This window comes from Shewanella sp. SG41-4 (assembly GCF_014164505.1).
Classification (GTDB): Bacteria; Pseudomonadota; Gammaproteobacteria; order Enterobacterales; family Shewanellaceae; genus Shewanella.
Genome location: NZ_JACJFI010000002.1, coordinates 1 through 57671 on the forward strand (window position 1 = coordinate 1; position 57671 = coordinate 57671).

Below are 57671 nucleotides of genomic sequence, written 5' to 3' on the forward strand. Positions count from 1 at the left end.
CCTTCTTTTGGAATAGAATAGCCAATCTTATTACCATTACCTGCTTCATCAGCACGTGCAGCTGCCTGGAATACATCACCAGAGAAACCAAATGCGACACATATGTCACCGTTAGCTAAATCTGAAATGTAGCGCGATGAATGGAAGTAAGTAATGTAAGGACGAACTTTTTCCAATACTTCAGCTGCTTTTTCATAATCAGCGGCATTTTTACTATTAGGATCTAACCCTAAGTAAATCAATGCTTGAGGTAACATATCATCGGCAGAATCTAACATCGAGAAACCACAAGATGCGATTTTTGATGCGTACTTAGGATTAAAGATAAGCTCTAAAGAATCAAATGGCGCATCTTCACCCAATACAGCTTTAACTTTATCGATGTTATATCCGATGCCGTTAGTGCCCCATAAGTAAGGAATTGCGTGTTCATTGGCCGGATCAGCTTTTTGCAGTTGTTTCATTAAATCAGGCTTTAAGTTGGCATAATTAGTCAACTTAGCGCGATCTAACTTTTGAAAAGCACCCGCTTTAATTTGCTTAGCTAAAAAGTGATTAGACGGAACAACAATGTCATAACCGCTATGGCCAGAAAGTAATTTCGCTTCAAGTACTTCATTACTGTCAAACACATCATAAATGACATGAATACCGGTTTCTTTTTCAAAATTGGCTAAGGTGTCTTCGGCAATATAATCCGACCAGTTGTACATTTTAACCACTTCCTGGGCCTGAATAGCAGTGCTTGAAAACACACCTGCTGTAATTAAGGCCAATGTGGATAGTTTGTTTAATAGCTTCATACTTTCTCCCTGTTGGATAATGGTCAGAATGGTACTGACATTCGTTTTTTTCGCTAGGTCTTACCAGCGTGTAAAATCTTCTTTCTACTGAAAGAAATTATCCAATGCTACAACTTAACTATGCATCGGTATGGTTAACGCGACATTACTTGTTTCCTTTAGCGCGAATTTTATCAAAAACATTTTCGATGACTAGATCGTGTAAATGCAATTGGTTAAAAAATCACTCTATTGCAATAATCATTCAGTAACGGGACGTCATATCATGGTTTTTACGTGTTGATAAGTATCATTTAACGCTTGCGTCGCTTTCGCAACTAGCTCGTCAATCTCACTATGACTAATGGTTAATGGCGGTGAAATAATCATGGTGTCGCCAACGGATCGCATCACCAAACCATGGGTGATACACGCATCGCGGCAATATGTTCCAACGCCAACGTTGGCATCAAACCGTTGTCGTAACGATTTATCTTTCACTAACTCTATGGCCGCAACCAAACCAACACCTCGCACCTCACCCACTAATGGATGATCGGCCAATTGTTGTAAGCGCGACTGTAAATACGGAGAAGAATCGTTAGCCACACGTTCAACTAACTTTTCTTGCTCAATAATACGAATATTTTCTAATGCGGCGGCGGCTGCAACCGGATGACCGGAATAAGTAAAACCGTGGGTAAATTCACCGCAGTCTTGCTTAATAACATCAGCTACTTTGTCTGACACAATCACCCCGCCCATTGGCACATAACCCGAGGTCATGCCTTTGGCGATAGTGATGAGATCTGGCTGCAAATCAAAATACTCAGCTGCAAACCACCTTCCGGTGCGACCAAAGCCACTGATCACTTCATCTAGAATAAATAAAATATCGTATTTGGCTAAAATGCGTTTTATTTCAGGCCAATAAGTTGATGGCGGAATAATCACACCACCGGCACCTTGAAAAGGTTCTGCAATAAAAGCAGCGACATTGTCTTCGCCTAACTCAAGAATTTTAGCTTCAAGTGCTTGTGCAGTTTGCAAACCAAATTCTTCTGGGGATAAATCCTTACCTTCGGCATACCAATAAGGTTGTGCAATATGCACCACGCCAGGAATAGGTAAATCACCTTGTTCATGCATGCCCGACATACCACCTAAACTGGCACCCGCGACAGTAGAACCATGGTAAGCATTATCTCGACTGATAATGGTTTTCTTGCTTGGTTTGCCTTTTAAATCCCAGTAACGTCTCACCATGCGTAAGTTGGTGTCGTTTGACTCTGAGCCAGATCCTGTGAAAAACACATTGTTCATGTGCGCAGGGGCAAGAGAGGCAATTTTTTGCGCTAACTCAATAGCAGGGGGATGAGAACATTGGAAAAAACTATTATAAAAAGGCAGTTTTTGCATTTGCTTGCTGACAGCATCCACAATGGACTGCCGTCCATAGCCCACATTGACACACCATAAACCCGCCATACCATCTAGCAGTTTATGACCCATTACATCCCACAGATACACCCCATCAGCCCTTTCTATGACCCGAGTACCCTTTTCAGCTAATCCTTTTGAATCGGTAAATGGGTGAATAAAATGCTGTTTGTCTGCAGTTTGCAGACGCTCAAGCTTTTGCTGTTGGTTCATAGCATCTGTCGATGATGGGTTTGTCATACTGGTATCCTTTCAAGCAGGTAGCAAATCCATTGGTATTTGCTACCTGCTGTTTTACACACACATTAATAATGTGGGCCAACGCGCCCAAGCATCATTACACTGTTAATAATAAGAACTCACGTTCCCACGAACTAACAACGCGTCTAAAGTTTTCAAGTTCAGCTTGTTTTACTGCCACAAAACCAGTGGTAAATGATTGGCCTAAATACTCAATACAAGCATCACTGCTTTGCATCGCAACTAAGGCTTCTTCTAAGGTCAAAGGTAAGCAGTTTTCATTGTTAGTACGGCTATCGTTCGACTTGCCCGTTACAGGAGTAGAAGGTTTTAAGTCGTCAACCATACCGATATAACCACATAACAAACTGGCCGCAATAGCAAGGTAACAGTTAGCATCGGCACCTGGAATGCGGTTTTCAATACGACGATTTTGTGGTGATGATTCAGGAATACGCAGACCACAAGTACGATTTTCAACACCCCACTCAAGGTTTACTGGTGCAGATGTACCCGGTAAGAAGCGACGGAACGAGTTAGCACTCGGCGCCATTAGCGGTAACAATTCAGGAATGTACTGCTGTAAGCCTGCAATATAGCTAAGGAATAATTTACTTTGAGTGCCATCTTCTGTAGTGAAAATGTTTTTACCGGTTTTAATATCAAGCACGCTCTGGTGAATGTGCATCGCACTGCCAGGCTCATCAGTAACAGGCTTAGCCATAAATGTCGCACATACATCATGCTTTAACGCGGCTTCTTTCAATGTGCGCTTAAAAATGAACACCTGATCGGCTAATGACAATGCATTGCCATGGCTGAAGTTAATCTCCATTTGTGCCGGACCGTCTTCATGGATCAAGGTATCAATATCAAGGCCTTGAACTTCACACCAGTCATACATGTCTTCGAACAAAGGATCATATTCGTTAGCGGCGTCGATAGAGAAAGACTGACGTCCAGCTTCTGGGCGACCAGAGCGACCGATAGGTGGCTTAAGCGGTAAATCATGGTCGTCAGAGCGTTTGGTGAGATAAAATTCCATTTCTGGGGCAATAACCGGTTCCCAGCCTTTATCTTCATAAAGCTTTAGTACTTTCTTCAATACATTACGCGGTGACAGTTCAATCGGGTTGCCCATACGATCATAACAATCGTGAATAACCTGAGCGGTAGCTTCAACAGTCCATGGCAGCATGAAAACAGCGTTTTCGTCTGGCACACAAACAAAATCGATATCGGCATCATCAAGAAGTTGATAGTAAATCTCATCATCGATGAAATCACCAGTCACTGTTTGTAACAACACACTCTCAGGTAAACGCATGCCTTTTTCTGATACAAACTTATCTACTGGGGCTATCTTGCCACGAGCAATCCCAGTCATGTCACTGATAACACATTCAACTTCGGTAATTTTTTTGTCTTTCAAAAAAGCGATTAACTTATCCATTTTTATCTCACTTGTGTTGCCGCATAATGTCTACAGGCTTGTCCGAATGCTTCGAAAATTGCAGTATAGAATGCATTTTCGGTTACTTTCCATTCTGGATGCCATTGGACTCCTAATGCAAAATTTTTAGCATTTTTAACTGAAAATGCTTCGACTAATCCGTCTGGAGCGAATGCTTCTGGCTGTAACCCTTCACCAAGACGTTCAACGCCTTGAGTATGAACAGAGTTAACCTCTGCAGTGTCACAGCCCCATGCATCGTGAAGAAGCCCACCAGCAACCAGATTAACTGGATGCGAAATACCATATTGCACATCTAATGGGGCTTTCTTATCTTCACGGTGCTCAATAAAAGTGCCGACCTCATGTAGTTTCTGATACAAACTACCGCCATACACTACGTTCATTTCTTGAAAACCACGGCAAATACCTAATACAGGGATCCCTGCATTAATCGCGGCTTTTATCAGCGGTAAGGTTATTGCGTCACGCTTAGGGTCATGGTGGGTTCCATCATCACTAGCAGGACCTTGGTAATGATGAGGTTCAACATTTGATGGTGAACCGGTAAAAAGAATACCGTCGAGACGTGCAAGAATGGCTTCAATTGGCACATCAACACCAAGAGATGGGATAACTAAGGGAAATCCTTTAGCACCATTAACCACACTCAATAAATATTTTTCGCCCACAATGTTAAATGGATGAAGCCCAATTTGCTGATTGCACGCTACTACCCCGATGAGGGGAAGACCTGACAGAGACATATCTCACCTTTAGCAAAGAATGTGATGAACTTATTGTTTTACGTGTTCATTTTTTCACACACTACACGGATTTTTTTAGCTAGGCAAGTGGATAACTGATGATAAAAACAACTTTTAATACAAATAAATTAAAACACTTTAAAAACAAACATATAACTTTAAATCAACCATGTTACCTAAAAACACTTTCCGAGTAACCTTGAGGATATTTCATCAAATAATGCGCCAAAATGGGGAGGGCAATGCACAAAAAAAGGGAATTTGTTGCTTAATATTCTTTACACAAGACCATAATCTCGTGCTAGGAAGACTTACGACAACAGCTAAAGCAGAACAAATGGTAAGCTTTTTTCGAGGTGGGAACAGCAAGGTTGATTGATTACCTTGCCTTATTCCCTGAACAAATTCATTGGATATTAACAAAACGAAATGGGATGAGAAACGATTAAAAATCAGCTGGCGTTGTCGCGCTAGTGAGCTTGCAAGGTTCATCAAATGGATTACGAAATCGATGAGGTTGTTCACTATTAAAATAGTAGCTATCGCCTTTTTCGAGAATAAACACTTCTTCACCGACAGTAAGCTCAAGCTTACCTTCTATAATAACTCCGCCTTCTTCACCTTTATGTTGCAGCATTTCAGCGCCAGTATCGGCATTGACAGGATATGTTTCACTCATTAAGGACATCGCACGGTTTGGATAGTCACGGCCAATCAGTTTATAGACTAGCTCACCGGTACCTATATCGAGTAGCTCATTTTCTCGATAAACCACTTTTTGGTCACCAATAGAGCCGTCATCAATAGAGAAAAAATCCACTAGTGACATAGGGATCCCGGCTAATACTTTTTTAAGTGAACTCACAGATGGACTAACACTGTTTTTCTCAATCATTGAAATTGTACTGTTGGTAACCCCAGCACGCTTGGCTAACTCGCGTTGAGATAATCCTTTCAATTTGCGAACAGCTTTTAGGTTTACACCAATATCCAAATTCGTTCTCCTACTAAATGTTGACCAATAGCTTATTAGTTAAAGTGTTGCAGATTTCTGACACTTTACCAAAAAATATGCACCAATTAAGCACGATAACTCACTTAAATCAAAGCAATTGTATTTTAGACTAAATAAGTGTTAAATAAAATGCACACTCTAGATGATTTGCATTGCATCTATTTATTCATTTAAAAGTTATTATTATAATTACAATCAATAACTTGGAGCGATTATGCCACATAAATCACCGATCCATAGTCAACATTATCCAGATTCTTTTTATGTGGCTACCGCTAAAGAGCTTTATCAATATCCCAAGCTAACCGGAAACATCACTGTCGATGTGTGTATTGTCGGCGGTGGATTTAGCGGAATTAATACCGCCATTGAACTCAGGCAACGCGGTTACAGTGTCGCATTACTCGAAGCCAAGCGTATCGGCTGGGGTGCATCTGGGCGAAATGGTGGTGAACTTATCCGCGGGATCGGCCATGACGCGAACCAGTTTCGCAATGAGATTGGTGATGAAGGTGTAAAGTCCATTCAACAGATGGGTTTTGAAGCGGTTGATATTGTCATCGAACGCATTGCAGAGCACAAAATCGATTGCGACTTACACATGGGTTATTGTGATTTAGCCGTAAAACCAAGGCACATGGATGATTTAGCTGCAGAATACCAAGATCTCAAAGACCAAGGTTATCAAAAATCAATCAAGCTGCTTGATCGTTCGCAAATCGGAGAAGTTATCGGTTCAGACTTTTACCAAGGCGCCTTGGTCGATATGGGCAGCGGACATTTGCACCCACTTAATTTAGCCCTAGGCGAAGCGCGTGTAGCCCGCGAACTTGGTGCACAATTATTTGAATACAGCGCCGCAGAAAAAATTATTAAAGGCCCTAAACCCAAAGTCATTACTGCAGAAGGCGAAGTGACTTGTGACTATCTAGTCATGGCCGGTAATGGTTATATCGGCAATAAATTAAGCCCTTTCCTTGGCGGGAAAGTGCTACCTACTGGTACTTATTTATTAGCTACAGAGCCATTAACTGAGCAACAATGTGCCAGTATCATCCCGCAAAACATGGCATTTGCCGATATGCGCGTGGCGTTAGACTACTTCCACTTATCAGCAGACCGCCGTTTATTGTTTGGTGGTTTATGCACTTATTCAGGTAAAGACCCAAAAGATATTGAAGCCGAATTAAGACCTAATCTTGAAAAAGTGTTCCCACAATTAAAAGGCATCAAAATTGATTATGAATGGGGCGGCATGATGGGTATCGGTGCCAACCGTATGCCACAAATAGGCCGTTTACCAGATGCAGCCAACATCTACTTTGCTCAAGCCTATGCCGGACACGGGGTAAATGCTACGCATATGGCAGCAAGATTAATTGCTGAAGCCATTAGCCAGCAATCACAACGTATTGATGTGTTTAATGACATAAAGCACATGACCTTCCCAGGCGGACCAATGTTGCGTTCGCCATTGCTTGCAGCTGGAATGTTTTATCATAGGATGAAGGATTTACTATAGGTTGCTGGATTTGCTGTGGGTTGCTGGATTAGCTGTGGGTTGGCAAAAGAGTCAACCTTTGTTCTTTTTATGGCCTACGGCCACTAACGCTTAAGATCGCAAGGTTCCACCCTGCACAGGCCAAATATGGCGTCATTCCGGCAATGCTTTTAAGCCGGAATCCAGGTGTTATTTTTGCTTTGTACTTTTGTACTTTTGTACTTTTGTACTTTATGGCCTGCGGCCACCAACGTCGTGGCGCTTCACCCACACCAGACCAAGAGGAAACCAACGGCTGTTCCCTCTTGGAACTCCCAGCCGCCCCGCAACATTTTCGCTATTTACAAAACAATAGCTGCGAAAAGGTCGCCATGGGGATTGATCCAGCTTTGGACTTCATTTGTAGCATGCCTCGGCCTTATTCGAAAATGCTAACGCTTCAGATGGGGCGTCCCTTCCCCTCCAAAGCTAGCCAGACATCCATGTCTGGGCTCACGTCATTTTCTTCAATGGCCTCAAGTTCAGAGTTGAATTTGGGCATTTGAAAGCTAAGAACAACTCGTTTTTGGACATTTCCGAGTTAGAACATTAATTCTAATTCGTGAGCTTCAGGTTAAAATTTCTATGGGTAACGCCTCATTAGCAGTACTTACTTGATACTGGTAGTTATTTTATTAATTTCAGCGGACATCTCTTGCTGTATTAAGGGCCTCAGTCTTAAGAACTTGGCGTAAGCGGGATGATCTAATATTTCTGAAATTTGCACGAGTTCGTCTGCGGTAAAATGCTTAATGTAAATTCCTTGGATCTTATCGATAAATTCATCTGAATTAAAAAGTTTTAATAATTTGGTAGCATATTCACTTGATTCTTCCTCTGTGTAACCACCGGAAGTAAACACTTTGGTTAGAGACTCCTTAGTATAAGCGGAAGATGATTTTTCAAATATACTTTTGGCAGCCTGCTTTGCTTGCTCAGTATCAACAGCATAAGAACTTTGAGAAATGATTAATAAAAGGAATATGAGCTTACGCATTTGATTGACCTCCTTGTTTATTAGCTTGTTATGTAACGCTACCACGAAACGTGACCTATTACTTCTTTGTACGAAGCCAATGCTTTATACATAGCTAATTGAACACGTAACTTTTTAATAAATACTTGATAGCAAAACACAGGTAATAGCCAAAAGATTAAAAGAGCTGATTGAATGAACAATAAGACAAATACGAATTCGTTGAATATACCGTCAAGAAGGAAGAAAACTAACACGAAAAAATTAACAATAACGAAAAGCCAAATAGCCCACCGAGCATCCTTAATCAATTGGCGTAATTCTGAAGATTGACTCTCAGGTTGCATCACTTTCCTTAGTTACATAACGTATTAGCGAGAATTCCGATAAACATCCTGAGAAGCTCACCAAAACTCAACATCCATACTGCTTTAATTATTAATAATTTTAGTAACTTATCAGCTTAAATAACCCAAATCAATCACCTGTTAGTCTAGGCAAAAGCGAGAATTTAGATAATCGAGAATAATACAAACTCGTTATGTAGAGCAGATATATTAACAAAAATAAGCTAATTCAATTGGATAGCATTGTCTTTTAGGTGAAACCGAGAATTTTCGCAATTACATAACGAGAAACAACACTGTTGTTTTAACACAAATGAATTATAACTGTGTAAAAGCACAGTATGCTGTCGCAAAGATTTTATGATGTTAATCGTAGATAAATTTATATCAAAATGGTGCTTTCATAAATTAGCGATAACTATGTTCGAGCAAAGTTTGAATTGGATGTTCTCTAACAAGGAACGGGGCAAAAACGAGTTAGTGATCTTGACTACGAAATGGTCAGCATCAACTTTGAATTTGAGGCAAGTTTACCTCATATCGGTGTACAGTTTCATTAAGCCACAATAATGGCGGGTTAGCTTTCGAGGGGAAGGGACGCCCCATCTGAAGCGTTAGCATTTTCGAATAAGGCCGAAGACGGTTAAATATGCGGCCAGAAACTGGATCAATTTCCGTCGCAATTTTTTCGCTGCTGTTGTTTGGTTAAATAACGAAAATGTTGCCGGAACGGCAGGGGCCAATTCTTTAATAAAGAATAAAGAGGGGGTTGCTGTTGACCCCCTTTTGGCCTGTGCAGGCTGGAATCTTGCGATCTTAAGCGTTAGTGGCGGCAGGCCATCGCTTAAAAGACAAGCTAACTTAATTACAATTGCTGTAACCTTTGTGTATGCTGCAGCAGTAAAGTGTCCAATACTTCAGGGCTTAAGATAAATATTTGTACAATTTCTTCGCCGGTTTTAGAAACTGTTGCTTGCTTGTCTTCAAAAGTAATATGTAAACCTAACGCCTTTAACGTCTGTTGATCATAACTAAATAATGGCGTGTTTCGTTTACCTTTTAAGCCTGGCATCATCCCCAATACCGTGACAGCTTGATTAACCTTAACCATGTCAAAAAAGACGCGCTCGGCCTCTGCCCACGCCATAATATATTCAACCATACTTTTGTTGTACTTATGGAAGTCTTCCGAACCGTATAAGAGTGGTTGTAACACCCCACCATGCCAACCTAACAGGGCATCTTGTTTTATAGTCACTTCATCACTGGCGGTTACAACATAATTAGCACACGATGATGCACAGACTTTATCAACTGTAACCTTTAATTTGTGCTGATATACCAACTCACCTAATCGTATGCCAGCAAGTACATCTCCCCCACCACTGTTAATAACCAATGAGGTTATTTGAGTTGGACTATTTGCTATGCCTTGTTCAAAAGCGGCAACATTATCTGGATCAATTTCACCGCTATAATTAATGACAGAGGGCAATAAGGGGTCGATAACAAGACTAAAAGAGGGTTGTTTACTTGCGCAACCAATTAAGGTTAGCAGCATGGCTAGCAGTAGATAACGCATTCATATTCCATCATGATGTTGAGTTCGCAAAAATTAGCATAACAAGCTCATTATTCACAAGTAAATAATTTCAATTCCTCGATGATATTGATTAATCAGACTCTAACTGAACATAATCGCCAGAGACTTCTCATTGCAGGTCATTGGACTATATAGCTTTAAGATTATTTTGTTACTTTAACCATCCGGTTTCAGCTTGATTGAGGACGTTGAGGACTCTTTATAAAAGAATGCGTGTTATAAAAGAATGCGTGAGCCTGACATGGCCTTTCTCGCACATCTGACCTATATGGATATTGGAAAAGTCATAATGATGCCGGGAACATCATTGACCATGCCATCACGACATTTGTGAATCCATTCACATCAGACTCCCTATGTGAAGCGTTAGCATTTTCATTCTTTATCATAAAGAGTTGGCCGAAGAACACTCAGACGAAGTTAAAAGCTGGGAATTTAATTGGGTCCGCATAAACTTTTATAAAAAGATAAGTTTTAAGCCACTTTTGTGTCCGAAACGAATTAGTCATGCCCAAATTCAACTCTGAACTTGAGGCCGTTGAAGAAAATGACGTGAGCTAGCCATGGATGGCGAGCTAGCTTTAGAGGGGAAGGGACGCCCCATCTGAAGCGTTAGCATTTTCGAATAAGGCCGAGGCTGACTAAAAATAAAGTTAAAAGCTGGATCAGACCACGTCGCGAAATTATCGCTTTTCAGATAATTTTGATGTGGCGGTTGGGAGATCCAAGAGGGAACAGCCGTTGGTTTCCTCTTGGTCTGGTGTGGGTGAAGCGCCACGACGTTAGTGGCCGTAGGCCATAATCTAATAGCCCGTGCAGGGTGGAACCTTGCGATCTTAAGCGTAAGTGGCCACAGGCCATAAAAAATTAACCCTATTATTCAATAGGAAGCGCAGCATCGCCGCCCCATACCGCCCAAGAACCATCATATAAAGCCGCTTGATGGTGCCCTGCTGCATACGAAGCCAGAATCAAAATACATGCGGTAATTCCCGAGCCACAACTAAATACCCGTTGAGCGTTATGGCTGGCGTCTAAGTTAGCGAAAATGGTATGTAACTCACGAATAGGTTTCATTTTGAACCCGTTTAATACCTGCGCGAAAGGCAAGTTGAGTGAACCTGGAATATGACCACTGCGCATACCAACACGAGGTTCTGGTGACGTGCCGTTAAACCGCCCTGCTGCTCTTGCATCAATAATATCAACATTAGCATGACCAAGATGGGTCAATATAAACTCGGTATCGCAAACCTTGTGTTGCTGCTGACGCCCTTTGATATCACCTAAATTGATAGCGCTGGCAAACTGACGCACAGTGTCTCGCCCTTCTCCTCGCCATTGAGGTAAACCGCCATCGAGTACAAATACCTTATCAAACCCCATAGCTTTAAAGGTCCACCATGCACGCGGTGCAGAATAAATACCTTGGTCATCGTAAATAACGACAGTGCTGTTATGGTTTATGCCTAATGCTTGCGCAGCATGAATAAATTGCTTTTCGTTAGGCATAGCATGCGTTTGTGAAGAGTGATGGTCAAAAAAGTCTCTGTCGATGTGGCATGATAATGCCCCAGGAATAACATAAAGCTCATCGTATACCAGCGGCTCTTTACCCAATACCACTTCCATACTGGCATCGAGTAACACAAGTTCTGGGTCTTCTAAGTGTTGCGCTAGCCAATCTGTGGTCACTAAAGGAAAATTCACATTAAACCTCTCTTTCAATTGATGGCAAATATTGATGCTAACTCACGCTAGGACTACCACGATGATTGTCTATATAACGCTGAGTTAAGCCACTTAAATAACTAAATAAGATAATACCAACAGCATCGGCAACTAAGTCGATGATGTCTAATGTTCTTGACGGGATAAAACCCTGACTGATTTCTTCACTCAAGACGAATATCGACACTAACACAGCGCCGTAATAAACCGGAAGACGTCCGATGCAAAAATGACGACTGAGTAAGGCTAAATTAACTACATAGGTTAATAAACCGAATAACAGCATGTGGCCGACTTTATCGCCGTAAGGGATGAGTTTTATTACGTCGAAAAACACACTGTGGCCGCCCGTATTGGCGAGGTAAATAACCCATAAAATAAAACTAAAAAAACCGCCAGCAACAATAATAGCCAAACGAGAGAAGGTCTTATGGGTCATCGGCATTCATCCGTATGAAATATTGATGTAAATAATGCCTTTGAGTCTACAACGAATAGTTAGCATTTTAGCGTTAATTTTGCTTAACCTCTGGTCGATTTAAGGTGTCAGCAATAAGCATGTACTTGTTAAACAAAAACCGAGTTGTTGGTATGAATTATCCAACGCAGAGATGGCCAATAAAAAAGCCCTTTATTGCTAAAGGGCTTAATATTAATCTACATTACGAATGCCTATTATAGGGCTATCCAAGTTGCTTTGATTTCGGTGTATTTATCAAACGCATGTAATGATTTATCACGGCCATTACCAGACTGTTTATAACCACCAAACGGAGCAGTCATATCGCCGCCATCATAATGGTTAATCCACACCATACCGCTGCGCAGCGCTTTGGCCGTTTTGTGAGCTTTGCTTAGGTTTGATGTCCAAACACCCGCCGCTAGACCATACATAGTATCGTTGGCAATTTGAACGGCTTGTTCCATGCCATCAAACTCGATAACCGATAACACTGGGCCAAAAATCTCTTCGCTGGCAATGGTCATGTCATTTCTAACATTACTAAAAATGGTCGGTTGTACGTACATGCCGCCAGTTTCTGCCATAACTTGTTTTCCGCCATCAACCAAGGTGGCACCTTGCTCGCTACCGGCTTTGATGTAATTAAGCACGTTTGTCAGTTGTTGCTGATCGACCATTGCACCGCAAGTTGTTTTAGGATCAAGCGGATGACCAGGTTGCCAACCTTGCATTTCTTCAACAATCAGCTTAATTAACTCATCTTTTACACCTGACTCAACCAATAAACGAGAACCCGCGGTGCAGACTTCGCCTTGGTTAAACGCAATGGCTACTGCGGCAGCTTCTGCAGCAGCTTTTAAGTCTGGTGCGTCATTAAACACAATATTAGGGCTTTTTCCGCCAGCTTCTAACCACACGCGCTTCATATTCGACTCGCCTGCGTAAATCATTAACTGTTTAGCAATTTTAGTTGAACCGGTGAATACCAAAGTATCGACATCCATGTGCAATGCCAACGCTTTACCAACGGTATGACCATAGCCTGGTAATACGTTTAATACCCCTGCAGGTATTCCCGCTTCAATCGCGAGTTGCGCCATGCGAATAGCGGTAAGAGGTGATTTTTCTGATGGCTTTAAAATCACGCTATTGCCTGTGGCGAGTGAAGGCCCAAGCTTCCAACATGCCATAATCATTGGGAAATTCCATGGCACGATGGCTGCGACGACGCCAACTGGCTCACGGGTGATCATACCTATTTCGTTATGAGCAGTAGGAGCAATTTCATCATAAATTTTATCTATCGCTTCACCATACCAACGTATAGCACGAGCAGCGCCAACCACATCAACACCTTTAGAGTGCTGAATCGGCTTGCCCATATCAAGCGTTTCAAGTAACGCCAATTCATCGGCGTTTTCTTCAAGTAAATCAGCAAACTTAATCATGACTTGCTTGCGTTTAACCGGCGGTAACATTGACCAGGTTCCCGCTTCAAATACTTCACGCGCATTCGCCACTGCAAGGTTAGCATCGGCTAAATCACAGCTAGCCACTTTGGCTAATACTTGGCCATCGATAGGACTGATACAGTCAAATGTGTCACCAGAAGATGCACCTTGATATTGACCATTAATGAAAGCTTGCCCGGTAATTTTCAGACTTGCAGCTAGTGCTTCCCAATCGCTACGACTTGTTGGAGTACTCATTGTGACCTCTACATAATAAATGGATTGATAAGCACCAAGCTAAACAAAAAAATCAGGTGCTAAACCTAAAATGTGTGCCGTATAAAATGGATTACAGACACAATAACATTAATGAATATTGTCACCTGATTATGCTGAACAGCAAGATATTTTCAATATATTTTACAAAATAGGCACATTTAGTTTAAATAAATGCACAAAACACTTTAACGTTCATTATTTTTGACATAGCATAGCGAATATTCATCACTCATTATTTAACCAATTTGAGATGAATCCCTAGTAATTGTAGCTATCAATGTAGAGTCAATTTATGAGCGAATTTCAGAAAAACAGAACTAGCGATTCATCGCAAACATGGCCGAACATGGCACACTTTTGGATGCCGTTTACTGCCAATAAACAATTTAAGACTAATCCTAGGCTGTTGGTTTCGGCACAAGGAATGTACTACACCGATATTGAAGGCAATAAAGTACTCGATGCTACTGCCGGTTTATGGTGTTGCAATGCTGGCCACGGCCGTCAAGAAATTTCCCAAGCAGTAAGCCAACAAATTAGCCAAATGGATTATGCACCGTCTTTTCAAATGGGCCATCCGCTCGCATTTGAATTAGCGCATAAACTCAGTCAGCTGAGCCCTGACGGATTGGATAAGGTGTTTTTTACTAATTCTGGCTCAGAATCTGTTGATACCGCACTAAAGATGGCGCTTTGCTATCATCGCGCCAATGGTCAAGCCACTCGTACTCGGTTTATCGGTCGTGAGCTTGGTTATCATGGTGTCGGTTTTGGAGGCATCTCAGTCGGTGGGATCAGTAATAATCGCAAAACCTTCAGCCAACAATTACTTCAGGGTGTAGATCACTTACCTCATACGCTCGATATTGCCAATAATGCCTTTAGCCACGGTTTACCACCGCACGGAGTGGATAAAGCTGAGGTGCTTGAACAACTTATTACTTTACATGGCGCCGAGAACATTGCCGCGGTCATTGTTGAGCCGATGTCTGGTTCTGCTGGGGTTATCTTACCGCCAGATGGGTACTTAACGCGGTTACGCGAAATAACCCAAAAACACGGAATTTTATTAATATTTGATGAAGTGATTACAGGCTTTGGCCGAGTAGGCGCAGCCTTTGCCAGCGAGCGCTGGCAAGTCACTCCAGATATGATCACCACAGCCAAAGCCATTAATAATGGTGCTATTCCCATGGGTGCAGTATTTGTTAGCAATACCATTCACGACACTTGTATGCATGGCCCTGATGAATTAATTGAATTTTTCCACGGTTATACCTATTCAGGTCATCCGGTAGCGGCAGCATCTGCACTTGCTACCTTATCTATATACGAAGATGAAAAATTATTTGAACGCGCAAAAGGTCTTGAGTCTTATTTCGAGCAAGCGGTTCACAGCCTTAAAGGCTTACCAAACGTCATTGATATTCGTAATACTGGTTTAGTTGCAGGTATTCAACTGGCGCCAAGTGAAAAAGGCGTGGGTAAACGAGGTTATGCCATTTTTGATCATTGTTTTAGACATGGTGCGTTAGTGCGGGCAACGGCTGACATTATTGCATTATCACCGCCACTGATTGTGGAAAAGTCGCAAATTGATGACATGATTAATCACATTACCGATGCAATTAATGCTGTTGGTTAACGCTGTTAGTTAATATTTTCTGAATACATATTTTGCTTAAAAGGATCCAGTTCATGCTAAACATCACTCATTTTGTCGATGGGCAACACACGTCAGCCAGTCAACGTAATCAAACGATCTATGACCCTGCTACGGGAGAAACGCGTGGCCAAGTATCATTGGCGAGTCACGATGAAGTGAGCTTAGCGATAGCTACTGCTAAAAATGCCTATCAGACTTGGTCGCAAGTGACGCCACTTAACCGTGCACGAGTGTTATTCAAGTTTAAAGCCTTAGTAGAGCAAAATATTGATAAATTGGCACAGCTCATCACTATTGAACATGGCAAAGTGTTGGATGACGCTAAAGGTGAAATTACCCGAGGGCTCGAAGTTGTTGAGTTTGCTTGCGGCATTCCGCATTTGCTCAAAGGTGAGCATACCCAACAAGTGGGTGGCGGCGTTGATTCATGGTCTGTTAACCAATCGTTGGGTGTCGTTGCCGGTATCTCACCGTTTAACTTTCCGGTTATGGTGCCAATGTGGATGTTCCCTATCGCAATAGCCTGCGGTAATACCTTTATCATGAAACCGTCTGAAAAAGATCCGAGCGCAGTGATGTTCATTGCCGAATTATTGACACAAGCAGGCCTGCCAAATGGCGTGTTTAATGTGATTAATGGCGATAAAGAGGCGGTTGATGCTTTATTAACTCATCCAGATGTTCACGCGGTTAGTTTTGTTGGCTCAACCCCAATTGCCGAATACATTTACAGCACAGCCTCTGCTCACGGTAAACGCGTGCAAGCATTGGGCGGAGCTAAAAATCACATGCTATTAATGCCAGATGCTGACTTAGATCAAGCCGTCAACGCATTAATGGGTGCAGCATATGGTAGTGCAGGTGAACGCTGTATGGCTATTTCGGTGGTATTAGCGGTCGGCGATGTAGGCGACAAATTAGTCGAAGCATTATTACCGCAAATTAGCACCTTAAAAATTGGCAGCGGTATTACCCCTGAAATGGACATGGGACCGTTAGTTTCAGCCCAGCACTTAGCTAAAGTTCGCGATTATGTCGAAGCCGGTGTCAAAGAAGGTGCAACATTAGTGGTTGATGGCCGAGACATCAGTATTAAAGACCACCAGCAAGGTTACTTTTTAGGTGCGTGCTTATTTGATCATGTCACGCCGCAGATGAGCATTTACCAGCAAGAAATTTTTGGCCCTGTATTAGCCATCGTCCGCGTCGACAACTATGCCGATGCATTGGCGCTAATTAACCAACACGAATTTGGTAATGGCACGGCTATTTTTACTCAAAGCGGTCAAGTTGCACGCCATTTTTGTCATCACGTTGAAGTAGGCATGGTCGGCGTAAACGTGCCAATCCCGGTGCCAATGGCATTTCATAGCTTTGGCGGCTGGAAACGTTCGTTATTTGGGCCGCTGCATATGCACGGACCGGATGGAGTTCGCTTTTATACTAAGCGCAAAGCCATTACCGCTCGCTGGCCACAAGCTAAAACCGATACGAATGAACCTTCGGCATTTATTATGCCGACCATGAAATAAGTGAAGCAAACAATGAAGCATATTAACGATATTACGCTTTTTAGCAGCCAATCAACTGCGATTGAGTCGTATCACTTAACGGATGAAAAACGGCTCACAGGTGATCCGCTGCAATCAGTGCAAAATCATTTCGAAAGCCCGTGCAAGCAGTTTAATGTTGGCATTTGGCAAAGTGAAATTGGCAGTTGGAATATCAATTATAGCGAATATGAATATTGCGATATTCTCGAAGGCTGTAGCATTATCACCGACAGCCAAGGCAAAAGCTTAACAGTTAACACTGGTGATAAATTTGTTATTCCTGCCGGGTTTATAGGCACATGGGAAGTCACCGAACACTGTAAAAAGATCTACGTTATTTTTGAACAACAATAACGTGTAACCGCCATGTGGTACAGACAAAACCTTAACGGTTTTAGTTCTGATAAGTGGCATTCGCAGTCGTTGAGTACCTTAATACCAACAACTGTATTTTATGTAAATGGAGATAATATCGTGTCGAACACATTAAAAAGAACGCGAATTGCACTGTTAACTGGATTAACATTATCAGCTACCCTACTGGCTCCACTCGCTACGGCAGAAGTATCTGGTGCAGTCACTGTAACCAACGACTATCGCTTCCGAGGTGTGTCACAAAGTGCAGCGGATCCCGCACTACAAGGTAACATTGACTGGAGCCATGACAGCGGATTTTTCGTTGGCGCTTGGGCAAGTACAATTGACTTTGATGAGCCTGGATACAATGGCCCAGATGTAGAGATTGATTTGTATGCTGGTTACTACGGTGAAATTAATGATGACGCTAGCTATGACTTAACCTTATACCGTTATAACTACCCAGGTGACAGTGAGTTAGATTACCTTGAAGTGAGTGCAGGTATCGATTTTAGTGGTTTTAGAGCCGCCTATTGGTTTACCAATGATTACGCTGGCAGCGACCTTGACCTACATTACACCGAAATTAATTACGGTTGGGAATTTGCCGAGAATTGGAGCCTAGACTTACATTATGGCTATAACTTTGGCGACGCCATTGACGACGGTGAAGGTTTTGATAGTTATTCAGATTATTCAGTTGGAGTATCAACTGAAGTATCAGGCTTTGGCATCTCGGTTGCGTATTTAGACACCGACATTGATGGAGATTACGAAGTTAGCTCTGGTCTATATAGAAACTCTGGCACCTTATTAGCGAGTGTAAGCTACGCGTTCTAACGCTAGTTGAGTTAATCAGCACCGATCATGACAAGTCAGTCTTAAAAACAAGAAAACCGCCAATGGCGGTTTTTTTATGACCAATAGTTAACTAAACATATTAGCGATGCAATAAATGCAAAAGCGAAAATTACTTAGTCGTTAAACCTGCTAACGGCTGCCCTTGAGCTTGTTTTTTTACGCCTTGCCAACCATCTGCAAGACGTTGTAATTGTTCACTTCTCTGTGGGAACTGATTTGCTAAATCACGCATTAGTGATGTTTGAATCTCACAAATTTCGGCCCAACGAGTTGCATTAGATAATGGCATTTTCAATCCTTAAATAAGTTATACATCCGTTTACATTCACTCATGCAGTACATAAATGTAGCACATCAAGCTAATTTAGAAAGCAGTATTTACACAGTAAACCAGCTCAAAAAAACATCAACGCATATCGGTTGTGCTTTTAGTTGATTTAAAAGAAATTTTGTTTTATTTAAACATAAAAATAATACACTCAATTAATATGAGCCAATCAATGAGCCGTTAATGTAAACAACTTACATAGCAAGAATATAATGGATTTATAAATGATGCTTTATTGATGCAATATAATTTAGATCTTGCGCATAGATTTCAATAAAATAGCATTGCATCCATGACATACCAGAGTATCTTATTGTTATAGCAACCGTATAAATGTACGGCACAAAGGAGCGAACTATGGCTGATACCATCATAAAAATACTGATAATTGCAGGGTTATTTTTTCTGGCCTATAAACTGATTTTTAGTGGTAGCCGCGGGTTAACACTTTTTGAGATGCATTTTAAAGATGGCAAACTCAATAAGCATAAAGGCAAAATACCGGAGAAGTTCGAACGTGATTGTCGTTCCATAGCCAAATCTAATAAACTAACTTGCACTGTCAGAGCAGAGAAGTCTGGTGATGTGCGGTTGCATGTATCAGCTAATATTGGTGATAACTTAGTCCAGCAAATACGTAACCAGTTTCCGTTTGAGTATTATGACAAGAAGCAGTCAGACGCGTCTAAACTTAAAGGTTAATATTGGCTGTTGAGCAAACGAAAAATGGACTCTAACGAGTCCATTTTTGTGTCATTTTTTTATGCTTAGTCGACTTTACTATTCAATGACTTAGTCAGGCTGTTTAGCAATAACCAAGGTGACTTGAGCAACCGTGATACCAAATTTAATAATATCGCTTTTATTGATAATGGTTTTCTCATCGACCAGAAACATCCAGTCGTCAAAATGGACTTCATATTCACTACCATCAACTGGCAATATCATGTCATAACGCCATCGCAATGCACTACCGCGAGACTCACCTTGAGCAATGCCTAATATATCATTGGCAGTGCCCTCATAGAGCCCATTTCCTTTATCAGTAATGTTCCACACCCGAGTTTGCTTTTCACCATCATCGTAAATAAACCATTCGTTTATCACACCCTGCTTACCTTCAGGCGAATCTACCCAGTGCGCTTCCATGGTGACGGTAAATTTACGAGTCACCTTGCCAGAAAAATCTTGTACCACTCCAGCGGCCGTTAATTTACCATCAAAAAAAGTCGCTAAATCTAACGTTGGAGTTGTGTTTTGATAATCTTCAATCGAGGCTGATGAACATGACATAACGCCTAACGCTAGTCCGGTATATAAGCAGGCTTGAGCCAGCTTTCGCGCTAATTTTTTAGTGAAGAGTTGAGTTAACCGTTGAGTTAGCATTCGGGCGCTAAAATGTCGCTGCTGCCGCATGAGTAATAAAAACGAGTGCATTAGTTAACTCCAATAAGTTGATTACGTAACTTTGGATGGCTGGTTTTTTCAGACAACCAAATGTCGAGAAAGGCCTCAGGAAATTGGGCATTACTGACTTGATAATAAGGGGTATCGTTGAGTAAGAATGCGGCATCCTCAGGGGTGTTAACCTTAAAGGTCAGCCTGTCGCCCTGTTTAACATTCGGCCATGCATTAATTAACTGCTGCCGGTACAGTTCAATATTGGCTTTGGTAACACCTAAATGCTGCCATTGCTCAATAGTGGCATCAACTAAATCAATTGCATCAATATCGCGGTGGTATTGGATGTCCAGAGTCATTGGAAAACGATTAGCTTGATATTTACCATCAATGGAAAATAATTTAGCGCTATAGATATCAAGCCATAACAAGCTCATGTCTGCAGTGCCAACTTCAATCAATGCCACATTATTCTTATCGCTGGTAACGCTATTTTCGTTGGTAACGTTTGTATCGCTGGTAACGTTTGTATTGCTGGTATCATTTGCAGACGCATCGTTAATACTCACTGCTACAATCAATGTTAATACTAATGCGCCAACCACACCGAACAGTAATTCGACCAACCAATGCGATGATTGATACAACTTAATCTCTGATTGCGACTTTACGTCATTATGTAAGGTTTTCATCTACGATTCTCCAATGCAAGGTCCGCCGTTGTGATGCGAGAGCTAATAAAGAGTAATACGGGAAATAAGCAACTCCAGATCAATACCAATATAACTGCGCTCCAAACCTCCCCTAAAGGCAACATCACTGCGTCAAATTTAGCTCCTGCGAGATAACTTAAACAACCAAATACACCGCCAAGTAACGCCTGTAACCAAAGAGGAAACTTTCTAAATAACGCCAAACTGTAATCTAAACAAAGTGCGAAGTAGAGCCACAACAATCCCAACCAATAAGGAATATTATTAAACTCAAATACGCCAAACCACACCAATAGACTGTCAACCGCGATGCCAATCGCACCACAGACACACATTACCAGCGCATCATGACGAACTGATTTTGATAACAAAAAATGGCAAATGAGCAATAAAATAGACAACAAGATAAGTTGGTTGTGCGCTAGGACTCCGGCCCACCAAACTAATTGGAAGCACACGGCGTTGATTAACATAACTAGTTTTGACGGGAGACAATGAGTAGACATAACACCTCGCACAAACAGGAGGAGACGTCCCGGTAACTCATTACCGGGAATATAATGGCGATTTGACTGTAAAACGATATTATTTAGGGCGGTATTGAGGTCGAACAGCAACAAGGTGAACCGTGCTGGTAGTGCGCTCTAAAAAGCCACCTTCGCAGTAACTCAAGTAGAACTTCCACATCCGGATAAAATCATCACCGTAATTTAAGGCTTTAATTTTATCGTAGGCAGCATCAAAATTTTCATGCCAGTGCTTTAAGGTACGCGCATAGTCCTTACCCATGTCATCAATAGACCAGGTTACCATGTCGGTTTTCTTGGCAATATGTTTGGTCATTTCACTCACCGACGGTAAGCAACCACCGGGAAAAATATAGCGTTGAATAAAGTCGACACTCTTTCGATAACTGTCGTAACGTTGGTCGGCTATGGTAATCGCTTGGATCAGCATGCGACCGCTTGGCTTAAGCAGATTTTGCAATTTTTCAAAAAAGCCCGCTAAATATTCGTGTCCCACGGCTTCAATCATTTCAATTGAAACCACGCGATCATATTCACCAGTCAATAATCTATAATCTTGTTTGAGTAAGGTAATGCTGTCTTGTAGGCCTTCTTGCTTTACTCTCGCCTCTGCGTAATCGAACTGGGCATCTGAAATTGTGGTGGTTGTGACATGTACGCCGTAGTGTTTTGCAGCATAAATGGCTAATGCGCCCCAACCAGTTCCTACTTCAAGCAAGGTTTGACCTGGAGTTAACTCTAAACGCTCGCAAATGGTATGCAATTTATGTAATTGTGCTTCATTTAAACTACTGTCATTTGCAGGATAAAGAGCACTTGAATACATCATTTCTGGGTCAAGGAATTCTTTATACATGTCATTACCTAAGTCGTAATGAGCCAGAATATTTCGTTTTGAACCCGTTTCCGAATTACGATTAAAAACATGTTTAACGCGATTAACGCCGTTACTCAACCATGAAAAGTAACGTTCAATATTGTCCAACAATGCTAAATTCTGGGCGAAAACCTGCACCACTTTGGTTAAGTCTGGACTACTCCAATGGCCTTGAATGTAAGCCTCACCTGCCCCAATTGAACCGCCAAACACCACTTGACGATAAAAATTGGCGTGCTGAACTTGCATGGTAGCGTGAACTTGGCTTTTGGCGTCGCCAAATTCTGATGTTTGATTACCATCTACAATCGTTAAATGACCTTCTGAAAGGTGCGCTAATGCACGAAGAAGAATTTTCCTTGCTAGGCTGTCAGATAAACTCGCTTGAGTCATGCTGCTTTCTGTCGCCGTATTTTCCATGTCATCTCTCCAGTTCATACACTGTCTAATTGGTTCGCTTCATTGGCGTAATTACAGACTAATACGTGATAAGCATTTATTTGGTTTACATTTTGTAAGAATTATTAGCTCTCTTCAATGGTTTGCTTGCTTACAAAGGGGATTCGCTTAATAAATAACTTCATTGCCTGCCAATAAATACCCAGCATAATTTTGCAGGTCATCAAGGGATAATTCAGCATAAATCGACGTATAGAACGCGAATTTATTGGTTGGCGTTTTAACACTAAACCGGCATCGAATAATTTATCGTTATTGTCATTTCGGTTTTCAATGGTCACTTTCAAGTGTTTGCCCGGCGGCGTAATTCGCCACAAGTAATGCATGTCTAAATTCATAAACGGAGACACATGAAAGACTTTGTCTGTTTGAGCGGTATTAGCAATATCAATCAAATAACAATGGCGCTCATTCCAAGGAGTATTACTGACCTCGGCAAGCATATAAACCATGTCATTTTGATGATAACAAAAGTAAAAATTGACCGGACTAAAATAGAAACCAAAATGGCGTATTTGCCCAGAAAATATCACTTTATCGCATGTTTGCGTGGCACCTAAATGCTTAATGGTTGCCAACACACGTTGCTTTAACGCGGCGACATCATCTCCCTTGCTCGCCTGAGTCAGCACAAGTTGATCACCAAATTGCTTCTTTAGGGAATTAAGGTAATCGCTAGGATTAAATTTAAGCGGAGTAAACCTGTCTGTTGAAAATAACTTACTGACTGCCGTTAACGCCGGCAGTTCATCTAAATCTATTGCCATCATCGCAATGTTATAACCAAAACTGTGCAACTTGGGCGTATGACGGCGATGGTTTATCTTGCCGCAATAAATGCCACTGTTTAATTGATCATGTTCCATTACTGATGTGGTTTGATTCATAGACTAATCCCAAACAGATCGCATACTTCAACCGCGCTACGAACGCCGTCCTCATGAAATCCATTGTGCCAGTAAGCCCCCGCGAAATAAGTGTTATGTTTACCATTAATGAGTGATCTTTTCGCTTGTGACTTCATGCTGGCATCATTAAACACAGGGTGAGCATAATTAAATTTACGCAATATTTTGCTTTCATCAATCGATGCGGTTTGATTTAAGGTGACACAAAATGTAGGTGCACTGCTCGGTAAACACTGCAAAATATTCATATTGTAAGTCACGCTAGCAGGACGCTGAGCAATATCTTGCTGATTGACGCCATCTAAACGATAGTTCCAACTTGCCCATGCCGCTTTTCGCTTAGGCAATAGATTAATATCTGTGTGCAGGACCACTTCATTATTTTGATATTCCATTGCACCTAACACGTCTATCTCATCTTGAGTCGCGTCGGTTAACATGGCCAGAGCTTGATCGCTATGGCAACTCAACACAACATCGTCAAAGTGCTGCCATTCGCCGTTGGCAACCTGAACATACACCCCATCATCGCCGCGTTTAATACCACTAACGGGTGAATTTAGGTGGATGCGATCTTTAAACGGCGCGGTTAAGGCTGGGATATAACTGCGTGAACCACCTTCAAGTACATACCATTGCGGGCGATCATTAATATTTAATAAACCATGGTGCTGGAAAAAACGGATAAAAAATCGCAATGAAAAGCCGCGCATATCATCAATACTGGCAGACCAAATAGCCGCGCCCATAGGCAAAATGTAATGCTCACAGAAAAAGGCCGAAAAACCTTGTTCATCAAGATACTCACCTAATGTAGATGTTGGGTATTTGTCGGCCTCATAAATGACTTTACAACCATTATTGAAACGAACAATTTCACCTAAGAAGCGGTAAAAACTTGGACGAAATAGATTACGACGTTGAGCAAATAAACTCCACAAATTATGACCATTATATTCAAGCCCAGTAAGTGCATTGTTAACACTAAAACTCATTTCAGTCGGTAGAGACTTAATATTAAGTTGCGCCATTAATGTTTCAAATAGCGGATAAGTACGGTCATTAAAAACAATAAAACCAGAATCAATTGCGTATTGCTGCCCTGCCACTTCCACATCAATGGTCGCAGTGTGCCCACCAATATAATCATTAGCTTCAAACACAGTTACCGTGTGTTCACGACTTAACAGGTGGGCACATGTTAATCCCGAAATTCCAGTACCAATTACAGCAATATTTTTCATTTAGTTAATCCTTGACGCTAATACTTATTCTTATGGTGAATTGATTTGGGCCCACTATTTGGGTGCCAACAAATACACTAATAATCTTTCTGGTAATAAAGAGGCTAATTTAAGTAACCAAGTAAATTTAGTCGGGAAATGGATTTCGCGGCGTTGACGCAGCATACCATTATAAATAGCCTGAGCCGCTTGCTGGGAGGTGATTTGCATTGGCATAGCAAAGTCATTTTTGGCGGTTAAAGGGGTTTTAACAAACCCAGGACAAATCACACTCACCCCAATACCATGCTGAGTAAGGTCAACACGTAAACTACGGCCTAAATAACCAATAGCTGCTTTAGATGAACCATAGGCTTCGGCACGCGGAAACGGTAAATAAGTGGCACTTGAACTCATTAACCCGAGTTGTGCACCACGGCTCAGCAAAGGTAAAAAGTGTTCCAAGCAATACCCCATCGCAACCACATTAGTATTGATCACTCTGGCAAATAGCGCTGAGTCGAAATGCAATGCATCGTCAATATATTCACAGCTACCAGCATTGAGTATCACCTGCTGTAACTGCCAATGATTATCGTGCAATAACTGCTTAAGCTCGGCTGCAGCACCTTGCACCTGGTCACTATCGGTAATATCGAACTCAAGCGGTATTGCGCCTGTAATGGCTTGCAAGGCTTGGGCATTTCGACCGCAGGCTATAACAGCCACACCTTTAGCGAGGTAATACTCCGCTAAAGCTAAACCAATGCCAGAACTTGCACCAGTAATTAATACCGCTTTTGTATCGGAAGTAGGTGTATTAGATTGAGGTATATCGGAGCTAGCTGTTGCCATTACTTAGTCACCCTATTTTTAAGTAAGCCAATCAAGCCACCTAAAAACGGCACTTGCTCGTATAGCATTTGGCCTAGATCAAAATAGTCTCTGTGAGAAAAAATCTTATCGGAAAATTTAAGTTGCGACATGCCTTCAACATTAATCAGCTGCCCTTTATTTAATTTAGGGTGTGAATAGCTCATGGTCCAATACAATGCTGCCTGTTGTTTATCAGCACTGATCACCACTTCTTTAATATCAAATTCAATGTGGGTGACATTTTGATACATGTTGGCAAAGTAATCGGTTAATGCTTCTATTCCCTCAACGTGATGCATGGGATCTCGAAAACAAATATCATCTCGATAAACTTGACGCAGTAAAAAAAGATTATCTTTATTAAGCTGTTGATACATATTAATAAAGGCATCTACAATAACCGGATGACCATTAACCGACGCAGAGCTGTCAGCATTTAACGGTTCAGATTGAGTATCAACTGTTGACTGTGCACCTTGCATTAACAGACTCCTATTACGCTACCAAGAAAAATATACGCAACCTAGATATAACAATGCCTTATATGACAATAAGATAAAAGTATTTCATGGCCGTGAAGTAAATAAAAACTCATTAGGCATTGATACGAGATAACGCAGGAAGTAGATCACCCTTTTAAACGAACCAAAAAGCAAAAACGCCTAAGCATGGCTTGGGCGTTTTTAATGTTTATAAATTGAAATTTTTGTTTAAAAGTTTAGTAACCCGTTTTGGCCACCGGCTGCCAGTACTTATCAACTTCTTGCTTAATAAAAGCTTGTTTGGCTTTTATTGCGTCGGCTTCAATAAAGCCAATAGCGGCATGGGCTTTTTGTTTGGTGCTGTAATCTGGATACTCAACTTCAGTAACGGACAATTGACTCAATATACGGGCTAATGCTTCACGGGCATAAGTAATCTGCTCAGTCGATTTATCCAGTAATTCAATGCCCTCTTTAGGATTATGCGCGTACATGCCATGCGATGCGGTAGCAAAATCCCAGCGCCATTGTGAATGACGAATAGCCATAATCGCATCATTCATTTGCGGCCATGTGGCTCCTGCATCCCAAGCCGCTTTGGCTTCGTAATGCGCTTTAATCAGCAATGACTCTACATTACGTGATTTAGCATCAATATTAGCTTTGGTTTTATCAAGCTTTTTGGTGATGGCCGCTTTACTGCTATGGCAACTTGTACAAGCGCGATCAAAATTGTCTAATGCGCCACCCACTTTATGGTCAGTAAAAGTAGCGCCTTTTTCATCTGTCGCAGGCGGCATATGACAGGTTATACACGTCACGCCTTGCTTAGCATGAGCCGAACGACTCCAATGCTCAAACTCTGGATGACGTGCTTTTAATATTGGGGTTTTAGAAATTGGGTGGATCCATTCGTAAAAGCGACGAGTGTCGTAATACTTTTCAATTTCATCAGCAGTGCTGCCAAAAATCCATGGAATATTTACTTTGTTATTATTTTCAGGCTGGAAATAATAACTCACATGACATTGGCCACAAACCTGAGCGCCTTGCATGCTGCGGTCTTGCTTATCAAAAGGCAGTTTAATTTTTTCCATCGCATTTTGAGCATGTGGCCGAGGTAATGCCAGTTTAGCACTGCCATCAACATGACAATCGCTACAGTAGACAACGGATTTGATTTCTCGACCTAAATCGACAAAATTGGCACCTGAAAAACCTTGAATACCCATTTCTTTGATCAATCTAGGGGCATCGGGTGTTTTACAGGTCCAGCAACTGGCAGATAAACCTTTGTCACCTTCGGCAATTGCAACACCAGTACGCAAAGTGTGCGTCACGTCAGCCACTGCAAACTGATGTCCGCGAGGGCTATGATACTCTTTAGCAAATGACGAACCCGCCCATAAAATGATATTGGCAGGGTATTGCGCCAGTATATCGTCTCGTTCAGCTTGCTCTTCTGTTGCTTGCCAAGTGTCATATTGTTGTGGAAATTTAAGTTGATTAGGATCCACTTCAGCACTTTTAAGCGACCAAGATGTCAGACTCAGCAGTGCCATTGCGCTAATAATAATGCTTAACCCTACCTTACTTCGCATTGGCTGAGTCGCTTTCATTATTACATCAATCAGTAGATCCATCATATTGCTAACCTTTCTCTAATCTCTTTATTTACAGCGCTACATTGTTCGATAAGTCTGTAGCACTACTTGTTAACTGTTTCGTTTAGTTAACTGTTTAGTTAGTTAACTTTAGTTACTAATTTAGTTGGTATTATCCTGGACGGCCATCAAGACGTGGACGTAGTAAAATCGGCGCGTAAAACCACACAAATAAACCAAAACCGATAAACCAACATGCTCCAGCTGCCCATAACCAAATTTGGGTGTATTCAGGCATCAACAAAGGCATTCCTGCACGTAAAATTGCGGCGAGAGGCAAACATAAAAATGCCCACGTCATATTAGGACCTTGATAGATATTGCGACTAGTATGCCCAAGTGAAACACGTGAAATCATTGATAAGCATAATGATGCAATTCCGCCAATAGCAAACAAATGCAACAAGGTACGATAGGCATATTCGTTATCAATGTTGATTGCCATCAATAACAGCGTGATAGGCAACGACAGATACGAAATATGCAATGACCACAGCATCGGCTCTTTTAGGGTCTTATGTGCTTGCCAACGAGCAAAACGGACTAAATGTAGTATGCCTGCTACTGCTAAAAGTGCTTGTTCAACTCCTTTTGGAAACCAGTGACTTATTGCTTGAATAAACAGTAATCCCATCGCTAATAATAATGTATTTTCTAGCGCCTTAATGGGATCCGGCTTGGGTTGTTGAATTTTCATTGCGGTAAAAAATGGGATCACTCGACCGCCAACAATAGTAATAACCATGGCTAGCCACCAAATCATTCCTTGCCATAATTGGGTCGATAACGAAAAGTTACGTTCAGACAAGGCGTAGTAACTGGCTAGATTAACCAACAATGCGACCACCAACATGATAGGAAAGCCAATATTGCGCCATTGTTTAACCGGATAAATACAGCGCCACAATGCCAACGCACTTAACCCTAAAAATAAGCTGTCAAATATTGCAGGTAGTATCAAAGGGATGTTCATTGGTAATAGCAACATTAAGCGAGCAATGAGCCAACAACCAAAGGTGACCATTAACGCGCGGCCCGTAATGGTGGGTTGATTGGTCCACGCTTGTACTGCTGTGAGTAAAAAACCGCACACGATAGCCATGGCAAAACCAAATAACATTTCGTGAGGATGCCACCATAGCGGTACTACGTTAGCCCAAAACTCACTGTTAAATAAGCTATATTGCGGAGTAAACCAGCCCATTAACCACAACGGAATGTATAACGCTGCGACACTCGCCCCACCCAAAAAAAACGGTCTAAAACCCAAACGCCATATTGCAGGAGTGTTATCAATTTCAGCAGGATCATCAATATTCAGCATAAGCAGTGCACTCACTTAGTGGATTAACTTCAACAAGATTTAAACATGTATAATATATAAATCTTTAATACCGTCATTCTATGCTGTTAATTGACGCGCTTCAATCATTACTCATCAATCAACTCACCAGCCAAGCTCATAGTGTGATCTAACGCAATAAAAAAGCCGCTATTATCATAAGAGATAATAGCGGCCTGACAGTGTTATTGCTGATTTATCGAATCAAGATGGACTCAGTAACCTGAGTTCAGGATAACAAATGGCTCTCAAACAGCCTTTTGTCTTGCTAACTGCATTGAATGTTAATCGAAACAATTAACCACGCTTTAATGCACTTAGTACCTCTATCGCCCGCAAGCGTGCCATCTTGTGTTCGACAATAGGCTGTGGATATCGGTCATCTTGTCGTTGTGCAAATAAGTCATTCACATTGATGGTTTTGGGTTGATGAATATCGGCCAAAGACCATGTTGATAACTCGGGAACATAACGCTTTATGAAACTTGCATCTGGATCAAACTTGCTACTTTGGGTCATTGGATTAAACACGCGGAAATAAGGTTGCGCATCGCAGCCTGTTCCGGCTGACCATTGCCAACCACCATTATTGGCGGCTAAGTCACCATCAATTAGTTTTTGCCTAAAATATCGCTCGCCCCAACGCCAATCAACCAATAAGTGTTTAGTTAAAAAGCTGGCTACCACCATGCGTAATCGATTATGCATCCAACCGGTTTGATTTAATTGGCGCATAGCAGCATCAATAATTGGATAGCCTGTTTGGCCATCACACCAGGCGGTAAACTCAGCAAGATTATTACGCCACACAATGCCGTCGCCTAACTCATTAAAGTTATGGTTCATGGATAAGCGTGGAAATGCTACCAGTAAATGGCGATAAAACTCACGCCAAATTAATTCATTTAACCACGTTTTGGCGGGGCAAGTGTCATCCACTAATGCTTGGGGATAACGCGCTAATATTGCTGCGACACATTGACGTGAACTGATCACCCCAATAGCTAAAAATGGCGATAATCGACTGGTTCCTTCAAGGGCAGGAAAATCCCTTTCGGCTTGATAATCTGCAACTTGGTTTGCTAAAAACTGATCCAATATTCGCTTTGCAGCGCCCTCTCCTGCAGACCATTGCTCACTAGATATTTTATCGCAGTTAAATACGATTTCGCTAGGGGCTGGAAGTACAGCAGCTATTGGCGATGGCACCGCGACGGGAACTATCGCGCGCTGGCCAGCAATACTTTTCCACTTTTTAGCAAAAGGGCTAAAGACTTTGTACATATCACCAGACAAATTTTTCACTTGCCCTGGCGCCAATACACAATCTTGGTCTATTAATGTTAATGGCATGCCGTTATCAATTAATGCGCAGTCTCGACGACGTTCATTTATTTCAGGCTCATTAGCAGCAAACACAGCAGCAATATTATGCTTGTCGACATAAGCGGCTAACAGGGTTTGTACTTCATCAAAGTCTTGCGCATGCAACACATCTAGATGAATACCTAACACCGCCAATGCCTGTGCTAACAAATTGACATGTCGCTGGATAAAATCAATTTGTATCGGCGCAACATCATGCTGCGCCCATTGTGCTGGGGTGACAAAATATACAGCTCGAACATGACTACGATTATTGATGGCAAACTCGCACGCCGCCACTAAAGCAGGGTTATCCGCCAAGCGTAAGTCTTGTCGAAACCACATCAAGCTGTTCAGGTTAGTCATTTTTCAGCAACCTAGTATGCATAACGAAGCTTAAGCGCTTCTGGATGTGGATTTAAATACACTTGGTCTTGAATATACGGGGTATGAAACTCACGCACATAATGGTTAATCAAGGTGATTGGCACCAACAAAGGCAACAACCCTTGGCGATATTTTAAAATTGACTCACTCAACTCTTCTTTTTGTTCAGCGGTTAACTGCTTCTTAAAATAGCCTTGAATATGCTGCAAAGTACTGGTGTGATTTTTACGAGTAGCAATAATTTTAAGTGCCGTCATAAAGCCTTCAAAATATTGTTGTGCGGTTTGCTCAACATCTTGAATATCGGCCAAGATAGGCCCTAAATCACGATACCACTTTGGGCTGTGAGCCATTAATAAATACTTATAACGCGAATGAAACTGCATTAACTTATGCTTAGTGATGCCCGATTTAGTCATTTGCTTCCAATCGTTATAAGCAAATACACGGGTAAAAAAGTTTTCTCTTAATGGCAAATCATGCAAACGGCCTTCTTCTTCTACAGGCAGAAATGGGTAGCGTTCCATTAATTTTTTTGCAAAAACACCGATGCCGGTTTTAGTGCCATGATTGGTACCAATTTTGTACTCGGTAACCCTTTCCATGCCACAGGTTGGTGATTTGGCACATAAAATATAACCGCCCAGGTAATCTAATTCTTCCACTTTTGCTTGGGAGTATTCATTAAGCTTGTCTGTCACATCGAGCGTTCCATCAGCACTGCGAATATGCACTACATCGCCATCTCGTATTTGACGGATACTTTTACGTGGTGCGCCCATGCCGATCGCCATTTCAGGACAAACAGTGGTGTATTCAAAAAATGGTTCAATTTCTTGTTTACAGTAATAAGAGTTTTTGTGTCCGCCATCAAAGCGAACTTGGTTACCTAACAAGCAACTGCTGATCCCAATCTGGATTTTTTCTGGCACAAATGTATCGATATTTGGCATATTATGCACTCCTGTGGCAACTGTAATATTCCCAAAGTGGGATAAAAAGGGTGTCATGCTAACTACACATGCTATTAAACAGACATACGAGTAAAACATCCATTAAGTTCATTATTTATAAGGTTATTTATCGTTTTTGCAATATATAGCTACATATTAGTCAAATAAGGCAGACAATAAAAAGCAGAACCTAAGTTCTGCTTCATTATTCATCTTTTACTTGTCTTGCACCTGAACGGCCCAGATTAAGCTTCAACAGGATTAACTATTCGCTTTGTTGCCGAAGTGCTCTAATCCCCACACCAAACCAATTCCCACCAGCAGACATACTATGGCAATGATCATTTGTGATGACTCACCAGTGATTTGCTCAAACTGAAACGGAGATAAATTTTGTTCTACCAAAGGTACTAATTCACCTTTTGAATTCTCGCGCCAACTGATCACTTGTTTCCAAGGCCAAATTTTACCTAGCGTACCTAGCATTAACCCCGTTAAAAATAATAACGTCATATCATGAAATTTACGTAACAAAGCCGATAACACATGACTAAAACTTAATAATCCGACTACTGCACCTATCGCAAAACAGGCTAAATAAGCAATATCAAAACCTTTGGCTGCCGCTAATACTGCTGGATACATCCCTAAAAGCAGTAAAATAAAGCTGCCTGAAATCCCGGGTAATATCATGGCGCAAATGGCAATCGCACCACAAAAGAAGAAGTTAAGGTAACTCACCTGCATTTCGATAGGATGTAATACTGTAATAGCCCACGCAAAGGCAACACCAACAACGAACATCGCAATCCGAATAGCATTGAATTTGTTCACTTGCTTAAGCATATGAACCACGGAAAATAAAATTAATCCAAAAAAGAACGACCACACTGGAATGGGATGTGTCACCAATAGCCAAGAAATCAATTTAGCTAAGGTAAAAATACTGGTAAGAATCCCACCAAATACACACACGAGAAAAGGACCATTAATGTGTAAAAAAGCCGCTTTAATGCCTTTTTGTTTGATAATGCCCACTAACGACCAGTTAATTTTGCGAATGCCATTCAATAATGGGTCTAAAATACCGGTAATAAACGCAATAGTGCCACCCGACACGCCCGGCACAACATCTGCGGCGCCCATGGCCATACCTTTGAAATAATTCAATAACAGTGAGTCAGTTTTCAAAATTCATCCTTAATGTGTCTAATCGCGTAAATTATACCTGTGCCCTTTGCAATGAGCGATGGAAAATATTCAACGGGGCTTTTCCGCAGGTTACAACAATGTTAATCTCGTCCGACCAGATAACGATTAGAGTTCATTTATGATCCCAACTAAACCCAATAAAGTCATGTCGCTATATAAGAAAGTCACTGCTTATCCATTTGGTAAACAGATTTTTTCTAAAATGGTGTCTCGAATGGCGCCCTATTTTGGCACAGTACACCCTTACATAAGTGATTTACGCGTTAACCGCTGTGAATGTTTAATCAAAAAACGCAAAAAAGTCCAAAATCATATTGGTACCGTACATGTAATAGCTATTTGTAATGGCCTCGAAATGGCCATGGGCACGATGGCAGAAGCATCAATCCCGGCTCATTTACGCTGGATCCCTAAAGGCATGAGCGTTGATTACACAGCAAAAGCGGGCAGCGACATTTTATGTGTTGCAGAGGTAAAACCAGAACAATGGCAAGTGGGTGATATGTTAGTCGACGTAAAAGCCTATGACACTAATGGTGTTGTGGTGGTCCAAGGGCATATTAAGCTATGGATTTCAGAGAAACCTCAAAAATAACCAGGTAAATTAATCACCTTTATTCACTTTGCTAGGGAAGCATAATGTTAAAAAATGGTCTGGCGCAAGCTAACACAAATCATCTCTGTAAAATCATTCCAGTCGCAGTTTTACTGCTAATGCTGATCAGTTTATATGGTAGCTGGTATACCATTGATCAGGGCGAACGTGGGGTATTGCTGCGTAACGGTAAAATTATTGATACTGCAGAACCAGGTCTTGGATTTAAAATTCCACTAATGGATACCGTAGTTAAAATATCAACCCAAACTCACACAGCAAACTACCAAGGTTTACAGGCGTATAGCCGCGATCAACAACCTGCAACATTACGCGCATCTGTCACATTTAGCATACCGCCAGATCAGGTTGAAGAAGTGTATGCTAATTTCAAAAGTATCGACTTAATGGTGTCGCGCTTACTCGACCGCCAAGTACCAACCCAAATTGAGAATATTTTTGGTAAGTATACGGCTATTTCTGCCGTTCAAGAGCGTATCAAGTTTGGTATTGATGTCACTGACGCCATTACTAAATCGATTAAAGGCCCGGTGACCATTAATTCGGTACAGATTGAAAATATCGACTTTAGCAACGCATACGAGAAATCAGTAGAGGACAGAATGCGTGCAGAAGTAGAAGTACAGACACAATTACAGAATCTTGAAAAAGAGCGTGTTAGTGCCCAAATTGCCGTGACTCAAGCACAAGCTGAAGCAGACTCACAATTGGCTCGCGCAATTGCAGAAGCTGAAAGTATCCGTATTAAAGGTAACGCAGAAGCATCAGCGATTAAAATTCGTGCTGAAGCGCTAGCGCAGAATCAAAATTTAGTTGAATTAACTAAAGCGGAACGTTGGGATGGGCGCTTACCAACAACTATGCTACCTACTGGCACTATCCCGTTCCTTGAAGTACAGACAACTAAATAAACCTGTAAACATACTTCACAAACCACTTCACAAACCAAGCGTGCGGCATTAACGCTTAACGCTTGGTTTTTTTATAATAGTTCCCCCGCCCCCCAAACGCATTATCTAGTTGCATTACCGCATTTGACTGGTAATCTCTAACAGCGCCTCTTTAATGAATAAAGAGGGTTTATAAACGGCTAAATGCAAAAGGAATTCAGTAATTAATACTGCAACGAACATGGATGAAAATAGCACTGCGCCCCAACAGACTCGTTTGGCAAATCTTGACGCTATCAGAGGGCTTGGCGTATTAGGTATTTTCTTCCTTAATATCTATTTTATGGGCAATAGCTTTTTCGGTTACGCTCCTCATGAAGTTCAGCTCACCAGCGACATTATCCTGCTCACTTGTAGCAATTTTTTCTTAGAAGGTCGCTTCTTTAGCCTATTTGCGATGCTTTTTGGGGTGGGATTATTAATCCAATACCAACGCCAGCAAATGGCAATGGAGACAGCCACCACTCAGCAGCAAAATAAACGCATAAAACGCCGTCTGTATTGGTTAATTGTCTTTGGTGTAATACACGCTATTTTCATCTTTCCTGGCGATATATTATTGTCTTATGGTGTCAGTGGATTATTGGCTTTTCGCTACATTAGCCTCAGTGCTGATGAGTTAATCCTTAAAGCTCAATGGTTTATCTTTTTATCATTAATCCCCATAGCACTTATTTCGCTCATGCCTGACGATCAAGTTTATTCACGAGACTCAGCATTCTTTGTCGAGCAACTTGCTGATTGGACAGGCAGCTACCAACAACAACTGACGCTGCACTTAACCATGTTTGCTTATATGCTTGCGGTTATCCCATTAGCGTTAATGTGGTATATCGCAGGCTTAATGCTTTTAGGGATGGCGTTATATAAACGCAATATCTTTGTTGATGGATTGGATAATAAAACCCTGTGGCAATGTGTATTTTGGGCAATCACATTAGCATCATTAGATTCGATATTAAGTCTAAGTGGCAATCAGATGTTGGAGTCGATGTCTGATCTTTTATTATGGTTCAGCGCTATTGCGACCGCTTTGATTTACATCCACATTATTGTTAAATTCTGCCAAAATACGCCACATAGACTGAAGCTACTGCAAAACGTCGGCCGGATGGCGTTTAGTTTGTACATTCTCCAGTCAATAGTCGGTATTTTACTGTTACGTTATATCGCACCAGACTGGCTGTACTCACTAGACAGGATAGGTTACGTCTCAATTGCGATTATCTACAGTGTATTTCAACTGTTGTTAGCGGATGTCTATTTACGCAAATTCAACCAAGGCCCATTAGAAAAGCTGTGGCGTGTGTTAGTCTCCCGCACAAGCTAATGAAACATATACACTTAAAAGAAGAATCTATGCAACTACCATTGTGTGCAATGCTGATTAATCTCATCAGTATGACGAAATCAATATGATAAAATTAATCTCACGGAGCAGACACTAAAATGAATAAGTTTGCTTGGTTGATGTTGCTGCTCATTGGCGCTATTTTTGCCACTATTCAGCCCTGGTTAGCTGGGATATATGGCCTAATTAATCTGGTCACTTTTAGTTTATATTATCGTGATAAATCTGCCGCTAAGCAGGGGCAATGGCGCATAAAAGAAAGTACCTTACAATTTTTTTCTTTAATCGGCGGTTGGCCAGCAGCGCTACTCGGCCAGTATCACTTACGTCATAAAACCCAAAAATCGTCTTTTAAACGGATATTATGGTGTTGCATCGTACTCAACTCAGTTGGAGTCAGCTTAATGTGTTATCAGCAGTGGCATCCGTTATTCGATGCATACCGTTAAGCTGTTGGTTCAATTATCGCTTCAATCGTGTTGATGAGTATTAGCTCAGCAATTTTTACGCTAAACTAGTCGCACTATCTACCCAACAATTCGAGATTAATTAAATGCGTATGATTTTAGCCGTTCTGGTCATTGCGGGCGTTATTTTTTATTTTTTCACTCAATCTAACAATTCTAAAGCCGCCAAAGAAAACATTGAGAAAGGTAAGATTTTTTTAGCTGAAAATGCCAAACGCGAAGGCGTCAGCCAAACCTTATCTGGCTTACAATATGAAGTGCTAGTTAAAAGTGAGAATACCGAACACCCTAGCGCAAAAAGCAAAGTTACCGTGCATTACCACGGCACACTCATTGACGGTAGCGTATTCGACAGCTCTGTTGATCGCGGCGAAACAATCAGCTTTGGTTTAAATCAAGTGATAGCCGGTTGGACCGAAGGTGTACAACTCATGAGTATTGGCGACAAATTCCGTTTTTATATTCCAAGCCAATTGGCTTACGGCAATCGCTCAACCGGTAAAATTGCCGGCGGCTCAGTACTAATTTTTGATGTTGAGTTATTTGAAATTAACTAAAAATTAAATAATAGATGACATAGTTTTCACACTAAGAACTACACCAAAAATCCAAAGCCTCCATAGCGGAGGCTTTTTGCTATTGCTTGACTCATACCACTTAGCTAATTTTTCTTAATCCTCCAGTTCCCCGAAAACAACTTAATAAAAACTCATAAATCTGCAGCTTCAAGGATTCTCCGTCCGAAGTGTCCGAAATAGCGTGATAAAAATGCCGTAGTGACATCATGGATGATGACACAGACTCAGGGGTACATGGATGTACCATCTGAGCCGTTAGGCGATTTTTGTTATGCTATGAGGATCAACACTTTGTCGGAGCTGCTGGGGTGATCCAAGAGGGGAAAGCAGTGTTTCCCTTCTTGGTCGGGTGTGGGCGAAGCGCCACGACGTTAAGCTGACTATATTTGTCAGTGATAATTAAAAAAATATCATGCTAGATAAAACGGATCATCAATCGACTTCGCTGGCGCTGTAAACCATTTAGGCCCTTGCGCGGTCATGTAAAAATGGTCTTCATGACGGATCCCAAATTCCCCAGGTACACATAACATTGGCTCGTTACTAAAACACATGCCCACTGCCAGTGGTGTTACATCATTACGCACCAAATATGGCCATTCATGAATATCTAAACCGATACCATGACCAGTACGATGAGGTAAACCTGGCACGTTATAGTCTGGGCCAAAGCCTGCGGCTTCTAACACGATACGAGCAGCTGCATCGACGTCACCACACAGGGTTCCTAAGGTAGCAGCATCAAACGCAGCAATTTGTGCATCTTGCTCAAGTTGCCATAATTGACGCTGACGAGCATTAGGCTCACCAAATACATAAGTGCGAGTAATATCAGAGTTATAACCTTGTAACTGGCAACCGGTGTCAATCAATACTGTGTCATTTTTCTCAAGCGCTTTAGGTGATTTAACCCCATGTGGATACGCAGTATCTTCACCAAATAGCACGATGCAAAAGTACGAACCTTTGGCCGCGCCCACGGCATAGTGAGCTTGGTTAATAAAGTCTTCCACTTCCGAAGTGGTAATGCCCTCACGTAAAATACTAGCGGTGGCTTTATGCACTTCTAGGGTCATGCCTTTAGCGCGTTGCATTAAGGCAATTTCGGCAACCGACTTAATCATCCGACATCCTGCCGTTACTGTTGTCGCACTTACAAATCGATGCTGAGGAGCTGCTTGGGCAATGCCATCGCTAATAAAAAAGGCGGTTGACTCATCAATACCGATTTTTGCTTGGCTCAAGCCGATGTTATCCAGCACATCGGCAAATAATTGATATGGGCTTTCATCTTCATGCCACGTATTTACTTGACCTTTAATGGTCATATAACCCTGTAACGTGTCGAGTTCAAATGCTGGAGCAATATACTGAACCTCACCCACAACGGGGATAATAGCACCCACCATACGCTCGCTAGAAAACCAACGAGTACCAGTAAAGTAGTACAAATTAGTACCAGCATTCACATAGATTGCTTCTAAACCATGTTGCGCCATCAATCGTTGTGCATGTTGAATTCGTTGATTAAATTCATCATCACTTATCGCAGCTACACCGTGAGTCATATTAGTGAGTGTGGCTAATGCTTGTTGCGGGCTAACGCCGCCGACACCGATTGTCATAGGTTTTCCTTTGGTTATTTTTATTGTTATTTATCTAGAGTCTGTGGAAATCAAATCGTCTTACCTTGTTTAAATATACAAGGTAATCAATACCGACAAGGATACCGCCTGTATCGCTTTGTTACCATTGTATACAATATAAGTTTACAATTTTAATCAGCCTTGCTCCACATTATGTCAGCGACTTCACTTGCCAGTTTGCCGTCACGCTTGCGATAATCGCAGTTCATTCTACAGAGCTGAGTTCATCAGTCGCCTCCAACGGAGAAACCATGTCCAATATTATTGCTACGCGTCTTAACGCCATTCGCCAACAGCTTGAAGTAAACCAAATAGATGCATTCATCATTCCTCGCGCTGACGAATATTTAGGTGAGTATGTCCCTGCTCGTAACGAGCGTTTACATTGGGCCACTGGCTTTACGGGTTCTGCAGGCATGGCAATAGTGTTAAAAGACCGCGCAGCAATATTTACCGACGGCCGTTACACAGTGCAAGTACGCCAACAAGTAGACGGTAACTTATTTGAATATTTAAGCCTGTATGACGACCCGCAAATTGACTGGTTAATCGATACATTACCTGCAGGCGCTAGCGTCGGCATCGACAGTCGCTTACATACCCTTGCTTGGTATCAACAAACTAAAGCGCAATTTGATAAAGCCCAAATCAATTTAGTTGAAGTAGATAGCAACCCGATTGATGTGAGTTGGTTAGACCGCCCTGCACCATCAGCATCTACCATGACTTTATTTAGCCACCAAGGTGCAGGACGTAATAGCGTCGAGAAACGTCAACAAATTGGTCAGCTGGTTAACAAGCAAGGCGCCGATGTTGCCCTTATTGCCGCATTAGATTCATGTTGTTGGTTACTGAATATCCGTGGTAATGACGTTCCACGCTTCCCCGTCATACTTGGCTGTGGATTATTATCAACCAACGGCGACATGACCTTTTTTACCGATTTAGCTAAAGTGCCGCAAAATATTGAACAGCACGTAGGTGCCGGAGTGAGCTTTAAAGATGAAGCGGAACTGGCTACCGTACTTGCGCAAATGAATGGCGTTAAGCTATTGGCCGATCCACATTCTGCCAACGCCTATTCGCAGTTACTGGCACAAAAAGGTGGCGCTAAACTGATTGTGGGTACCGACCCGGTTGCATTACCTAAAGCACAAAAAAATAACGCCGAATTAGCTGGTATGCGAGCGTGTCATATTCGTGATGGCGCTGCCGTTAGCCGTTTTTTAGCCTGGTTAGACAGCCAAGTTGAACAAAACATTATGCACGATGAAGCACAACTTGCTGACAAGTTAGAAAGCTTTAGATTGCAAGACCCGCTATATCGCGAGCCAAGCTTTGACACTATTTCAGCCACTGGTGCCAATGCCGCCATGTGCCATTACAACCATAATAATGGCACACCAAGCACAATGACCATGGACAGTATTTACTTGGTCGATTCTGGTGCTCAGTACATAGACGGCACCACCGACGTTACCCGCACCATCGCCATTGGCAAGGTAACCGACGAGCAAAAGAAAATGGTTACACTGGTATTAAAAGGCCACATAGCCCTTGATACCGCTCGCTTTCCTAAAGGCACTTCTGGTGTACAACTCGATGCATTTGCTCGTCAGTATTTATGGCAGCATGGTTTTGATTATGACCACGGAACGGGCCATGGTGTTGGTCACTTTTTAAGTGTTCACGAAGGCCCGCAGCGCATTGGCAAAAACGTTAATGGCGTGGCATTACTGCCGGGCATGGTATTGTCGAATGAGCCCGGTTATTACCGCGCCGACGGTTTTGGTATTCGCATCGAAAACCTAGTCACAGTGCAACATTGCCAAGCATTGGCAGGTGCAGAACGTGAAATGTATGAGTTTGATGTATTAACACATATACCAATGGATGCACGCTTAATCGATAAATCATTATTAACTGATTTTGAAGTGAATTGGTTTAATCAATATCAGCAAAAAGTACGTCAAACCTTAGCGCCATTAATGCAAGGTGATGAGTTAACATGGTTAAACAAAGTAACAGCTGCAATTTAAACGAGAAGGTTTAAGCGAGAAGGTTTAAGCGAGAAGGTTTAAGCGGTTGTTGGCGGTTGTTAAGTAAGAGCTTAGGGTGATTTCATCATCCTAAGCTCTTTTTAATAGAGTAACGAATTCAAAAGTTATGACGAAAATAGAAGGTATGACATCAGCTTTTAGGATGGCTATGCTACACCTAAACATCAATCCAAAATCCGGTACCACTAGCGTTTCCAAAGGCGACATAAGATGCCGTTACCTTATGTATATTGATGTTATGCCTTTGAAATTTTTAATATCACACTATATATCTCAATGACTTAAATTATAACCAAGCGAACTCCTTACTGGATAAGGCAAGCTTTACCACAAGCGCCAACAAGGTGCATCTTCCAGACAACACTGGTTGTGCTCATTATCGTTAGTTAATAAAATCTGTTACTTGATTTCGACATGATTAATATCAAGTTGTTCTGCTGTGTTGGGTTTATGATATAGATAGTACTTATGCTTCTTGAAAGCAATTTACTAATGAGCCCTTTCCCTTTCTTCATAAAAATAGTCAAAAAAGACTATCACCCACTAAGTGGAAAGGTTTAAATTAAATAGCCGTATTAATAGGCTACATAATTGGTATTTTAATTTTTACTACATGATCTAATCAACTCAAAATAGAGGCGATATGACAGAAAATAAAAAAGATACTAATAACACTACTAATAATAACAAAAGCACGACGGATAATTCAGAATCCACACCACAGCAAACGCCGCATCCTTTTGATGCTCACACGCTAATGTGGATAATGATGTTCTTTGCTGCGTATACCATTTTTTCGAGTTTTTTTGATTCAACAAAACCAGAAATTTCATATACAGATTTTAAAAAAGCAGTCATTGCCAATCAAGTGTCATCCATCTCTTTCAAAGGCGATCAAATCTACGGTACCTATAACGTAGGAGGCTCAGACAAACCAAAAATATTCCATACCGTTATGCCTCCTACCACAGACACAAATTTGCTACCTATCCTTGAAAAAAACAACGTCACTATTTTCGCAAAGTCTTCTGCTGATCCACAATGGCTTTCCATTTTGCTAGGTATTGTTCCTTGGTTATTAATTATTGCTTTTTTTGTTTACTCAAGCCGAATGTTACAACAAAAAATAGTAGGAAAAGATGGTTTTATGGGCTTTTCAAAGTCTAAAGCTAGGCTGTTTGAAACCAAAGACAATGAAATCGGTTACGACGATGTCGCCGGAGTGGAAGGAGCTAAGCAAGACCTTCAAGAAATCATTGATTACTTAAAAAAACCTGGGGAATTTAATAAGCTCGGTGCAAAAATGCCACGGGGTATTTTATTAATGGGCCCACCAGGAACGGGGAAAACCATGCTTGCAAAAGCCACAGCTCATGAAGCTGGAGTGCCTTTTTTTAGTATTAGCGGATCAGAATTTATCGAAATGTTTGTTGGCGTTGGTGCTTCTCGTGTTCGAGATATGTTTAAAGAAGCAAGAGATAAAGCTCCAGCCCTGATTTTTATCGATGAAATTGACTCCGTTGGCCGCGTTCGAGGCACTGGCCTAGGTGGCGGCAATGACGAACGAGAACAAACACTTAATCAAATTCTTGCCGAGATGGACGGATTTTCAGGCGATGAAGCCGTTGTGGTGTTAGCAGCAACAAATCGCCCTGACGTACTAGATCCAGCACTATTAAGACCGGGGAGATTCGATAGAAAAGTGACGTTTGAGTTACCTCAACAAAGCGCAAGAATAAAGATTTTAAAAGTACATACTCGTAAAGTACCGATTGAGTTAAATTTCGATTACAAAGAATTAGCCAGCATGACCGTTGGATTTTCTGGTGCAGACCTCGCTAACTTAGTCAATGAAGCCGCACTCTGTGCAGCAAGAAAAAAAGCCGACACAGTAACAAGAGATGACTTTAATCAAGCCCATGACAAAATTATAATGGGAAGCGAGCGAAAAGATTTATTAAATCCGTCAGAACGAAAAAGAACCGCCGTTCATGAAAGCGGACACGCCATCGCAGCATTATTTTTACCCAATAGCGATCCGCTCCGAAAAGTCTCAATCATTCCTCGCGGCCGAGCATTAGGCGCAACAGAACAACTCCCCGTTGAAGACCGACACAATTACACCCAATCATATTTACAAACACGATTATCCGTCATGCTAGGTGGGCGCGTAGCAGAAAAAATTGTGTTGGATGATATCAGTTCAGGCGCATCCAATGACTTAGAACAAGCAACCCACCTTGCCAAAATGATGGTGACTCAATGGGGTATGAGCGACGCCATTGGTCCGATTCATTTTAAAGTCGGCTCCGAACATCCTTTTCTGGGCTACGAAATACAACAAGAAAAAGATTTTAGTGAAAAAACAGCTACTATAATTGATCAAGAAATTTACAGAATAATAAAAGAAGCAGAACAAACAACGTTTGCCATCTTATTACAACATCGCGACGATCTAAATCAATTAGTTGAAGAGCTACTCAACAAAGAAACCTTAGACATTCACATGATTGAAGCAATGCTAAAATCCACAAATTAACAACAAAATATTTAGCTAACAAACACCCTTCCCTTATACCTGCCATTGATCGAGTAGCAATAATGGTAAGGGCGTCAGCATATGCTGTGCAACAAACAAGCTTGCTGTTTTCCTCGATAATAAATGCTAAAGGGTGTCGCCACTGCAGTGAGTCACTTTGATTGTACGGTTTACTGAACAACCTATTTTTTTGTGGGTGTTTTTTTACCGATATAGTAAAAAATGTTAGCTGCTTCGTATTTCCCCATTGTTGATTGTTGTAAACTCCGCGCCGACAAAGGCTGTGTTGGTAAGAGTAAATTTTACCAGACATGTGTATAACAAATTTGTTTACCACAATACTCGCAGGTCACTAACGCAATATGCGCCAAGTGGATCTCTCACCCAATTTTTCTCGTTTGGGGCTCTACCTGCCATAGCCGTGCCGCCAATGAATGACCATTGGTTAACTGATAATTTAAGAGATCAAAAGGTATAATATCTATGAAGTCTGAACAGACTCTCTCTAGCTCGACTGCAACTTCTGATTCATTTTTAGACCGCTATTTCACTATATCTGCTCGTGGAAGTACCTTAAAACGTGAAGTCATTGCTGGCTTAACGACGTTTTTGGCTATGGTTTATTCGGTGATTGTGGTGCCAAACATGCTAGGTATTGCGGGATTTGACCCTGCTGCAGTATTTATCGCTACTTGTTTAATTGCCGCATTCGGTTCGTTACTCATGGGACTATGGGCTAATTTACCGATGGCCATAGGCTGTGCAATATCACTCACCGCATTTACTGCATTTAGCATGGTGCTGGGACAGGGAATATCGATTCCTGTCACTCTTGGCGCTATTTTCCTTATGGGTATCGTATTTACGCTTGTGAGTGTCACCGGTATTCGTCAATGGGTGCTCACTAACTTGCCAACCGGTATTGCTCACGGAACGGGTATTGGTATTGGTTTGTTTTTACTGCTTATCGCAACTAACAGCGTTAAATTGATTGTTTCAAACGATGCCGGTTTACCGGTAAAGCTTGGTGATATTAATAGCTTACCGGTTATAGCAACAATAATTGGCCTTGCTATGACGATAGGGCTTGAGCGCCGAGGCACCCCAGGTGGCATATTATTGGTGATCGTCGGGCTATCGATTTTCGGGCTAGTATTTGATCCTAGCGTAACTTATCAAGGTCTATTTGCATTGCCTGACTTGATGTCTGAAACATCGCTAATTGGTCAGCTCGACATTATGGGCGCACTCAATCCAGTGGTTCTGCCTATTGTGTTGGCGTTAGTGATGACCGCTATTTTCGATGCCACTGGCACAATTAGAGCGGTTGCAGGGCAAGCGGAACTTCTCGATGATAAAGACAATATTGTTGGTGGTGGTAAAGCACTGACATCAGACTCAGTCAGCAGTATTTTTGCAGGCGTGGTCGGCGGCGCCCCGGCGGCTGTGTATATTGAATCGGCTGCAGGAACCGCTGCGGGTGGCAAAACTGGCCTGACCGCGACCATCGTTGGCATACTATTTTTGATGATGATGTTCTTAGCGCCGTTAAGCTTTTTGGTACCGGCTTATGCTACTGCGCCAGCACTTATGTATGTTGGATTACTGATGCTAAGCAACGTTACCAAACTTGATTTTGACGATAAAGTGGATGCTATGTCGGGCCTAACCTGCGCGGTATTCATCATTTTAAGCTGTAATATCGTTACCGGGATTATGCTTGGATTTGTTACCTTGGTTATTGGCCGCATATGCAGTGGCGAGTGGCGTAAACTACGACTTGGGGTTATGTTAATTACCCTCGGTTTAGTCGCTTTCTATATGGGTGGCTGGGCGATTTAATTCGATTATAAACTCAATGTTAAGACCAGCCATCGAGGCTGGCCTTTTTGTATTGACGTAAATATTGGCAACAACAATGCGATAATCTCCCGCCCCAAGATCTGAAAGATGACAATCAAAGTCACAACAGCTGACATCGCTAACTTGTCGATTATTCAATAAATCATTTCAACCTCATTACTAACCACCAGCAAGCCGTTATTACTCATTTTTTAGACAAGGTTAAACAGAGGTTGAAACGCTCTATTACTCTGAATTGATCTGCGTCAACGCAAAGCGCGCCAAAAGGTTTTTAATAAAGTAAAGGGCTAAATATTTGCACGCATTTTGTCAGGATTGATTACTCGGTTTTACCTTGGATATGAGTATGGTTGAGCCAATGCGTTGGTCTATTCTAGGCTTATCGATACCTTTAAAAATAGTGTCCGTATTTGATTTTTTACTGGCACAAAGCATCATTAAGCAGATGGAAAAACAGCTGCGCCAGTACTATAACTAATAAACAAATAACACTCGAATAGCACAATGTATTGGCTAGCGGTCATAAATGGAGACGGCACTTAATCAAAGTTTAGCGACGATGGTAAATCAGTAAGCCTCCTACAATTAACCTCGATGCACTTCAATCAGGTTATCGGAGATAATCGACAGAATATGATGGATAGAAAAAATGCCCCACCCCATTCAGGTACAGTAATAGCGATACGCGGAAGTGTCGTGGATGTCCTGTTTGCTATGCAACTCCCTCCTATTCGATCCTTGTTAACAACCGGCCATCAGCATCAAATTTTAATCGAAGTCTTTTCGCAACTAGATGAACATCGAGTGCGCTGCATTGCACTAACACCAACACAAGGACTGGCAAGAGGTATGTTGGTAGAACACAGCGGCGGGCCGTTATTAACCCCCGTAGGTAAAACTATTTTGTCACGCATGTTTGATGTTTTTGGTAACGCCATTGATCATAAAGCACCGCCCATAGGCACTCAGTGGCGTTCAGTACATAACGAACCGCCAACCATCGCTCAACTGGCAACTCAAACCCAAGTATTCGAAACAGGTATCAAAGTGATCGATGTATTAATGCCGCTTGAGCGTGGTGGCAAAGCGGGGCTATTTGGCGGTGCCGGTGTAGGCAAAACGGTATTACTGACCGAGATGATCCACAACATGGTTGGCCAACATGCTGGGGTGAGTATTTTTTGCGGTATTGGTGAGCGTTGTCGAGAAGGTGAAGAACTCTACCGTGAAATGAAAACAGCAGGCGTATTGGACAATATGGTAATGGTATTCGGGCAAATGAATGAACCTCCCGGAGCGCGCTTTCGTGTTGGCCATGCCGCGTTGACCATGGCCGAATATTTTCGCGACGATGAACATCGCGATGTGCTGTTACTGATTGATAATATTTTTCGTTTTATTCAGGCGGGCATGGAAGTGTCCGGTTTAATGGGACAAATGCCAGCCCGTTTAGGATATCAACCAACCCTAGGCACCGAGTTATCACAACTCGAAGACCGTATCGCCAATACTGATAATGGTGCGATTACGTCCATTCAAGCGGTATACGTGCCAGCAGATGATTTTACCGACCCTGCTGCGGTACATACCTTTTCGCATCTCTCGGCATCCATTGTGCTATCGCGAAAACGGGCCAGCGAAGGCCTTTATCCCGCAATTGATCCGTTGCAATCCAGTTCCAAAATGGCCACACCAAGTATTATCGGTCGCAGGCACTATGACTTGGCACAGAAAATACGCAACACATTGGCACAATACGCAGAACTTAAAGACATTATTGCCATGTTAGGCATGGAACAGTTATCGCCAGCAGACCATAAAGTAGTGGCGCGCGCTCGTCGGCTCGAACGGTTTTTTACCCAGCCTTTTTTTACTACCGAACAGTTTACTAGTATGCCCGGAAAGCTGGTGAGTCTTGATGATGCCCTGGATGGGTGCGAACGAATTCTGCACGATGAATTTAAAGGCTATCCAGAGAGTGCTCTGTATATGATTGGTTCAATTGATGAAGCCATTCCCCCTAAGTCTGGGAGAATAAACAGCCAATAGCCATGGGTAAATAAACAGACCAACAAGGATTGTAAAATGCTATCAGCACACATGAACCTTAAAATTTTGCTGCCCTATAAGGTTTTTGCCCAGCTGCAACATGTGGTGCGCATTGTTGCTGTTACGCCTCAAGGTTCGTTTGGTATCTTGCCACATCGACTTGACTGTGTGGCGTCATTAACTGCTGGGTTACTGGTTTATGAGTGTGAGGGCGCAGATGAAGTCTACGTTGCTATTGATGAAGGTGTACTAGTTAAAACAGGCTTTGATGTAGTGATTTCGGTGCGTAATGCGATTGGTGGTTTGGTGTTGAGCGACTTGCACCAAGCTGTTAAACAAGAATTTATGCACCTCGATGAACAAGAACAACAACTGCGTTCGGTGCTGGTCAAAATGGAAAGTAATTTCATGCGCCGCCTGACTGACTTTCACCATGACAGGCCCTAACTATGAATAATAAATCAGAGGAAGATATCACCCCAGAAAAATCAAATTCTGAATCATTAAATTCTGAATCATTAACGCCTGAAAAAAATACGTCCAACAACCAAAAGTTTAGCCAGCAAGTTGATGACATGGCGACACGAAAACTAAAGGCGCAACGACATATTAACAAAACAGTATGGACCGGTTTTGGGATGATGGGGCTTATTGGTTGGTCGGTGGTGATCCCAACGGTGCTTGGTGCCGCACTCGGCATTTGGTTGGATGAACACTATCCAGGTGAACACTCAAAAACCTTAATGTTACTGATTATTGGTTTATGCCTTGGGTGTTTTAATGCATGGCATTGGGTTGATAAAGAAGACAAGGAAATTCATCGAGATGATGAACTTGATTGACTTTGCAGGCAACTTATTGCTGAAAAGTCAGTTGATACTACATTTGTTGATAGAAAAGTAGATGATAAAAAACGCATGATGGTGAATCAATTTAGGGCAACTTATTGCTGAAAAGTCAGTTGATGGCAATTTAGTTGATGGAAAAGTACTTGATAGCAAAGCGCTTGATAAAAAAGTACTTAATAGAAATTTACTTGATGGAAAAGTGGTTATGGAAAACTTACTTGTAGACAATATATTTGTAGAGCTCGCATTGGTATTACTGGCTGGTGTATTGCTAGGGGTGTTTTTTTTCGCCGGACTTTGGTGGACGGTTAGCCAGCTAAAATCGACTCGCCATGTTGCGTTGTTATTTATCTTCAGTCTGCTATTTCGCTCCACCATAGTGATCGTTGGATTCTATTTTATTGCTGGCGAAAACTGGCATCGTCTATTGGCAGGATTACTCGGATTTATGTTAGTTCGCCTCTTGGCAACGCGATATACCCTGCAGCAAGAGCAGACTCCGTCATTGGGAAAAACACTCATAGTCGACAAAATAGTCGATAAACAAGAAGACAGCTTATGAACCTTAGCCCTGACCAAATAATTTTCTGGCAAATGAGCTTTGTTAAGCTCAACGCCACGATTGTATTTACCTGGGTAGTGATGCTGCTACTGGTGGTGGGTTCAATCCTGATTACCAGAAAATTATCTAAGGATATGCAGCGTTCTCGCTGGCAAAATTTGCTGGAAGTTGTCGTCATTACCATCAGCCAACAGATTGAAGAGGTTGGTCTGAATAATCCTCATAAATATCTTGGATTTCTCGGCTCGTTATTTTTGTTTATTGCCATCTCCGCCATCTGTACGGTGATCCCCGGCTTCGAACCGCCTACGGGTTCACTTTCCAGTACTGTGGCTTTGGCGTTATGTGTATTTGTAGCAGTACCGATGTTTGGTATTGAGAAGCAAGGCTGGCGCGGCTACCTAGCCACCTACACCAAGCCAACTGCCATTATGTTGCCATTTAACCTTATCAGTGAAGTGTCGCGGACGCTGGCCTTAGCGGTGCGGTTGTTTGGCAACATGATGAGTGGCGTGATGATTATCGGTATTCTACTGAGTATTGCCCCCTTTTTGTTTCCAATCGTAATGACACTGCTGGGTTTACTCACCGGCATAGTACAGGCCTATATATTTTTTATTTTGGCAACCGTTTACATCGCTGCGGCTACGCGCATTCAACGACCTGAGCACGAACTAGCACAAGATAGTTCTGCCACTACGCAGCAACATGATACAATGCCAGCTCCTGAGCTATGGGCTAATAGCTACGAACGAAGAGCTATTAGCTATGGGCTACGTACTTTGTGCTAGTAATTATGCACTACGAACTATGAATTCTGAATTATGGATTATGATATTGTACCTTATGATCTAACACCTTAATGAGATGTAGGAGTGATTATGGACAGCATAACAATTATTGCAATGGTATCGATTATCACCGCGGGGTTTACCATCACCATCGGCGTGATTGGACCTTCGCTAGGAGAAGGAAAAGCGGTAGCAACGGCTTTATCCTCTTTGGCACAGCAGCCAGATGCATCCGCCACGATTACCCGTACACTATTTGTCGGTTTAGCGATGATCGAATCAACCGCGATTTATTGCTTTGTGGTAACGATGATACTGCTGTTTGCCAACCCTTTTTGGAATTACTTCATCGACCAAGCTGCGGGTATATAGGCTATGTTAATCGATTGGTTTACCGTATTTGCGCAAGTGATAAATTTTTTGGTACTCGTGTGGTTGCTGAAGCGATTTTTATATCGGCCCATTCTTAATGCCATAGATGCCCGTGAACAACGGATTGCAGCACAAATCGCCGACACCGATGCGAAAGGGATCGAAGCCGATCTTCGGTGCGAAGAATTTCAGCAGAAAAATACCGATTTTGAACAACAAAAAACCACCCGCATGAATCAGCTAAGAGATGAAACCAAAGCCGAGCGTGCACGTTTGCTTGAAGCGGTAAGGGTAGAGTCGGAAGAGTTGCGGAGAAAATTACAAATAGCCCTTAAAAACGAGCAACTCGATTTGCAAGGTGCTATCAGCCGGGGGGCTCGGGATGAAATATTCTCGATAGCGCGCAAAGTACTTGGCGATCTTGCTGGCACCACTCTAGAAGCCGCCATGACAGAGGTTTTTATTAATCGTTTGCATAGCTTAAATGATGAGGAAGTGGCCACGCTACAATCAGCAATATCCCCGCCAATGAATGTCTCTACACAAGCTATTCTTGTGCGAACCGCCTTTGCACTTCCAAAGCAGCAATGCTCACTCGTTGAAGTAGCCATTAAAAAAATATTAGATCATGATCTACCAATCCGCTTCGAGACTGAGCCTGATGTAATCAGTGGAATTGAGCTCAGCATCAACGGTCAAAAAATCTCGTGGAGTATTAACGAATACCTTAGCTCACTGGCAAAGCGGGTTGACGAGTTACTGCAACCCCCAATAAACATTGAACAAGCGGCCCCTACTCAGCCAACAACAAAGAAAGACAGTCATGAAATCGACACCTAAATTGCTGCAAGCAACATTTGAGCAGACATTGTCGATTCTGCAGCAAGCCCGACTGTCTTTTTCACCACAACTGCAACCACGAGAAATAGGCATCATCACCAGCATTGCCACCGGCATAGCAAAAGTGTCTGGTTTACCAGGAGTCGGTTTTGAAGAAGTGTTGAAATTCCCAGGAGATATTTTTGGCATTGCCTTTAATGTTGATGAAGATGAAATTGGTGCAGTACTGCTAGGGGATTATTGGCATTTGCAGGCCGGTGATGAAGTTGAACGTTGCGGCCATTTAGTCGATGTACCTGTAGGAGAAGGCCTTATCGGCCGTATTATCAATCCTATCGGTGAGCCCTTAGACAGTAAAGGTAAACTGATTACCAGTACACGCCTTCCTGTTGAGCGTCCATCGCCTGCCATTATGGATCGGGCACCTGTTAGTGTGCCTTTACAAACTGGTATCAAAGTTATCGATGCGCTTATTCCCGTAGGTCTTGGGCAACGCGAATTGATTCTCGGTGATAGGCAAACCGGTAAAACAGCCATTGCCCTTGATACCATACTCAATCAGCGTGACAAAAACGTACTCTGCGTGTATTGCGCCATTGGACAGCGCGCCTCAGGGGTGGCCAAAGTAATTACGACACTGCGAGAACAAGGAGCCCTTGAATACACAGTTGTCGTGGTGACCGAAGGTAATGATCCTCCAGGCCTCGCGTATATTGCCCCTTATGCGGCGACGAGTATTGCCGAGTATTTTATGCAGCAAGGCCGCGATGTATTAATTGTTTACGACGACCTGACTCACCATGCACGAGCTTATCGAGAGCTGTCGCTGTTATTACGTCGGCCGCCCGGTCGTGAAGCTTTTCCCGGCGATATCTTTTACATCCATTCGAGACTATTAGAGCGGGCGACTCACTTGAGTCAACATCTAGGAGGGGGCTCATTAACTGCGCTACCCATTATTGAAACCGAAGCGCAGGATATCTCCGCCTATATTCCCACTAATCTTATTTCAATTACCGATGGGCAGATATATCTTTCACCCTCGCTATTTGAACTGGGCGTACTGCCCGCCGTAGACGTCGGAAAATCGGTTTCTCGTGTCGGCGGTAAGGCGCAACGAGCGGCTTACCGAGCCGTCGCATCAAACCTCAAATTGGCTTATGGTCAGTTTGAGGAACTGGAAACATTTGCGAGCTTTGGCGCACGATTAGATGACAGCACACTAAAAATTATCGATCACGGTCGACGCATTCGCGCTTGCCTGAAACAAGCAGAGTCAACTCCTATTTCGATGATTGAACAAATTGCAGTATTACTGGCATTAACCGCTAATCTATTTGATGAAATCCCTTTAGAGGCCATGAACGAAGCTGAATTGGCCGTTCGCGCTGCCGTTGCAGATATTCCTGACGAGATATCTGCACGATTAGAAAGCGCCAAAAAATTAACTGATGAAGATCGCGACGCGATTTTGCAGGCTGTCCGCAATGTACTAGCACCATTTACGCCTACCCAAAAGCTAAGGAAATAACATGAGTGAAGGGGTTGCCAGTCTACGTCACCAAATCAACAGTGCGGAAGAACTTGAATCCGTAGTACGCAGCATGAAAGCCATGGCGTCGTCGAATATTAGCCAATACGAAAACGCAGTTCGCTCGTTAGATGATTATTATCGTACCGTGCAACTTGGGTTAACGACCTGTTTCAAACAACATAAAACCTCTAGCATTATAGGAAGAAAACCACAGCCTGATAAAGCAGCTATTGCAGTAATCGTATTTGGTTCGAATCAAGGGCTTGTCGGTCAATTCAACGAAGTAATGGTAACGTTTGTTAGCGATTCATTAATGAAGTTACCGGGCAATAAAACCCTATGGGCTGTGGGTGAGCGCCTTCAGTCGCGACTAGCAGAGACCAAGTTGACGCTGGAGGCGGGGTTTGAACTGCCAAACTCCATTGGTACTATTTCTACACTGGTCGGTAAGATTTTAATTGAAATAGAATCACAACGAGAGCAGGGGTTTATCGACCGGGTTTATCTATTTCACCATCGTCCACATTCCGGTTCAATATATACGCCAGTGAGCCAACAACTTTTACCACTGGATCAGCACTGGCGCCATCACCTAGCTCACATTCACTGGCCGACCAATAACTTACCCGAAGTTATGCCTGATCGGGAGCAAACATTACGTGCAATGGTGCGCGAATATCTGTTTGTCAGTCTATTCAGAGCTTGCGCTGAATCACTTGCCAGTGAAAATGCCAGTCGACTGTCTGCTATGCAGCGCGCAGAAAAAAACATCAATGAATTACAAGCCAGCCTCAAGCAAAGGTTTCATTGCCTGCGTCAAAGTAGTATCGACGCCGAATTGTTCGATGTAATTTGTGGATTTGGATCGATGAAATAGAGATAGGGTTGAATAATAAGGAGACGTGAACTTTTCTGTTTTTGTTAGATATTAGCAGTAGTTTTGCTTTAGGATTTACAACATTAGGTTTTGCTCTTAACTCAGCAACAACGTGCAGAGTTAACTCTATTAAGTAAACATACTTTTAAATTCAACGGTTAACTAATCAGAGTTCAGGTTAGTTAACCGCACTTTCAGTTTTTTTAATAATTATGTTAGATTAAAAGTTAAAGCATTTTTTGTGGGTACTATCCTGAAAACTCTTAAATTTTACAATTGGTTAGACAGTCTTCCTAAAGGTGTACAAAATGAAATATTTAACTTGATGACCGAACGAACATTGTCTGACGGTGAAGCGTTATTTCATATCGGAGAAGAGTCTAACGAACTCTATCAGATAATAACGGGTAAAATTAAATGCAATATGTACAGCCATGACGGAAAAGAAGTGGTTATCAGTACATTGCTTTCGGGAGAGACGTTTGGCGAGCAAGGGTTACTGGATGGTTTAACCAGAGCGACCAATACTTACTCTGTGGGAGTTTCTCTTGTTAAGGTGTTAAATAAAAAGTACTTTTCTCAGTTATGTATCAAACATCCTGAGATTAACGCTCAACTTATTGTCATGTTTAGTCATCGAATGAGAATGGCATTTGAAATTAATACCGATAACCTTACTTTGCCTCTACGGCAAAGACTTTTTCGATGTCTACATCGAATAGTGGTCAGTTTAAGCGCTACGCCAACCGTTGATAACGCTCTGTCTGTTGACATCTCTCACGATGAACTGGCAAGAATGGTCGGCGCCTCTAGGCAAAATGTCAGTAAAGAGCTAAAGCAAATGGAGCGTGACGGGCTACTCACCATTCAATACGGGAAGATGGTAATTAATAACCTTCAAGCCCTCGAAAAAGAATATTATGCTAGCAATTAATTGCGGTACTGTTTTGCCTGTAAACCATTAACAATGCTAGTCACCTGCTCAGCTTCTTCGCTTGTTAAACTCGGCAAGGGAGTTCTAACCTTTGTATTAATGGGTATCCCCATTACGTTTAAAGCGTGTTTAATTTTAGCGTGTGAACTCGACACATTTTTTACCAGTGGCACCGGGAAAGAAGTGAGCAATTTCAACACCCAATATTGGGTGTTGCCAGCTAGCTGCAACGAATTAATAATCGGCAAAACATCTATAAGTTTATCTCTGCATTTTTTAATACCAGCAACATTATATTCAATAGCATTGTAGTAATCTTGTGCTTGCTGAGGAGATACCGAAGCAATAGGACAAATAGCACCAGCCGCGCCCATCTTTATAACGGGCTCCAACGCTAAGCTTAATCCGCTAAAATACAGTGTTTCAGGTAAGCAGGACAATACACCTCTAGCCGTTGGTATATGCAATGAGCTATCTTTTATCCCAATAATGTTATCGATGTCGAGAATGGCAACAAGTTGTTTAACACTAAAAAATCGACCCGTTATTTGAGGAAAATAATAAAACAGTATCGGCTTTGAAGCGTGTTGTGCAATTTGTTTAAGCGCGTGTAAATATTCAGCGAAAGAGCTGTGATAGTAATCCGATAGCAACAGTAAAACATAATCAACATAAGGCGTGTATGAGGTTATTTTATCTATTGCTTGCTTACTACTGTGCGCGTGAATGCCCGCGATAATCACTTTATTGTGATTTAGGTAATGATACGCTGACTCAATAACAGCATATTGCTCACTATCAGATAAATAGGGTAACTCGCCGCCACTCCCCAGTAAGGTAACACCAGGAATATCTGATTGATTGTAATACTCCAAGCAGGCTTTTAGGCCTTGCAAATCAAGGTTTTCATTTTCGTCTAACGGCGTATGAACAACGGGGTAAATCCCTTTTTTCATCATTATCAGTTTTCTCCACAATGGATGGCGCTGTGGCCAACCGTAGGGACAACAGAATCTAAATGTGAGTTAAATTGCTCAATTAAATCGATATTAATATCTTTAATGTTATTCACCCCCATTAATCCCATGGTTGAAGTAATTTCTTGTTGAAATAGCGACAATAATGAGTTGATCCCCGCGTCACCTTGAGCAGCCATTGCATAAACCCAAGGCCGACCAATTAACACACTATTTGCACCTAACGCGATGGCCTTGATGACATCAACACCATTACGAATACCACCATCAAGAAGAATTGATGTTTGACCGGCCACGGCGTTTGCAATGCTGGGTAATTTATTAATGGTCGACGAAACCCCGTCTAATTGACGGCCGCCATGATTAGAAATAACAATTCCATCGGCACCCGAATCTATCGCGGCTTTGGCATCGTTAACATCCATAATGCCCTTAATAATAATATTACCGTGCCAGTTTTGTCGAAGCCAAGCAATATCCTTCCATGTTGCACTTGGGTCGAACTGACTTTCAACAAATGCTTTATATCGATTAAGATCATTGGCACTTTTTACCTGATGCGTTAGATTTCCTAAGCTGTGCGGCTTACCCATCACACCAATATCAAACAACCAGCCAGGCCGTGTAAGCAACTGGGTTAAATAAGATATCTTTCCTTTTACAGTGTTACCTAGCATACCGTTACGATAATCCCGTAAACGCATACCCGGCAATGCAAGGTCAACCGTAAACACTAGCGTATTGCAACCTGATAGCGCTGCACGATTAAGGATGTCTAACACTAACCCTCTATCACGCAACATGTATAACTGAAACCAAAATGGCTGTTTGGTGGCTGCGTGTATTTCTTCAGCGGAACAGATTGCAACAGTAGAAAGCGTAAACGGAATAGCGTTATTTTCAGCGGCTTTTGCTGCCATGACTTCGCCTCGCCTAGCAAAAAGACCTGCCATACCCACAGGGGCGAGTGCCAAAGGCATTGAAAGGTATTCTCCAAACAGTGTTGTAGATGTGTCTATCTTTGATACGTCTCGCATCACTCTTTGTTTTAGGGTGTATTTATCAAAGTCAGCGACATTGGAACGCAGGGTTTGTTCTGCATTTGCACCGCCTTCAATATAATCGAATAAGAAGTTAGGTAAGCGCTTTTGAGCTAATTTTTTGTAATCGTTTGTTGAAACGGGAACGACGTCATACATGCTCATTGTTTTCTCCAAGATAAATAACCTGAACTAGGAATAACAAACGATCAAACTGGCATTGCAAACGTTACGATCTGCTTGTAATGCGATATGTCTGTTCCGTTATTTTTTATCTTTAAGAAACTCAATCATTATTCTGTTCACTTCGTCAGGCTTTTCTTGCTGAACCCAATGGCCTGCTCCATCAACAAAATGAATCTCCAATTGGGTAATATTCGCTTTCATTGCTTCAAAATTGCCATAGCTTTGATAAGGTCCCCAATCTTTAGCTCCAGCAATAAATGCCACAGGAACATCAATACCTTTACCACTAAAGGTTTTTATTGCATGGAAAAATTTTGGGTTGGTCGCACACCGATACGAGTTCATCGTTCCTTGAAATTGTGTACGCGTAAATTCTGTCGAGAACACAGCAAGTTCGTTGTCTGGTAGCCATTCGCAAGCATCTATTTGCGCTTGCGTTGGCATAAATTCCATTACCTGCTGTGGCATCGTTTTGTCTAAATCCATCACATAATATTTTGGGATTTTTGAAAATTCTTCTAAGGTTTTCGCTTGCAATGGATGTGGATTATTTTCTGTCCAGTCACCACTTTTGGCGTGATTGTATGCACGCATAAAGTCGTGAACACCTTGTGGTGCATTCATGATTTCTTCGTTGGCGTAGTCAGTAGCAAAATACATTTGATAATGTTTACGTGGCGGGTTAAGTGAGCCTAGTTGCGCCTCCATACTTTGCGTTAACGTTGGGTCATAACTTGTCGCATCTTTAGGTAAGTTAGCCGTGTTAAAAGGAAACTGTGGTGTTCCGGGCCAAGGTGTACTCATAATAATCAAAGATTTAAACATGTCAGGACGAATAAAACTGCATAAGGCAGCGGCTGGTGAGCCAAAATCGTGTCCTGCAACGGCTGCTACCGATTTATAGCCTAGCGCATACACCAAACCAATCATGTCTTGTACATTGTTATATAAACTGAATGGCTCAAGATTGCAGTCAAAGCCAGCTTCCCAACCTGTTGTTCTGCCACTGCCACGCATGTCAGGCGCAATAACATGAAAGCCTTGTTCCGCTAAAGGTACAAGTTGTTTTCTCCAACTATATGCCAACTCAGGATGTCCATGTAGTAGTATTACTAGCGGTCTATTTTCGTCCTCAAATCCAGCTTCCAGAATGTGAACATTTAAACCGTTATTGTTATCAACAAAACGCGATCTGATCGCTGGGTCAAGTGTGTTGGTGCCGTATGCATTTTTATTGTTATTTTCAGCGTTGCTCATTATTCACCTCATATTTACTTTTTATTATTGAGAATGTTCAGGAGTTACTATTATGACTACCCCTAGTTGCAAACTAATATATGAACAATTGCG

At 42.0% G+C, this 57671-nt stretch carries 53 protein-coding genes; 25 read left to right on the forward strand and 28 right to left on the reverse strand.

Features of this window, described 5'->3' with window-relative positions; all coding sequences use genetic code 11:
* The 5 genes from H5202_RS00315 to H5202_RS00335 form a co-directional block, all read right to left on the reverse strand.
* Nucleotides 1-803 (reverse strand): extracellular solute-binding protein (locus tag H5202_RS00315; RefSeq protein WP_182769983.1); only part of this gene is annotated, 803 nt, incomplete at its 3' end.
* Nucleotides 804-1061: 258 nt separating this feature from the next.
* Nucleotides 1062-2462, reverse strand: coding sequence for an aspartate aminotransferase family protein (locus tag H5202_RS00320; RefSeq protein ID WP_272490466.1), 1401 nt, complete (start codon nucleotides 2460-2462; stop codon nucleotides 1062-1064).
* A 97-nt stretch (nucleotides 2463-2559) separates the two neighbouring features.
* Nucleotides 2560-3915, reverse strand: coding sequence for a glutamine synthetase family protein (locus H5202_RS00325; RefSeq protein WP_182769984.1), 1356 nt, complete (start codon nucleotides 3913-3915; stop codon nucleotides 2560-2562).
* A 2-nt stretch (nucleotides 3916-3917) separates the two neighbouring features.
* Nucleotides 3918-4682, reverse strand: a complete 765-nt coding sequence (locus H5202_RS00330) for a gamma-glutamyl-gamma-aminobutyrate hydrolase family protein (protein WP_182769985.1) — start codon at nucleotides 4680-4682, stop codon at nucleotides 3918-3920.
* Between the two features lie 445 nt (nucleotides 4683-5127).
* The gene (locus H5202_RS00335; protein ID WP_182769986.1) at nucleotides 5128-5676 is read right to left on the reverse strand and encodes a cupin domain-containing protein; all 549 of its coding nucleotides are present in this window, start codon (nucleotides 5674-5676) and stop codon (nucleotides 5128-5130) included.
* Between the two features lie 235 nt (nucleotides 5677-5911).
* Between H5202_RS00335 and H5202_RS00340 the strand changes: the two genes are divergently transcribed.
* The gene (locus H5202_RS00340) at nucleotides 5912-7219 is read left to right on the forward strand and encodes an NAD(P)/FAD-dependent oxidoreductase (protein WP_182769987.1); all 1308 of its coding nucleotides are present in this window, start codon (nucleotides 5912-5914) and stop codon (nucleotides 7217-7219) included.
* 628 nt (nucleotides 7220-7847) lie between these two features.
* On the opposite strand, the gene H5202_RS00345 is transcribed toward H5202_RS00340, so the two are convergent.
* From H5202_RS00345 to H5202_RS00365, 5 genes are all read right to left on the reverse strand, one after another.
* Nucleotides 7848-8234 carry a DUF2059 domain-containing protein gene (locus tag H5202_RS00345; protein ID WP_182769988.1) on the reverse strand — a complete coding sequence of 129 codons (387 nt, stop codon included), beginning with the start codon at nucleotides 8232-8234 and terminating at the stop codon, nucleotides 7848-7850.
* Between the two features lie 1191 nt (nucleotides 8235-9425).
* Complete coding sequence (locus H5202_RS00350) at nucleotides 9426-10142, reverse strand: hypothetical protein (protein WP_182769989.1); 717 nt, start codon at nucleotides 10140-10142, stop codon at nucleotides 9426-9428.
* A gap of 897 nt (nucleotides 10143-11039) precedes the next feature.
* Nucleotides 11040-11873, reverse strand: coding sequence for a rhodanese-like domain-containing protein (locus H5202_RS00355; protein WP_182769990.1), 834 nt, complete (start codon nucleotides 11871-11873; stop codon nucleotides 11040-11042).
* A gap of 37 nt (nucleotides 11874-11910) precedes the next feature.
* Entirely contained in the window at nucleotides 11911-12333 is a 423-nt protein-coding gene (locus tag H5202_RS00360) for a VanZ family protein (RefSeq protein WP_182769991.1), read from the reverse strand.
* A gap of 236 nt (nucleotides 12334-12569) precedes the next feature.
* Nucleotides 12570-14066, reverse strand: coding sequence for an aldehyde dehydrogenase (locus H5202_RS00365; RefSeq protein WP_182769992.1), 1497 nt, complete (start codon nucleotides 14064-14066; stop codon nucleotides 12570-12572).
* A 313-nt stretch (nucleotides 14067-14379) separates the two neighbouring features.
* On the opposite strand from H5202_RS00365, the gene H5202_RS00370 reads away from it, so the two are divergent.
* The 4 genes from H5202_RS00370 to H5202_RS00385 all read left to right on the forward strand — a co-directional run bounded on the left by H5202_RS00370 (nucleotide 14380) and on the right by H5202_RS00385 (nucleotide 18503).
* Nucleotides 14380-15732 carry an aspartate aminotransferase family protein gene (locus H5202_RS00370; RefSeq protein ID WP_182769993.1) on the forward strand — a complete coding sequence of 451 codons (1353 nt, stop codon included), beginning with the start codon at nucleotides 14380-14382 and terminating at the stop codon, nucleotides 15730-15732.
* Nucleotides 15733-15785: 53 nt separating this feature from the next.
* Entirely contained in the window at nucleotides 15786-17285 is a 1500-nt protein-coding gene (locus H5202_RS00375) for a CoA-acylating methylmalonate-semialdehyde dehydrogenase (RefSeq protein ID WP_182769994.1), read from the forward strand.
* 12 nt (nucleotides 17286-17297) lie between these two features.
* On the forward strand, nucleotides 17298-17660 hold the full coding sequence (locus H5202_RS00380) for a cupin domain-containing protein (protein ID WP_182769995.1): 363 nt from the start codon (nucleotides 17298-17300) through the stop codon (nucleotides 17658-17660).
* Between the two features lie 120 nt (nucleotides 17661-17780).
* Nucleotides 17781-18503 carry a TorF family putative porin gene (locus H5202_RS00385; RefSeq protein ID WP_182769996.1) on the forward strand — a complete coding sequence of 241 codons (723 nt, stop codon included), beginning with the start codon at nucleotides 17781-17783 and terminating at the stop codon, nucleotides 18501-18503.
* Between the two features lie 130 nt (nucleotides 18504-18633).
* Here the strand turns inward: H5202_RS00385 and H5202_RS00390 are convergent, their stop codons facing one another.
* Complete coding sequence (locus tag H5202_RS00390; protein WP_182769997.1) at nucleotides 18634-18813, reverse strand: hypothetical protein; 180 nt, start codon at nucleotides 18811-18813, stop codon at nucleotides 18634-18636.
* 396 nt (nucleotides 18814-19209) lie between these two features.
* Between H5202_RS00390 and H5202_RS00395 the strand changes: the two genes are divergently transcribed.
* The gene (locus H5202_RS00395; RefSeq protein WP_182769998.1) at nucleotides 19210-19554 is read left to right on the forward strand and encodes a DUF3634 family protein; all 345 of its coding nucleotides are present in this window, start codon (nucleotides 19210-19212) and stop codon (nucleotides 19552-19554) included.
* Between the two features lie 90 nt (nucleotides 19555-19644).
* Here H5202_RS00395 and H5202_RS00400 read toward each other — a convergent pair whose 3' ends face one another.
* The 13 genes from H5202_RS00400 to H5202_RS00460 form a co-directional block, all read right to left on the reverse strand.
* A complete protein-coding gene (locus H5202_RS00400; protein WP_259397148.1) occupies nucleotides 19645-20145 on the reverse strand; it encodes a DUF3833 domain-containing protein in 501 nt (166 codons plus the stop codon).
* A 143-nt stretch (nucleotides 20146-20288) separates the two neighbouring features.
* Entirely contained in the window at nucleotides 20289-20945 is a 657-nt protein-coding gene (locus H5202_RS00405) for a chalcone isomerase family protein (protein ID WP_182770000.1), read from the reverse strand.
* Nucleotides 20942-21439, reverse strand: coding sequence for a DUF2878 domain-containing protein (locus tag H5202_RS00410; protein WP_259397145.1), 498 nt, complete (start codon nucleotides 21437-21439; stop codon nucleotides 20942-20944). Before H5202_RS00410 ends, H5202_RS00405 begins: the two co-directional genes overlap by 4 nt.
* A 112-nt stretch (nucleotides 21440-21551) precedes the next feature.
* On the reverse strand, nucleotides 21552-22790 hold the full coding sequence (locus H5202_RS00415) for an SAM-dependent methyltransferase (protein ID WP_182770039.1): 1239 nt from the start codon (nucleotides 22788-22790) through the stop codon (nucleotides 21552-21554).
* A 104-nt stretch (nucleotides 22791-22894) separates the two neighbouring features.
* Nucleotides 22895-23716 carry a DUF1365 domain-containing protein gene (locus H5202_RS00420; protein ID WP_182770002.1) on the reverse strand — a complete coding sequence of 274 codons (822 nt, stop codon included), beginning with the start codon at nucleotides 23714-23716 and terminating at the stop codon, nucleotides 22895-22897.
* Nucleotides 23713-24981 carry an NAD(P)/FAD-dependent oxidoreductase gene (locus H5202_RS00425; RefSeq protein ID WP_182770003.1) on the reverse strand — a complete coding sequence of 423 codons (1269 nt, stop codon included), beginning with the start codon at nucleotides 24979-24981 and terminating at the stop codon, nucleotides 23713-23715. The genes H5202_RS00420 and H5202_RS00425 overlap by 4 nt, the downstream gene beginning before the upstream one ends.
* A gap of 54 nt (nucleotides 24982-25035) precedes the next feature.
* Nucleotides 25036-25815, reverse strand: coding sequence for an SDR family NAD(P)-dependent oxidoreductase (locus tag H5202_RS00430; RefSeq protein ID WP_182770004.1), 780 nt, complete (start codon nucleotides 25813-25815; stop codon nucleotides 25036-25038).
* Nucleotides 25815-26213 carry a nuclear transport factor 2 family protein gene (locus H5202_RS00435; RefSeq protein WP_182770040.1) on the reverse strand — a complete coding sequence of 133 codons (399 nt, stop codon included), beginning with the start codon at nucleotides 26211-26213 and terminating at the stop codon, nucleotides 25815-25817. The genes H5202_RS00430 and H5202_RS00435 overlap by 1 nt, the downstream gene beginning before the upstream one ends.
* 341 nt (nucleotides 26214-26554) lie before the next feature.
* A complete protein-coding gene (locus H5202_RS00440; RefSeq protein WP_182770005.1) occupies nucleotides 26555-27964 on the reverse strand; it encodes an ammonia-forming cytochrome c nitrite reductase subunit c552 in 1410 nt (469 codons plus the stop codon).
* 130 nt (nucleotides 27965-28094) lie between these two features.
* On the reverse strand, nucleotides 28095-29306 hold the full coding sequence (locus H5202_RS00445; RefSeq protein WP_182770006.1) for an NnrS family protein: 1212 nt from the start codon (nucleotides 29304-29306) through the stop codon (nucleotides 28095-28097).
* A gap of 315 nt (nucleotides 29307-29621) precedes the next feature.
* Nucleotides 29622-31055 (reverse strand): deoxyribodipyrimidine photo-lyase, encoded by a 1434-nt coding sequence (gene phrB, locus H5202_RS00450; protein WP_182770007.1) that lies wholly within the window; start codon nucleotides 31053-31055, stop codon nucleotides 29622-29624.
* Nucleotides 31056-31066: 11 nt separating this feature from the next.
* Nucleotides 31067-32029 (reverse strand): DUF523 and DUF1722 domain-containing protein, encoded by a 963-nt coding sequence (locus H5202_RS00455; RefSeq protein WP_220493727.1) that lies wholly within the window; start codon nucleotides 32027-32029, stop codon nucleotides 31067-31069.
* Between the two features lie 261 nt (nucleotides 32030-32290).
* A complete protein-coding gene (locus H5202_RS00460) occupies nucleotides 32291-33181 on the reverse strand; it encodes a DUF368 domain-containing protein (RefSeq protein ID WP_182770042.1) in 891 nt (296 codons plus the stop codon).
* A gap of 178 nt (nucleotides 33182-33359) precedes the next feature.
* Between H5202_RS00460 and H5202_RS00465 the strand changes: the two genes are divergently transcribed.
* From H5202_RS00465 to H5202_RS00485, 5 genes are all read left to right on the forward strand, one after another.
* Nucleotides 33360-33836: a hotdog fold domain-containing protein gene (locus tag H5202_RS00465; protein ID WP_101088780.1), complete on the forward strand. Its 477-nt coding sequence runs from the start codon at nucleotides 33360-33362 to the stop codon at nucleotides 33834-33836.
* Nucleotides 33837-33880: 44 nt separating this feature from the next.
* A complete protein-coding gene (locus H5202_RS00470; RefSeq protein WP_182770008.1) occupies nucleotides 33881-34768 on the forward strand; it encodes a prohibitin family protein in 888 nt (295 codons plus the stop codon).
* A 220-nt stretch (nucleotides 34769-34988) separates the two neighbouring features.
* Nucleotides 34989-36137, forward strand: coding sequence for a DUF418 domain-containing protein (locus H5202_RS00475; protein ID WP_182770009.1), 1149 nt, complete (start codon nucleotides 34989-34991; stop codon nucleotides 36135-36137).
* A 119-nt stretch (nucleotides 36138-36256) separates the two neighbouring features.
* Entirely contained in the window at nucleotides 36257-36607 is a 351-nt protein-coding gene (locus H5202_RS00480) for a DUF1294 domain-containing protein (RefSeq protein WP_182770010.1), read from the forward strand.
* A 104-nt stretch (nucleotides 36608-36711) separates the two neighbouring features.
* A complete protein-coding gene (locus H5202_RS00485; RefSeq protein WP_182770011.1) occupies nucleotides 36712-37182 on the forward strand; it encodes an FKBP-type peptidyl-prolyl cis-trans isomerase in 471 nt (156 codons plus the stop codon).
* Between the two features lie 431 nt (nucleotides 37183-37613).
* Here H5202_RS00485 and H5202_RS00490 read toward each other — a convergent pair whose 3' ends face one another.
* On the reverse strand, nucleotides 37614-38828 hold the full coding sequence (locus H5202_RS00490; protein ID WP_182770012.1) for a M24 family metallopeptidase: 1215 nt from the start codon (nucleotides 38826-38828) through the stop codon (nucleotides 37614-37616).
* A gap of 272 nt (nucleotides 38829-39100) precedes the next feature.
* Between H5202_RS00490 and H5202_RS00495 the strand changes: the two genes are divergently transcribed.
* The 14 genes from H5202_RS00495 to H5202_RS00555 all read left to right on the forward strand — a co-directional run bounded on the left by H5202_RS00495 (nucleotide 39101) and on the right by H5202_RS00555 (nucleotide 54118).
* Nucleotides 39101-40888 carry an aminopeptidase P family protein gene (locus H5202_RS00495; RefSeq protein ID WP_182770013.1) on the forward strand — a complete coding sequence of 596 codons (1788 nt, stop codon included), beginning with the start codon at nucleotides 39101-39103 and terminating at the stop codon, nucleotides 40886-40888.
* Nucleotides 40889-41552: 664 nt separating this feature from the next.
* Entirely contained in the window at nucleotides 41553-43448 is a 1896-nt protein-coding gene (gene ftsH, locus H5202_RS00500; RefSeq protein WP_182770014.1) for an ATP-dependent zinc metalloprotease FtsH, read from the forward strand.
* A gap of 483 nt (nucleotides 43449-43931) precedes the next feature.
* Entirely contained in the window at nucleotides 43932-45290 is a 1359-nt protein-coding gene (locus H5202_RS00505; RefSeq protein WP_182770015.1) for an NCS2 family permease, read from the forward strand.
* Between the two features lie 367 nt (nucleotides 45291-45657).
* Complete coding sequence (locus tag H5202_RS24135; protein ID WP_259397146.1) at nucleotides 45658-45789, forward strand: hypothetical protein; 132 nt, start codon at nucleotides 45658-45660, stop codon at nucleotides 45787-45789.
* A gap of 155 nt (nucleotides 45790-45944) precedes the next feature.
* Nucleotides 45945-47360, forward strand: coding sequence for a F0F1 ATP synthase subunit beta (gene atpD, locus H5202_RS00510; RefSeq protein WP_182770016.1), 1416 nt, complete (start codon nucleotides 45945-45947; stop codon nucleotides 47358-47360).
* A 36-nt stretch (nucleotides 47361-47396) separates the two neighbouring features.
* Complete coding sequence (locus tag H5202_RS00515; protein ID WP_182770017.1) at nucleotides 47397-47807, forward strand: F0F1 ATP synthase subunit epsilon; 411 nt, start codon at nucleotides 47397-47399, stop codon at nucleotides 47805-47807.
* Between the two features lie 2 nt (nucleotides 47808-47809).
* Complete coding sequence (locus H5202_RS00520; protein WP_182770018.1) at nucleotides 47810-48202, forward strand: AtpZ/AtpI family protein; 393 nt, start codon at nucleotides 47810-47812, stop codon at nucleotides 48200-48202.
* A 211-nt stretch (nucleotides 48203-48413) separates the two neighbouring features.
* A complete protein-coding gene (locus H5202_RS00525; RefSeq protein ID WP_182770019.1) occupies nucleotides 48414-48770 on the forward strand; it encodes an ATP synthase subunit I in 357 nt (118 codons plus the stop codon).
* On the forward strand, nucleotides 48767-49561 hold the full coding sequence (locus H5202_RS00530; RefSeq protein WP_259397147.1) for a F0F1 ATP synthase subunit A: 795 nt from the start codon (nucleotides 48767-48769) through the stop codon (nucleotides 49559-49561). Before H5202_RS00525 ends, H5202_RS00530 begins: the two co-directional genes overlap by 4 nt.
* Before the next feature lie 90 nt (nucleotides 49562-49651).
* A complete protein-coding gene (locus H5202_RS00535; protein ID WP_182770020.1) occupies nucleotides 49652-49933 on the forward strand; it encodes a F0F1 ATP synthase subunit C in 282 nt (93 codons plus the stop codon).
* A 3-nt stretch (nucleotides 49934-49936) separates the two neighbouring features.
* Nucleotides 49937-50773 (forward strand): F0F1 ATP synthase subunit B family protein, encoded by an 837-nt coding sequence (locus tag H5202_RS00540; protein WP_182770021.1) that lies wholly within the window; start codon nucleotides 49937-49939, stop codon nucleotides 50771-50773.
* The gene (locus H5202_RS00545) at nucleotides 50757-52304 is read left to right on the forward strand and encodes an alternate F1F0 ATPase, F1 subunit alpha (RefSeq protein ID WP_182770022.1); all 1548 of its coding nucleotides are present in this window, start codon (nucleotides 50757-50759) and stop codon (nucleotides 52302-52304) included. Before H5202_RS00540 ends, H5202_RS00545 begins: the two co-directional genes overlap by 17 nt.
* 1 nt (nucleotide 52305) lies before the next feature.
* Complete coding sequence (locus H5202_RS00550; protein WP_182770023.1) at nucleotides 52306-53184, forward strand: F0F1 ATP synthase subunit gamma; 879 nt, start codon at nucleotides 52306-52308, stop codon at nucleotides 53182-53184.
* 241 nt (nucleotides 53185-53425) lie between these two features.
* Entirely contained in the window at nucleotides 53426-54118 is a 693-nt protein-coding gene (locus H5202_RS00555; RefSeq protein ID WP_182770024.1) for a cyclic nucleotide-binding domain-containing protein, read from the forward strand.
* On the opposite strand, the gene H5202_RS00560 is transcribed toward H5202_RS00555, so the two are convergent.
* The 3 genes from H5202_RS00560 to H5202_RS00570 form a co-directional block, all read right to left on the reverse strand.
* Nucleotides 54115-55077, reverse strand: a complete 963-nt coding sequence (locus H5202_RS00560; protein ID WP_182770025.1) for a dihydrodipicolinate synthase family protein — start codon at nucleotides 55075-55077, stop codon at nucleotides 54115-54117. The genes H5202_RS00555 and H5202_RS00560 overlap by 4 nt on opposite strands.
* Before the next feature lie 2 nt (nucleotides 55078-55079).
* On the reverse strand, nucleotides 55080-56300 hold the full coding sequence (locus tag H5202_RS00565; protein ID WP_182770026.1) for an L-lactate dehydrogenase: 1221 nt from the start codon (nucleotides 56298-56300) through the stop codon (nucleotides 55080-55082).
* Nucleotides 56301-56399: 99 nt separating this feature from the next.
* Nucleotides 56400-57578 carry an alpha/beta fold hydrolase gene (locus H5202_RS00570; protein WP_182770027.1) on the reverse strand — a complete coding sequence of 393 codons (1179 nt, stop codon included), beginning with the start codon at nucleotides 57576-57578 and terminating at the stop codon, nucleotides 56400-56402.
* Nucleotides 57579-57671: the final 93 nt, after the last annotated feature.

Excerpts from the sequence above, each read along its gene's own strand:
- H5202_RS00320 (WP_272490466.1), bottom strand. The coding sequence starts at position 2,462 with ATGACAAACCCATCATCGACAGATGCTATGAACCAACAGCAAAAGCTT.
- H5202_RS00325 (WP_182769984.1), bottom strand. The coding sequence starts at position 3,915 with ATGGATAAGTTAATCGCTTTTTTGAAAGACAAAAAAATTACCGAAGTT.
- H5202_RS00330 (WP_182769985.1), bottom strand. The coding sequence starts at position 4,682 with ATGTCTCTGTCAGGTCTTCCCCTCATCGGGGTAGTAGCGTGCAATCAG.
- H5202_RS00340 (WP_182769987.1), top strand. The coding sequence starts at position 5,912 with ATGCCACATAAATCACCGATCCATAGTCAACATTATCCAGATTCTTTT.
- H5202_RS00345 (WP_182769988.1), bottom strand. The coding sequence starts at position 8,234 with ATGCGTAAGCTCATATTCCTTTTATTAATCATTTCTCAAAGTTCTTAT.
- H5202_RS00350 (WP_182769989.1), bottom strand. The coding sequence starts at position 10,142 with ATGCGTTATCTACTGCTAGCCATGCTGCTAACCTTAATTGGTTGCGCA.
- H5202_RS00360 (WP_182769991.1), bottom strand. The coding sequence starts at position 12,333 with ATGACCCATAAGACCTTCTCTCGTTTGGCTATTATTGTTGCTGGCGGT.
- H5202_RS00365 (WP_182769992.1), bottom strand. The coding sequence starts at position 14,066 with ATGAGTACTCCAACAAGTCGTAGCGATTGGGAAGCACTAGCTGCAAGT.
- H5202_RS00370 (WP_182769993.1), top strand. The coding sequence starts at position 14,380 with ATGAGCGAATTTCAGAAAAACAGAACTAGCGATTCATCGCAAACATGG.
- H5202_RS00375 (WP_182769994.1), top strand. The coding sequence starts at position 15,786 with ATGCTAAACATCACTCATTTTGTCGATGGGCAACACACGTCAGCCAGT.
- H5202_RS00380 (WP_182769995.1), top strand. The coding sequence starts at position 17,298 with ATGAAGCATATTAACGATATTACGCTTTTTAGCAGCCAATCAACTGCG.
- H5202_RS00390 (WP_182769997.1), bottom strand. The coding sequence starts at position 18,813 with ATGCCATTATCTAATGCAACTCGTTGGGCCGAAATTTGTGAGATTCAA.
- H5202_RS00395 (WP_182769998.1), top strand. The coding sequence starts at position 19,210 with ATGGCTGATACCATCATAAAAATACTGATAATTGCAGGGTTATTTTTT.
- H5202_RS00400 (WP_259397148.1), bottom strand. The coding sequence starts at position 20,145 with ATGTCATGTTCATCAGCCTCGATTGAAGATTATCAAAACACAACTCCA.
- H5202_RS00405 (WP_182770000.1), bottom strand. The coding sequence starts at position 20,945 with ATGAAAACCTTACATAATGACGTAAAGTCGCAATCAGAGATTAAGTTG.
- H5202_RS00410 (WP_259397145.1), bottom strand. The coding sequence starts at position 21,439 with ATGTTAATCAACGCCGTGTGCTTCCAATTAGTTTGGTGGGCCGGAGTC.
- H5202_RS00415 (WP_182770039.1), bottom strand. The coding sequence starts at position 22,790 with ATGGAAAATACGGCGACAGAAAGCAGCATGACTCAAGCGAGTTTATCT.
- H5202_RS00420 (WP_182770002.1), bottom strand. The coding sequence starts at position 23,716 with ATGAATCAAACCACATCAGTAATGGAACATGATCAATTAAACAGTGGC.
- H5202_RS00425 (WP_182770003.1), bottom strand. The coding sequence starts at position 24,981 with ATGAAAAATATTGCTGTAATTGGTACTGGAATTTCGGGATTAACATGT.
- H5202_RS00430 (WP_182770004.1), bottom strand. The coding sequence starts at position 25,815 with ATGGCAACAGCTAGCTCCGATATACCTCAATCTAATACACCTACTTCC.
- H5202_RS00435 (WP_182770040.1), bottom strand. The coding sequence starts at position 26,213 with ATGTATCAACAGCTTAATAAAGATAATCTTTTTTTACTGCGTCAAGTT.
- H5202_RS00440 (WP_182770005.1), bottom strand. The coding sequence starts at position 27,964 with ATGATGGATCTACTGATTGATGTAATAATGAAAGCGACTCAGCCAATG.
- H5202_RS00445 (WP_182770006.1), bottom strand. The coding sequence starts at position 29,306 with ATGCTGAATATTGATGATCCTGCTGAAATTGATAACACTCCTGCAATA.
- phrB (WP_182770007.1), bottom strand. The coding sequence starts at position 31,055 with ATGACTAACCTGAACAGCTTGATGTGGTTTCGACAAGACTTACGCTTG.
- H5202_RS00455 (WP_220493727.1), bottom strand. The coding sequence starts at position 32,029 with ATGCCAAATATCGATACATTTGTGCCAGAAAAAATCCAGATTGGGATC.
- H5202_RS00460 (WP_182770042.1), bottom strand. The coding sequence starts at position 33,181 with ATGGCCATGGGCGCCGCAGATGTTGTGCCGGGCGTGTCGGGTGGCACT.
- H5202_RS00465 (WP_101088780.1), top strand. The coding sequence starts at position 33,360 with ATGATCCCAACTAAACCCAATAAAGTCATGTCGCTATATAAGAAAGTC.
- H5202_RS00470 (WP_182770008.1), top strand. The coding sequence starts at position 33,881 with ATGTTAAAAAATGGTCTGGCGCAAGCTAACACAAATCATCTCTGTAAA.
- H5202_RS00475 (WP_182770009.1), top strand. The coding sequence starts at position 34,989 with ATGGATGAAAATAGCACTGCGCCCCAACAGACTCGTTTGGCAAATCTT.
- H5202_RS00480 (WP_182770010.1), top strand. The coding sequence starts at position 36,257 with ATGAATAAGTTTGCTTGGTTGATGTTGCTGCTCATTGGCGCTATTTTT.
- H5202_RS00485 (WP_182770011.1), top strand. The coding sequence starts at position 36,712 with ATGCGTATGATTTTAGCCGTTCTGGTCATTGCGGGCGTTATTTTTTAT.
- H5202_RS00490 (WP_182770012.1), bottom strand. The coding sequence starts at position 38,828 with ATGACAATCGGTGTCGGCGGCGTTAGCCCGCAACAAGCATTAGCCACA.
- H5202_RS00495 (WP_182770013.1), top strand. The coding sequence starts at position 39,101 with ATGTCCAATATTATTGCTACGCGTCTTAACGCCATTCGCCAACAGCTT.
- ftsH (WP_182770014.1), top strand. The coding sequence starts at position 41,553 with ATGACAGAAAATAAAAAAGATACTAATAACACTACTAATAATAACAAA.
- H5202_RS00505 (WP_182770015.1), top strand. The coding sequence starts at position 43,932 with ATGAAGTCTGAACAGACTCTCTCTAGCTCGACTGCAACTTCTGATTCA.
- H5202_RS24135 (WP_259397146.1), top strand. The coding sequence starts at position 45,658 with ATGGTTGAGCCAATGCGTTGGTCTATTCTAGGCTTATCGATACCTTTA.
- atpD (WP_182770016.1), top strand. The coding sequence starts at position 45,945 with ATGATGGATAGAAAAAATGCCCCACCCCATTCAGGTACAGTAATAGCG.
- H5202_RS00515 (WP_182770017.1), top strand. The coding sequence starts at position 47,397 with ATGCTATCAGCACACATGAACCTTAAAATTTTGCTGCCCTATAAGGTT.
- H5202_RS00520 (WP_182770018.1), top strand. The coding sequence starts at position 47,810 with ATGAATAATAAATCAGAGGAAGATATCACCCCAGAAAAATCAAATTCT.
- H5202_RS00525 (WP_182770019.1), top strand. The coding sequence starts at position 48,414 with ATGGAAAACTTACTTGTAGACAATATATTTGTAGAGCTCGCATTGGTA.
- H5202_RS00530 (WP_259397147.1), top strand. The coding sequence starts at position 48,767 with ATGAACCTTAGCCCTGACCAAATAATTTTCTGGCAAATGAGCTTTGTT.
- H5202_RS00535 (WP_182770020.1), top strand. The coding sequence starts at position 49,652 with ATGGACAGCATAACAATTATTGCAATGGTATCGATTATCACCGCGGGG.
- H5202_RS00540 (WP_182770021.1), top strand. The coding sequence starts at position 49,937 with ATGTTAATCGATTGGTTTACCGTATTTGCGCAAGTGATAAATTTTTTG.
- H5202_RS00545 (WP_182770022.1), top strand. The coding sequence starts at position 50,757 with ATGAAATCGACACCTAAATTGCTGCAAGCAACATTTGAGCAGACATTG.
- H5202_RS00550 (WP_182770023.1), top strand. The coding sequence starts at position 52,306 with ATGAGTGAAGGGGTTGCCAGTCTACGTCACCAAATCAACAGTGCGGAA.
- H5202_RS00560 (WP_182770025.1), bottom strand. The coding sequence starts at position 55,077 with ATGATGAAAAAAGGGATTTACCCCGTTGTTCATACGCCGTTAGACGAA.
- H5202_RS00565 (WP_182770026.1), bottom strand. The coding sequence starts at position 56,300 with ATGAGCATGTATGACGTCGTTCCCGTTTCAACAAACGATTACAAAAAA.
- H5202_RS00570 (WP_182770027.1), bottom strand. The coding sequence starts at position 57,578 with ATGAGCAACGCTGAAAATAACAATAAAAATGCATACGGCACCAACACA.